Raw genomic sequence first — 45,548 nt, 5'->3', positions numbered from 1 at the left:
GTCCCGACATCCTGCTCGTGGCTCAACGCTGTCGAGGGCTTCTTCGCCACGCTGACCCGACGACGCCTGAAGCACGGCGTCTTCCACTCCGTCGTCGACCTCCAGGCTGCCATCAACCGCTTCATCAAAGAGCATAATCAAGAACCACGACCGTTCGTCTGGAAGGCCGATCCCGATCACATTATCGCAGCTGTCAGGCGCGGGCACCAAACGTTGGAATCAATCCACTAGGGACCGTTCGGGGCGCTTGATCCCACGCGACTGACTCGTCAGGATCGATCCCGGCGCCGAACCGTCGGGCCGAGACTCGGGAAACGCAGATGCTGTTCAATAGCTTGGGTCAATTCATGGTGCTTGCGCTGCTGCTCATCGGTGGCGTGATCCTCGGCCTCGGCCTGCACCCCGGCGGCAGGAAATGGCGCCGGCGCCTTTATGAAGAGAGCGAGGCGTACAGCAATTACCGGCACAAGGCCGAGGTCCAGATTGGCGAAGGCAAAGCCCGTATTGCCGATCTGGAGCAGGAAAATGCCGCGCTGAAGGAACAGGCGGACAAGGCCGGGCCGCCGATCGCCGCGCCGGCGACCATCACGGATCCGGTATCGATTGCGCCCGAACCCGATGCCGCGCCGATCGCCGTACGGGCCGCGCCCCTCGCCACCAGCGCCGCCGTAGCCGCTTTCCCGTTACGCGACTCCGGCGGCAGCGGCGGCGATGACCTTTCGCGCATCCGCGGCATCGATGACGCGATGAGGGCGAAGCTGGCCGCACTCGATATGACCAGCTTCGCCGATATCGCCAAGCTATCGGACGAGGACGAGATGGCGCTGGAACAGCGACTCGACATCCCTGCCGGCTTCATCCTGCGCGAGCGTTGGCGCGACCAGGCGACGCTGCTCAGCGCCGGCAAGACCGAGGAACATCGCGCGCTCTTCTGGAGCTGACCGCTCAGCCGCGTACGACCGGGCAGCGTGCGGATTGCCGCGGCACCATGATCGCAGGTGACGCGCAATGGCTTGCGCGCGCCGCCGGGCCTAGCCCGCCTTGCCCAGCGCCGCCTGTGCCGCCGCGAGCCGCGCGATCGGTACGCGGTAGGGCGAGGCGCTGACATAATCGAGACCGATGCGCTCGCAAAACGCGATGCTCGCCGGATCGCCGCCATGTTCGCCGCAAATGCCGAGCTTGATCTCCGGCCGCGTCGCTCTGCCGCGCTCCGCCGCGAGTTCGATCAGCTGGCCGACGCCTTCGATATCGAGGCTGACGAACGGGTCCTTGGCGTAGATTCCGCGCTCGACATAGGTGGTCAGGAAACGCGCCGCGTCGTCGCGGCTGACACCAAGCGTGGTCTGCGTCAGATCGTTGGTGCCAAAGCTGAAGAACGCGCCGACCTCGGCGATCTCGCCCGCCATCAGGCAAGCGCGCGGCAGTTCGATCATCGTGCCGATCAAATACTCGATCGTGCGGCCCTTGTCGGCGAACACGGCTTGCGCAGCCTTTTCGACCACCATCTTCATCAGCTCCAGCTCGCGCCGCGTGGCGACCAGCGGGATCATCACTTCGGGGATCGGCGCCGCGCCCGACTTGACCGCGACCTCGATCGCCGCTTCGAAAATGGCGCGCGCCTGCATCTCGTAAATCTCGGGATAGGTCACGCCAAGCCGGCAGCCGCGATGGCCGAGCATCGGGTTGAACTCGTGCAGTTCGGCGGCGCGGCGCTTGAGGATATCGACATCAACCCCGGCGGCGGTCGCGACCTCGGCGAACTCGCTTTCCTCATGCGGCAGGAATTCATGCAGCGGCGGATCGAGCAAGCGGATCGTCACCGGCAGGCCAGCCATCACCTCGAACAGCTGGACGAAATCGGCGCGCTGTTCGGGGAGCAGCTTGTCGAGCGCGACGCGGCGGCCCTTCTCGTCCTCGGCCAGGATCATCTGGCGCACCGCGGTGATCCGCGCCGCGTCGAAGAACATGTGTTCCGTCCGGCACAGTCCGATGCCTTCGGCACCGAATTCACGCGCCACCCTGGCGTCGAGCGGCGTTTCCGCATTGGCGCGTACCTTCAGGCGCCGAACGCCATCGGCCCATTCCATCAACGTGCCGAAATCACCCGACAATTCGGGCTGCACGGTCGGCACCGCGCCGGCCATCACTTCGCCGGTGGTGCCGTCGATAGTGATCGTGTCGCCCTCGCGGATTTCTCGGCCCGCAACGCGCATAACGCCCGCCTTGGCATCGATCGCAATGGTGCCAGCGCCCGAGACGCAAGGACGCCCCATGCCGCGCGCGACCACTGCCGCGTGGCTGGTCATGCCGCCGCGCGCGGTCAGGATGCCCCGTGCCGCGTGCATGCCGTGAATGTCTTCCGGCGAGGTTTCGACGCGGATCAGAATCACGCTGTCGCCGGCTGCCGCGCGCTTTTCGGCGGTGTCGCTGTCGAACACCGCCGCTCCACTGGCCGCCCCCGGCGATGCGGGAAGCCCCTTGGTCAGCACGTCGCGTACCGCATTGGGATCCAGTGTCGGGTGGAGCAGCTGATCGAGCGCCTGCGGGTCGACGCGCGCGACCGCTTCCTCGCGCGTGATCAGCCCTTCCTCGGCCATATCGACCGCGATCTTCAACGCGGCCTTGGCGGTGCGCTTGCCCGAACGGGTTTGCAGCATCCACAATTTGCCCTGCTGCACGGTGAACTCGATGTCCTGCATGTCGCGGTAATGCGTTTCGAGCAGGTCGAACACCTTGGCCAGTTCGCCGAACACGACCGGCATCGCCTCTTCCATCGAGGCGGGCTTGGCATTGGCGGCCTCGCGCGCCGCCTTGGTCAGATATTGCGGGGTGCGGATGCCGGCGACGACGTCCTCGCCCTGCGCGTTGATCAGGAACTCGCCATAATATGCGCGGTCGCCCTTGGCCGGATCGCGCGTGAACGCCACACCCGTCGCCGAGGTATCGCCCATATTGCCGAACACCATCGCCTGCACATTGACCGCTGTGCCCCAGGCGGCGGGAATGTCGTTCAACCGGCGATAGACTTTCGCCCGCTCCGACTGCCACGATCCGAACACCGCGCCGACCGCGCCCCACAGCTGATCATGCACGTCCTGCGGGAAGGGCTTGTTCCACTGCGCCTCGACCAGCGCCTTATACTCGGCGACCAGCGCCTGCAGATCCTCGGCGGTCAGGTCGGTGTCGAGATAATAGCCCTTGTCTTCCTTGGCGATCTCAAGCGCTTCCTCGAAGCTGCCATGGTCGAGTTCGAGCACGACATCGGAATACATCTGGATGAAGCGGCGATAGCTGTCCCAGGCGAAGCGGGCGTCGCCCGAGGTCTCGGCCAGACCCTTCACCGTCTCGTCGTTGAGGCCGAGGTTGAGCACCGTGTCCATCATGCCCGGCATCGACGCGCGCGCGCCGGAGCGGACCGAGACGAGCAGCGGATCGGACGCATCGCCGAATATCTTGGCCGTGACGCCCTCGATATGGGCGAGACCCGTCGCGACTTCATCGCGAAGGCCCTGCGGAAAGGCGCGCCCCTCGTCATAATAGACTTCGCAGAATTCGGTCGAGATGGTGAACCCCGGCGGCACCGGCAGACCGATCGAGGCCATCTCGGCAAGGTTCGCGCCCTTGCCGCCGAGCAGATTCTTGTCGCCCTTGCCCCCATCGGAAACCCCGCCGCCGAAGCGGTAGACGTACTGCGTCATTCACTCGTCCCCATCTAGCTCGTATCGTTTGAAGCTGATCAACCCTCGATCTTCGAAAAATCCGCCACCGCGTGGACCGCATTGCGCACCCGCGCGAGCAGCGTGAGCCGCGCTGTTCTTTTATCCGGATCGGGATCGTTGACCGTCACCGCTTCGAAGAAGCGGTCGATCGGCTCGCGCAGGCTGGCGAGTGCCGCCATGGCACCGGCGAAATCCTCGCTCGCCACGGCCTGGCGTGCTCGCGGTTCGGCAGCATCGAGCGCGGCAATGAGCGCGGCCTCTTCTCCCTCTCCCCCTGTGGGAGAGGGAGGGAGGAGCGAAGCGACGGAAGGGTGAGGGGGAGTGATGGGCGACACACTAGCGTCCCCCTCACCCTTCCCATCGCGTAGCGATGGGCCCCTTCCCTCTCCCACAGGGGGAGAGGGAGTAAGGAAGCCTTCCTTCTTGAGGATATTCGCGGCGCGTTTGTACCCGGCGAGCAGGTTCCTGCCGTCCTCCGTGATGACGAAGGACTGCAGCGCATGGACGCGGGCCAGCAAGCGGACCGGCTGATCGTCGCCAAGTGCGAACACGGCATCGATGAGGTCATGACGCACGCCGGCGCCACGCTGCTGTACCTTCAACCGGTCGAAGACGAAATCAGTGACGGCGCCGTAGAAGCCGGTCGTAAACAGTTTGCCCAAGCCCTCTTGCCAATCGCCTTGAAATTCCGGCCGATTTTGAAGCTGCCTCTGGTATCCGCTTCCCGCACGGTGAAAGAAATACATGGTTTCCATCGCCAAGCTATTTTTCAGCACCAATTCGATAATGCCGATTGCGGCGCGACGCAGCGCAAAGGGGTCCTTGGAACCAGTTGGCCGCTCGTCGATCAGGAAGAATCCGGTAATCGTATCCAGCTTATCAGCCAGCGACACCGCTACCGTCACCGGCGCGGTGGGCACATCATCGCCCTGCCCGACTGGCTTGTAATGATCGCGGATCGCGTCGGCGACCGCTTCGTTCTCGCCCTGCGCGCGGGCGTAATAGCCGCCCATCAGGCCCTGCAGTTCGGGGAATTCGCCGACCATGCCGGTGACCAGATCCGCCTTGGCCAGACGCGCGGCGCGTTCGGCCTGATCGGCGAGCGCTGCGGCAGCATTCCGTCTCCCATCGGGAGAGGGAGGGAGACGCGAAGCGTCGGAAGGGTGAGGGTGAGCGGAGAACGCATCCTTGTCACCCTCACCCTTCCCATCGCTGCGCGATGGGCCCCTTCCCTCTCCCGATGGGAGAGGGAGATTTGGACCGACAATCCCCTTTTCGACCAGCCAGCGGGCCAGTTTGGCGACGCGGTCGACCTTGTCGGCGACCGTGCCGAGCTTTTCGTGGAACACAACGCGGTCGAGCTTCTTCGCCTGCTCCTCGAGCGGCACCTTCAGGTCCGTCTCGTAGAAGAATTTCGCGTCCGACAGGCGCGCTGCCAGCACCTTGCGGTTGCCGTCGATGATCTTTGCGCCGCCATCGACCGCGTCGATATTGGCGGTGCATACAAACGCGTTGGCGAGCTTTCCCTCACTATCGCGGCACACGAAATATTTCTGGTTCACGCGTGCGGTGAGCTGGATCACTTCGGGCGGCACGGCCAGGAACGCCGCGTCGAAACGGCCGAGCAGCGGCACCGGCCATTCGGTCAGCCCGGCGTTCTCGGTCAGCAGGCCTTCGTCCTGCACCAGTTCCAGCCCGGCCTTGCGCGCCGCCATGGTCGCGCCGAGCGCGATGATCTGGCGGCGTTCGGCCTGATCGACGATCACATGCGCATCGCGCAACTGCTCCGCATAAGTCGCGGCGCTGGTAATGGTGATCGCGTCCGGTGCGTGGAAGCGGTGGCCGACGGTGGTCGCGCCCGAGACGATTCCGGCGATCTCGCACGGCACGACCTGGTCGCCGAACAGCGCGACGATACCCTGCAGGGGGCGCACCCATTTCAGGCTTTCGGTCGACGCCGAGGCATCGCCCCAGCGCATCGATTTCGGCCAGGGAAAGGCGCGGATGATCGCCGGGATCGCCTCGGCCAGTACATCGGCGGTGGCGCGACCGGGCTTTTCGACGATCGCGAAAAAGATACCGTCGCGCTCGACCAGTTGGTCCTGAGTGAGGCCGGTCTTGCGCAGGAATCCTTCCAGCGCCTGGGGCGGCGCGGAGGTCTTCGGCCCCTTGGTTTCCTCCGACACCGCTTCGGTCTGCACTGGCAAGTCGCGGGCGATCAGCGTCAGGCGGCGCGGCGTGGCGAGCGTTTCGAGCGCAGTGGCCTTGAGGCCCGCCTTGTCGAGTTCGGCCGCGAACAGGCGTGCAAGATCGTCGCGCGCCTTGTCCTGCATGCGCGCGGGGATTTCTTCCGAGCGGATTTCCAAAAGGAAGTCGGTCATCGCTCAATCCTGCCCGGCACGGGAAGGGAGGCCGCGACGCAAAGCGGCGTGGTGGAGGGGGTGGGCCGGCAGCGTAACGCTTGGGGAGAGCCCCCTCCACCATTCGCTGAAGAAGCGAATGGTCCCCCTCCCCGTACCGGGGAGAATCTGAAGAGGACCATCATGCCGTCCACCCGTTCTTGTCCATCCAGGCCTGGCAACTGCCCTTCGCGAGGTCGCGCACCCGGCCCATATAGGCCTGGCGCTCGGCGACCGAGATCACGCCGCGGGCTTGCAACAGGTTGAAGACATGACTCGCCTTGATCGCCTGTTCATAGGCGGGGATCGGCAGCTTCGCCTCGAGGCAATTCTCGCACTCTGCAGTGGCCTTGCGGAACAGGTCGAACAGCGTGTCGGTATTCGCCACTTCGAAATTCCAGGTCGATTGCTCGATCTCGTTTTCGAGGAACACGTCGCCATAGGTCACGCCCGCATCGTTATAAGCGAGGTCGTAGATCGAATCCTTGTTCTGCAAATACATTGCGAGGCGTTCGAGACCATAGGTCAACTCGCCCGCGACCGGCTTGCAATCGAAGCCGCCCATCTGCTGGAAGTAAGTGAACTGCGTCACTTCCATCCCGTCGCACCATACTTCCCAGCCCAGGCCCCAGGCGCCGAGCGTGGGTGATTCCCAATCATCCTCGACGAAGCGGATATCGTGATGGGTGAAATCGATGCCGATCGCGGCCAGCGAACCGAGATACAGTTCCTGCAGGTTCGGCGGGCTTGGCTTCAGGATCACCTGATACTGGTAATAATGCTGCAGTCGGTTGGGGTTTTCACCATAGCGTCCGTCGGTCGGGCGGCGGCACGGCTGGACGAAGGCGGCGTTCCAATGATCGGGTCCGAGCGCACGCAGCGTGGTCGCGGTGTGAAAAGTGCCTGCGCCCATTTCCATGTCATAAGGCTGCAGAATCAGGCAGCCACGATCGCTCCAATAGTCATGGAGCTTGAGGATCATGCGCTGAAAGCTCAGCGGCTTGGTGTCGGGACCAGCGGTCACGCGGCGGAAACCCTTCGCAAGTGCGGGATAAAAAGCGCCGCCGCTTTGGCGCATGGCCTCTTTAGGGTCAACTGGCACGGATCGACCGGCGCGATTGAATCGGCGGGATCGCCCCTGTCCGAAACCCTTTGGGACATTGCCGCCATCATCCTGAATTCCCGCAGCTGCGGGAAGCTCCACGGGAAAATGCTTTTTCGAGCGTTCTGCGGGAAGCTGCGGGAAATTCTGCGGGAAATTTGTTGCAACGGCATGGGATTTTTGCGCGCGGCGCGGGAATACGGGAAGTGTCGGGAAGGGCGTCATGGTCTGGTCGATTCCGGTTGTGGCGATTCAAATTTTCGGTCGAATTTGCTTTTATCCGTGACGCGCGAATTGCGCGTCGGAGAGCAGGCATGGCGACGCCGCAAGGCGGTGTGAATCGAGCCCGCACGCGGCACAATGCCGTCGGGCTAAAAGTAGAAAACGGATTCGCTGGTGATCGCTGGGCAAGGCAACCTGACCATCCCCCACGGCAATGTCGTATTCCTGCTCACAATATCGGTCGCGGTGGTAACCTTTTCGTGGCGGTGCTTCCGTTAGGGCAGATCCATCCCCATTTGCGTGCCCGTGTAGAAGGAACAATAGATGAAGCGTTTCGTCGCCGCGCTGATCGCGGCAACCCTGTCCGCCACCCCCGCCCTGGCGCAGACCGCCCCGGCTCCAGCGCCCGTTCCAGCGCCAGGCCCGACCGCAGCCGCCGCGATCGTCGATGCCGATCCCGCCTTATGGGTGGTGAAGGACACGGGCACGACGATCTATCTGTTCGGTACCTTCCATGCGCTGAAACCCAATCTCGGCTGGTTCGACGAGGCCGTGAAGACCGCGTTCGACGCCAGTGACCAAGTCGTGCTCGAACTCAACATGCCCGACCCGGTCGAGATCCAGAAGATCATGATGCCGCTCGCCACCGACAGCAGCGGCAAGAAACTGTCCGACAAGATCCCCGAGGCGAAGCGTGCCGCCTACACCGCCGGCATGACCAAGCTCGGCCTGCCCCCCGCCGCAGTCGAGCAATATGAACCATGGTTCGTCAGCATCATGTTGTCGCAGATCGCGATGCAGAAGGCCGGCTATAGCCCCGATGACGGGACCGAGGCGCAGCTTTCCAAAGCCGCCAAGGCAAGTGGCAAACGCCTGTCCGGTTTCGAGACCTTCGCGCAGCAGATCGGCTATTTCGACACGCTTCCCGAGGACGCACAGGTCACCTTCCTGATGAGCAGCATCGATGAGGCCGAGGAGTTCGCGCCGAAGATCAATGAGATGCTCGGTTACTGGACCAAGGGTGAGGACGTGAAACTCGGCAACATGATGAACGAGGAGCTCAAGGAATCGCGCTCGCTCTATGACGTGCTGCTCAAGAACCGCAACATACGCTGGGCGAAGGTCATCGCCGATCGCATGAAGCAGCCGGGCACAATATTCGTCGCGGTCGGCGCCGGGCACCTGGCCGGGCCGGACAGCGTGCAGCATCAGCTCCTGAAATACGGGCTGAAGGCGACGCGGGTCGACTATTGAGGGCCTTGGAGTCTGTTTGGAAATTCGCTCTTTCGCGAATTTCAAAGGCGGTTCCGGCCCGCTCCCCCTCCCGGCCACCCACAGCATATCCTGAATGGGTGGCCGGGAGGGGGAGCGGGCCGATACCGCCAAATGCGCCTGCCGGCACATTTCCAAACAGACCCATCGCGGTTCTGGTAGCGGGGGCGTGTGCGCTCCTCGCCGCAGCCTGTAGCCGGCCTGCGCCGATTGAGGCGCGGCCGGCGCTGTGGCGCGTGCAGGATGCCGACACGGTGATCTGGCTGCTCGGCACGATCCATGTCCTGCCGCCCGAAGTGCATTGGGAAACGCCGGCAATAATGGCAGCGATCGACGGTGCCGATATGCTGGTGACCGAAATTCCGGCACAGCCGCCCGCACAGGCATCGGCGATCTTCGCGGCGGCCGCACGGGGGCAAGGCCTGCCACCGATCATCGATCGTTTGCCGGCCGACCGACGCGCCGTGCTGAAAGAGGCGGCGGCCCGATCGGGCCTGTCGATCGCGGCGCTCGACGGCATGAAGAGCTGGGCGGCTGCGGCGGCGCTGGGCGCTGGGTCGAGCCGGGCGACGCACGCCACGATTGATCATGGCATGGAGGCGGTGCTCACGCAGCGCTTCGCCGACACGGGCAAGCCGCGCCGCGCGCTTGAGACCCAGGTCGGGCAATTGGCACTGTTCGACACCCTGCCCGAGTTGGCCCAGCGCGTGTTGCTGGTTCGTTCCATCGAGCAGCGCGAGGCCTATGCCGGGACGCTGGCAGCATGGAGCGCGGGTGACACCGCAAGGATCGCGGCCAGTTTCGAACCCGGCTTTCGCGGCGCGCCGGAACTGGAAAAGACACTCGTGACCGACCGCAACGCCAGATGGTCGGGCTGGATCGCGCGACGCATGAACACGCCCGGCAAGCTGCTGGTGGCGGTCGGTGCGGGCCATCTCGCGGGTGGTCGATCGGTCGTCGCGATGCTCCGCGCGCGCGGCCTGAAGGTCGAGCGAGTCCAATAGTTGCTTCTTGCCCCCTCCTCCCCTATAGCGCCGCGCTTCCGGTCAGGGTCATCCCTGGAGGCCTGACGGGAAGCACCATAACGTATTTCGGAGCAAGAACATGAGCGAACAGCTGACGCTCGCAGCCGAGACGCGTGAACAGGTTGGCAAGGGAGCCTCCCGTTCGCTGCGTCGCGAAGGCCGCGTACCCGCCGTAATCTACGGCAACAAGCAAGAACCATTGTCGATCCACGTCGAGGAAAAGGCGCTGATGCGCCTCCTGATGACGGGTCACTTCATGAATTCGGTCGTGATGGTCGATGCCGGTGGCAAGACCATCCGCACTCTGCCCAAGGATGTCGCGTTCGACGCCGTGTCCGATCGTCCGGTGCATGTCGATTTCCTGCGCATCGGTGCGCACACCACGGTTCACGTCAACGTTCCCGTCGTGTTCACCGACGAGGAAGACGCACCTGGCATCAAGAAGGGCAATGGCGTGCTCAACGTGGTCAAGCATGAGCTTGAACTCGTGTGCGACGCGGCCGACATCCCCGACCAGATCACCATCTCGCTCGCCGGCAAGGAAATCGGCGATGCGATCCACATCTCCGACATCGACCTGCCCAAGGGCGTGACCTCGGCGATCACCGACCGCGACTTCACCATCGCGACGATCGTGCCGCCGACCGTCCCGACCGTCGAGGACGAAGAAGCCGACGCCGCCGTTGCCGAAGCGCAGGCAGCCGAAGCTGCTGAAGCCGTCGAAGACGAAGCCGAGACGACCGAAGGTGGCGACGACGCCGCCGAAGGCGACAAGGCCGAGTAACCGGATATTGCCCCTTTCCCTTCACGGGAGAGGGTTGGAAGAGGGGCAGTGGATGCTGGTCGCAAAGGCCGCTTCCCCTGCCCTTTTTCTTTGCCTCCCCTTTCTCTTTGCCTCCTCCTCCACTTTGCCTCAGTGAGATCGCATGCAACTCTGGGTCGGCCTTGGTAATCCCGGCGCGCAATATGCGCTCAACCGGCACAATGTCGGCTTCATGGTCGCCGACACGATCGCCGACCTGTATGATTTCGGCCCGGTGAAAAAGGCGTTCCAGGGCTGGACCCAGGAAGGACGCGTCGGCGGCGAGAAGATCCTGCTGCTAAAGCCAGCGACCTTCATGAACGAAAGCGGGCGGAGCGTCGGCGAAGCGTTGCGCTTCTACAAGCTCGATATGGACGCGCTGACCGTGTTTCACGACGAACTCGATCTCGACCCGTTTCGCGTCAAGGTGAAGATCGGCGGCGGCACCGCGGGGCATAATGGCCTGAAGTCGATCGACCAGCATCTCGGCCCCGATTTCCGCCGCGTGCGCATCGGCATCGGCCATCCCGGTCACAAGGACCGCGTGCACGGCCATGTGCTGGGCAATTACGCAAAGGCGGAGATGGACTCTCTCGCCGACCTGCTCGGCGCGATCGTGGCCGAGACACCGTGGCTCGCCAAGCAGGACGATGCACGTTTCATGAGCGATGTCGCGCTCAGATTGGCAGATTCATGACCAGCCGCAGCCTGTTTGCCACCCGCCTCTACGAAGGCAGCCTGAACGACCCCGAATTCGTCGAGGAGCTCGACCATGCCTGCCGCATGCTCGCCGAGGACGACCGCGCCGGCCGCGCCTGGTCGAAGGAGCATGGCTATCGCGGCTATACCTCCTACGCCTCGCTGAACGATTTGCCGTTGCGTGATCCGACGATCGGCGAACTGGTCAAGCGGCTCAACAAGCATGTCGCGACATTCGCCGCCGATTGCGCGTTCGATCTGGGCGGACGCAAGCTCAAGCTCGAGAGCCTGTGGGTCAACATCCTGAAGCCCGGCGGCACGCATTCCGGCCATATCCACCCGCATTCGGTCGTCTCCGGCACGGTCTATATCGCCGTCCCGTCCGGCGCCGGGCCGCTCAAGCTGGAGGATCCGCGCCTGCCGCTGATGATGGCCGCGCCGACCCGCAACGACGACGCGCCGGAGGATTTGCGCAGCTTTGTTTATGTCGACCCGTCCGATGGCACGGTACTGCTGTGGGAGAGCTGGCTGCGCCACGAAGTGCCGCCGGGCGCCGCGAAGAGCAAGCGGATCAGTATCAGCTTCAATTATCGCTGAGCCGCGACTCAGGTAGCCTGATTAACCTGGGTCGGGCCGATTCGGCTTAAATGATTTTAATGCCCGATGCGACGCGAGGGCGGGCTTGCGCCGCGGGACAATTTCGACTTGCCGATGCCGCCGATCTCCGGCGAGGCCAGATTGAGCGGAGATGTTCCGGCTAGAGGGATATTAAGGCGGCTCGCCGCATTTTCTGCTATGACCCGCGAACGGTACCAAACGACTCGGACAGGGGTTCGGATGATGCGGTTTGACGATCGGGAATATCACGAGCAACGCGCGCAGGCCGAAACCCGGCGCGCGCATGGCGCCACCGATCCATCGGTCGCGCGGGTCCATCTGACCCTAGCGCGGATGCACCAGGAACGCGCCACCGGGGTTCATACCATCGGGACTGAAAGTCCGCTCCGCCTGGTCAGTTGAAGCGCATGATCATCGCCCGGTAACGCGGCACTGGCGCTCGGCGCCCGAACCCCCTATCGCGCGTCACCAACCGCCGGGTGGCCCGGCTTCATGACGATCAAGGCGATGAGATGGGTTTTCGGTGCGGTATCGTGGGCTTGCCCAATGTCGGCAAGTCGACGCTGTTCAACGCGCTGACGGAGACGGCAGCGGCGCAGGCGGCGAATTATCCGTTCTGCACGATCGAGCCGAATGTCGGCAATGTCGCGGTGCCCGATCCGCGGCTCGACAAGCTTGCGGCGATCGCCGGTTCGGCCAAGATCATCGAAACCCAGCTCGGCTTTGTCGATATCGCCGGCCTGGTGCGTGGCGCATCCAAGGGCGAAGGCCTGGGCAACCAGTTCCTCGGTAACATCCGTGAGGTCGATGCCGTGGTGCACGTGCTGCGCTGCTTCGAGGACGGCGATGTCACCCATGTCGAGGGCAAGGTCGATCCGATCGCCGATGCCGAGACGGTCGAGACCGAATTGATGCTGTCCGACCTGGAAAGCCTTGAAAAGCGCGTGCCCAATTTTGCCAAAAAAGCCGCGCAGGGCGACAAGGAAGCCAAGATCGCCGCCTCGGTGCTCGGCCAGGCGCTCGACCTGTTGCGCGAGGGCAAGCCCGCACGGCTGACAATGCCCAAGGACGAAGAAGAGACGCGTGTCTTCGCCCAGGCGCAGCTGCTAACCTCCAAGCCAGTCCTATATGTCTGCAACGTCGATGAGGGTGATGCCGCCAACGGCAACGCCTTGTCGGCGCGCGTGTTCGAAAAGGCCAAGGCGGAGGGTGCCGAGGCGGTGATCGTCTCGGCCGCGATCGAGGCGGAGATCGCCACCATGGCGCCGGGAGAGCGCGGCGAGTTCCTCGCCGAGCTGGGGCTGGAGGAAACCGGTCTCACCCGCGTGATCCGCGCCGGATACTCGCTGCTCCACCTGATCACCTTCTTCACCGTCGGGCCGAAGGAAGCGCGCGCCTGGACCGTCCATGTCGGCGCCAAGGCACCGCAGGCGGCGGGCGAGATCCACACCGATTTCGAACGAGGCTTCATCCGCGCCGAAACGATCGCCTATGACGATTATATCGCGCTCGGCGGCGAAAGCGGCGCGCGCGACGCGGGCAAGCTGCGCTCCGAGGGCAAGGAATATGTCGTCCACGACGGCGATGTGCTGTTGTTCCGCTTCAATGTCTGAGCGTAGGGCGATTACCGGATGACGGCGTCATACGAGTGACGCGGAACTGACGCAGGAGGCGGTGATGCACTGGATCAGCCGTATCATCGCTGCCATGCTTTGCGTGGCACTTCAGGCCTGCGTCACCGCGCCGGCCAATACGCCGGTCCTGCCGGTCGCGGCGGGGGTCCGCACTCCGGTGACGATCCTGGTGTCGATCGACGGTTTCCGCCCCGATTATCTGACACGCGGCGTGACGCCGGTCCTGTCCGCGCTGGCGGCCGGCGGCGTAACGGCGCCGATGCGCCCGTCCTTTCCGTCCAAGACCTTCCCCAACCATTATACGTTGGTCACCGGACTGCGCCCCGATCACAACGGCATCGTCGCCAACACGATGGAGGATGCCAACCGGCCCGGCGAGACCTTCACCATGGCGACCGACGACCCCTTTTGGTGGAGCGGGGCCGAACCGCTCTGGGTGACCGCCGACAAGGCGGGGATCCGCACCGCGACGATGTTCTGGCCGGGATCGAACGTGCCGGTCGGCGGCACGCGCGCGCCAAAATGGCCCAACACGATCACTGGCGGTGCGCGGCCCGACGACTGGCAGCAATTCAACCAGGCGGTGAGCGGCACGCAACGCGTCAACGCGGTGATCGACTGGATGCGTCGCCCGGCGGCGACCCGCCCCCGCTTCGTGACGCTGTATTTCGATACGGTCGATACGGCCGGCCATATCTTCGGCCCCGACGATACGCGCACCACCATAGCGGTCGGTGATATCGACAAGACCATCGGCGAACTCGTCGATGGACTGACATCGCTCGGCCAGCCCGCCAATCTGGTCGTCGTTGCCGATCACGGCATGGCCGCGACCAGCAGCGAGCGTGTCGTCGCGCTCGACAAGGTCGCCGACCCGGCGGACTATCGCATCGTCGAGACCGGCCCCTATGCCGCACTCGCCGCGATTCCGGGACATGAAGCGGCGCTGGAGAAAGCCCTGCTCAAACCCCACGACCATATGCAATGCTGGCGCAAGGCAGACATTCCGGCGCGCTTCGCCTATGGTAAAAACCCGCGCGTGCCGCCTTATCTGTGCCTCGCCGAAACCGGCTGGTCGATCAACAAGAGCGCGCCGGCCGACCAATTCAGCGGCGGCAATCACGGTTACGACAATGCCGACCCGGCAATGGCGGCTTTGTTCATCGCCAATGGCCCGGCCTTTGCCAATGGGCGCGTCCTGCCCGCGTTCGACAATGTCGATATCCAGCCGCTGCTCGCCGCGACGCTCGGCATCGCGCCCGCTGCGACCGATGGCAGCCTGGCAACTTGGAACGCGGCGAGACGCTAAATTCGTCACGTGCGCTTGCTCACACTTGCATTAGGCGAGTTTCATTGCGAAACTCAAATCATGCAATATTTCGAGGATATCGCCGTCGGCGCCAAGGCCAGCTTTGGCAGCTATCAGGTCACCCGCGAAGAAGTGATCGCCTATGCCGAGAAGTTCGATCCGCAGCCCTTTCACCTCTCCGACGAGGCGGCGGCGAAGACTCATTTCGGGCGGCTTTCAGCGAGCGGCTGGCACACGTGTGGCATGGTCATGTCGATGATCGTCGCCAATCTGAAGGCCAGCAAGCAGGCCGGGCTGGGCTCACCCGGGCTCGACGAACTGCGCTGGCTCAAGCCGGTCTATCCGGGCGACACGCTGCGCTGCGAGACCGAAGTCATCGAGAAGCGCCCGTCACAAAGCCGCCCGGAAATGGGCAGCTTCCGTTCCAAGATGACGGTGATCAACCAGGACAACGCGCCGGTGATGACGTTTACCTCGATCGGCCTGGTCCAGACGCGCCCCAAGGTCTGATATCCTCCGGCCGAGGCCGAAGGACAGTCGCAGATCAGTTGCGTCGGCCGGGCCGGTTTCCCTGCCGCGACGCGCCACGGTCGCCGCGATTCCCCGGGTTATAGGTTCGGTCACTATCGCGTCGCTCTTCCCGGACCTGGCCCGACGTCGCTTGTCCGTTGCGATAGCCCTGGCGTCCACCCCAGCGATTCTGGCGATCGTCGCGATTGTCGACGCCGCGGTCGCGGTTGAAACCCTGCCAATTGTCGCGCCTATTGCGGCCATCCCAGTGATGGTCGCGACGCCCTTCCCAATAACGACGCTGGCCGTCGTTCCAGCGATGCGCACGGCGATTGCGATCATAGATGTAATAGCCGGTGCCGGGATAATAATAGTCGCCGTACCAGCCATAACCGCCACCATAACCGCCACCATAACCATAGCCGCCGTCATAATATGACGCGTCATAATAGTCGCCCGAGCCGTAGCCGAGCGAGACGCCGTTATAACCATAGCCGTCGGTGCAGCCGCCAAGGCCGATGGTCGCGGCAAGCGCGAGGGCCGCAAGGCCTATCCGGGGTGAAAACCCAATCCTGGGCAAAAACATCGCCACTCTCCAGAGCATCAGGTGCGGCGGACTACGCCGCTTATGATGATAGAACGATGCCGGGGTGAGCGTTGTTCCACTCAACCTCCCTATCCGACGGCACTCAATGCCCCGCGAAGGCAACCAGCGACGCGACCTCGACACCATCGGCGCGCAGCGCGTCCGCTCCGCCGAGATCGGGCAGATCGACCAGGAACTGCGCCTGCGTCACCAGAGCGCCCGCCTTGCGCAACAGACGCACTGCCGCCCGCGCGGTGCCGCCGGTCGCGATCAGGTCGTCGATCAGCAGGACATTGGCACCGGGTGTGCAGGCATCGGCATGCATCGCGATCCGGTCGGTACCATATTCCAATGCATAATCTTCGGCGATCGTCGCGCCGGGCAGCTTGCCGCCCTTGCGGATCAGCAGCACGCCGGCACTGAGCGGCACCGCCAGCGCGGCGGCGAACAGAAAGCCGCGCGCCTCGATCCCGGCGACCAGATCGACCTTGCCGATGGTCGCCGCCGCCATCCGCTCGACGCTTTGCGCCAGGCCGTGCGCGTCGAGCAGCAAGGTGGTGATGTCGCGGAACATTATTCCCGGCTTCGGAAAGTCGGGGATCGTGCGGATCAGCGCCTTGATGTCGTCATTCGAGCCCCGCAAGGCGCCTTCGGTCATCTCAATGCTTAACGTCGCGCCAGACATTCTGATACGCGCCCCAGGCGAGCCCGCAGAAGATCAGCAGGAAGATGATCACCGCGAAGCCGGTCTGACGCCGTGCCTGAAGCTTGGGCTCGGCGGTCCAGGTCAGGAACGCCGAAACATCCTTGGCCATCTGATCGACGGTCGGCCGCGTGCCGTCGAGATACGCGACCTGCCCCTCGGACGTGAGCGGCGGCGCCATCGCGAGATTGAGATTCGCGAAATACGGATTGTAATGCAGTCCCGCTGGCGTCTTCGAATCGGGGAAATGCTTGAGCAGTTCCGCAGGCTGGTTCTGGAACCCGGTCAGCAGCGAATAGACATAGGCCGAGCCGTCGTGGCGCGCCTTGGTCATCAGCGACAGATCCGGCGGGATCGCATTGTTGTTCGCGGCGCGCGCGGCGACGTCGTTGGCGAACGGCGACGGGAAGCGATCCGACGGGATCCCCTTGCGCGTCGAAGGCTCGCCCGTGTCGGGGTTGATCGTCGGGATCGTGTCGAATTCCGACGCGAACTTCTTCACCTGAGCTTCGTTGTAACCGAGGCCCTGCAGGTCACGGAACGATACCAGGCGCAGCGAATGGCAGGCCGAGCAGACTTCCTTGTAGACCTGAAGCCCGCGCTGCAGCTGCCGCTCGTCGAACTTGCCGAACACGCCGTCCGAGGCGAGTGCCAGTTCCTTGGGATGCTTGTGGAATTCATGCTCGGCGGTGGCCGCCGGCGGATCGGTGGCCAGGCCGTACACAGTGTTCCCCAGCGCGAGCAGGAGTACACCGGCAAAGGCGACCCCGACGAGCAATGCGATAAAGCGAACCATCTTCGATATCCCTCTTGTTCGCTTACGCCAGCGCCGACACGGCAGGACTCTGGGCCGGGCTGGTGCCGCCATGCTTCGACAACACCGCTTCGGTGATCGAATTGGGCAGTGGCCGTGGCCGTTCGGATCGCGCGATCATCGGCATGATGATCAGGAAATGGGCGAAATAATAAGCGGCGCAGATCTGGCTGAGGATCACATAGACCGGATCGGCCGGCGACCCACCGCAATAACCGAGCACCAGGATGTCGAGCATCAGGATCCAGAAGAAAATGCGATAGGTCGGCCGGTAATTGGCCGAGCGCACCGGCGAGCTGTCCAGCCAGGGCAAGAAGAACAGCAGCAGGATCGAGCCGAACATCGCCAGCACGCCCCACAGCTTCGCCGGGAGGATGAAGTCCACGGTGAAGGCGCGCAGGATCGCGTAGAACGGCCAGAAATACCATTCGGGCACGATGTGCGCGGGCGTCGAGAGCGGGTTGGCCGGGACGTAATTGTCAGGATGGCCGAGATAATTCGGCGCGTAGAACAGCAGCACGGCGAAGATCAGCAGGAAGATGCCGAGCCCGAAGCCGTCCTTCGCCGTGTAGTAAGGATGGAACGGCACCGTGTCCTGTTCACCCTTCACTTCGACGCCGGTCGGGTTGTTCGACCCCGGAATATGCAGCGCCCAGATGTGCAGGATGATGACGCCCGCGATCACGAACGGCAGCAGGTAATGGAGTGAGAAGAAGCGGTTGAGCGCGGCGTCGTCCGGCGCGAAGCCGCCGAGCAGCCAGATACGGATGGAGTCGCCGACCACGGGTATCGCCGAGAAGAAGCCGGTGATCACCTGCGCGCCCCAGAAGCTCATCTGGCCCCACGGAAGCACGTAACCCATGAACGCGGTTGCCATCATCAGCAGGAAGATGACCACGCCGAGCAGCCACACCATCTCGCGTGGTGCCTTGTACGAGCCGTAATATAGCCCGCGGAACATGTGGATATAAACGACGATGAAGAACATCGACGCGCCGTTGGCGTGCGCATAACGCAACATCCAGCCGCCATTGACGTCGCGCATGATGTGTTCGACCGAATCGAACGCCACCGCGCCATTCGCCGCGAAATGCATGGCGAGGACGATGCCGGTGATGATCTGGATGCCGAGCGCGGCACCGGCGAGAACGCCGAAGTTCCAGAAATAATTGAGATTGCGCGGCACCGGATACCCGGCGCCGACGGCATTATAGACGAGACGGGGGAGCGGCAGCCGTTCATCGACCCACTTCATCAGCGGGTTGGTCGGCGCATAATGCTTGGCCCAGGGAAAGCTCATATCTGGATCCTCAACCGACGACGACCGTCGTATCCGACGAGAAAGTATAGTCCGGCACGTGAAGATTGCTCGGTGCCGGACCCTTGCGGATGCGTGCGGCGGTATCGTACGCCGAACCGTGGCACGGGCAGAAATAGCCGCCAAACGGGCCCTTGATTTCGCCCTCGCCGGCGCCCAGCGGCACGCAGCCGAGATGGGTGCACACACCGAGGGTGATCAACCAGTTCTTGTGACCTTCCTTGGTGCGCTCAGCCAGAGTCTGCGGATCGCGCAGCTCGCTGATCGGCACTGCGTCGGCCTCGGCGATTTCCTTCGGCGTCAGGTTGCGCACGAACAAGGGCTGTTTGCGGAAACTGGTCTTGATCGCCTGTCCGGGGACGATCTTCGACAGATCGATTTCGGTGGTCGATTGCGCGAGCACATCGGCCGATGGGTTCATCTGGTTGAGCAGCGGCAGCACGGTGACCGCGCCACCGACACCGATCCAGGCGACCGCCGCGATATTGATGAAGTCGCGACGGCGCGGGTCATCCACATGTTCGTGGAAAGGAGCCGGATCTTCCCCGGGCGGCACCGCGGTATCAACAATTGCCATTCACTTGCCCTTGCACTTCTTAACCCGTTTCGACGGTGGCGAGGCTTCGCGCAGAGATTTGCCCGCTCGGCCAGCCGGTTCCGTCCCCACGGAGGCTGGCGGCCTGATAGACGCGAGCGGACGGCTTTGCCAACAGCATTTTAGGCCTGTTGCGGTATGGGCGGCGCAGGATATGCGCGAAACATGCGGATCGCCCTCTATCAGCCCGATATCGCCGGCAATGTCGGCACCATTTTGCGCACGGCGGCGTGCTTCGGCATCGGCATCGACCTGATCGAGCCGATGGGATTCGCTTTTTCCGATCGTGCGCTCGGCCGGGCAGGCATGGATTATGTTCCGGCCGCCCTGGTGAAGCGCCATATCGACTGGGCCGCGTTCGAGGCGCAGGTCGCCGGGCGGATCGTCCTGCTGACCACACGTGGCGGGATCCGCCTCGATGCGGCGCGCTTCAAGGCGGACGACGTGCTGCTGATGGGGTCGGAGAGCAGCGGCGTGCCGTCCGAGGTGCATGACCGCGCCGAACTGGCGGTGCGCATCCCGCTTGCGGCGGGCATGCGGTCCTTGAATGTCGCGGTCGCGACGGGCATCGCGCTCGGCGAGGCGTTGCGGCAGACCGGAGGATATCCCGCGTGATCGAAATGGGCATAGAGCTGGACGGCGAGCAGGCACAGGCTCGCGGCTGGTTCGAACAGCTGCGCGACCTGATCTGCGCCGAGTTCGAAAGTATCGAGCGCGAAGCCGGGTCCGACGCGGCGTTCGACTATATCGCCTGGGACCGCACCGATCCGTCGGGCGCGCCCGGCCCCAGTGAAAATTTGGGCGGTGGCGTGCGCGGCGTGATGAAGGGCAAAATATTCGAGAAGGTCGGGGTCAATGTCTCGACCGTCTGCGGGACGTTCGAAGGCGATTTCGCCAAATCGATCCACGGTGCGGGCGAGGATCCGACGTTCTTCGCCACTGGCATCAGCCTGGTCGCGCACATGGCCAACCCGCATGTTCCGGCCGTGCATATGAACACCCGCTTCCTGGTCACCACCAAGCGCTGGTTCGGCGGCGGCGCCGATCTCAATCCACCCTTGCCGCGCGAAGGGGACACCGAAGATTTCCACGCGACGCTGAAAGCCGCGTGTGACGCGCATGACGCGGGCCATTATCCGCGCTTCAAGCAATGGGCCGACGATTATTTCTACATCCCGCACCGTGGCGTGCATCGCGGCGTCGGCGGCATCTTCTATGATCATCTCGAGGGTGATTTCGCCGCCAATTTCGCCTTCACCAAGGATATCGGGCGGACGTTCCTCGACACCTATCCGCGAATCGTGCGGCGACGCATGAACGATGCGTTCGGCGATGCCGACATCGCGACGATGCGCAACTGGCGCGGCCGTTATGCCGAGTTCAACCTGGTCTATGACCGCGGCACGCTGTTCGGATTGAAGACCGGTGGCAATATCGACGCGATCCTGATGAGCCTGCCGCCGGTCGCCACCTGGGAATAATGGTGTGGGGAATAATGGTGTGGGGAATAATGGTGTGGGGAATGATCGGGTCGGGAATGATGGGGTGAGAGTGAACCAATGGGGCTGACCCCGGTCGCCGATGCCGAGGTGGCGACGATCGTCACTACGCTGGAGATGCGCAAACGTCCGCCCGCGCGTCCCCTGCCCGATTCGCGCCTGCGACTGGTCGCCTGGGATCGCCCGACACCCGACAAATATCGCGCGCTGTTCCGCCGCATCGGGGCGCCCTGGCTATGGTTCTCGCGGCTGGTCATGGACGATCGCGCCCTGATCCGGATCATTCACGACCCCGATGTGGCGATCTTTGCCGTGGTCGATCCGGCAGGCGTCGAAGTCGGCATGCTGGAACTGGATTTTCGCGAACCACACACCTGCGAGCTGTCCTATTTCGGACTGATCCCGGAACTTGCCGGGCAGGGTCATGGCCGCTGGCTGATGGCTCAGGCGTTGAACCGTGCCTGGATCAAAGGGATCGACCGTGTCTGGATTCATACCTGCACGCTCGATCATCCAGCGGCACTCGGCTTCTATCGCAAGTCCGGCTTCGCGGCGATCAAGCGCACGATCGAAACCTTCCTCGATCCGCGCCTGACCGGCGACCTGCCGCGCGACGCCGCGCCTCAGATACCCTTGTTCGACGCCGGGCTCGACAGCAACCGCCGGTAGAAGGCGATCTGAATTAGCGCTACCGCCAGCATTGTCGCTGCGGTTACCCCGGCGGCGGCGGCATCGACCATCGCGATCACGACCGGGTTGGCCATGTTAGCGGCGGTCAGGCGATGGTCGATCAGCACGAATGGCAGCGCCGCGAGCGCGCCGCCCAGGACGGTCGCCCCGGCCAGCGCCGCCGCCGTCAGGCCATTGCCGCGCGTCAACGCCCAGCTGCGGGCGATCGAGCGCCGGATACTCGGCTCCGGTTCCGCGACGAGGATCGGTCCGACCACCATCAGCCGCCCGAACAGATACAGGCCGGGTAGCAGGAACAGCACGAAGAACTGCCCGAAGCCGAGCGGCAGGCCAGTGATGATCATCGCTGGCAGGAAACGCGGGAACAACCGGAAGGCGCGGGCCAGCGCCGCGCCCAGATCGGGCCGGTCGGCGTGAAGATAAAGCACCAGAACGACCAGCGCGCCATACTGCACGATCGCTGAGGCCAGCAGGTACCAGCCGCCATAGGTCAGCATCCAGTTGGATACCGTTTCTGCCAGCGCGCGGCGCGCGGCGTCGGCCATCCCAGGATCGGCCGACAAAGACGGCATCGCCGGCACCAGCAGCATGATCGCAAACAGCGGCAGGAAAAGGATCAGCCCGGCCAACGGCAGCAACAAGCCATGGTCGGCTTTCCACATCGCCCACGCATCGGCGAGCGTACCCGCCATACCATTCCTCATCGTGTGCCGCGATTCATGCCCGATTCGACGATCGATTCTCGCCGGTCGCGCACCGCGAGATAGAGTTTGGCGGTAAAAGCGGCCAGCAACGCCGTAAAAGCGGTCTCGACCGCGCCGACCAGAATCGAGGCGAGCACAGTCGCCACGGAAATATCCCCTTCGCCGCCCGCAACAAGGTTCAACAGTGATCCGAAGACGAACTTCGCAGCAAGGATCGCCACGGTTGCAACGATGCCGAACAGCACCATCACGCCGATGATCTTCCAGGTGATGCCGCGCGTCAGTATGAAAGACCGGCGGAACACACCCAGGCCGCGACGCTCCCATACGACGATCGGATAAACCAGCGCGAGCCGCGCGGCGAGCCAGATCAACAGCATCACGGCGACCAGACCATAAATCCCCACGAAACCGGCTATGGCCGGGGCCATCTCCTGTCCGCTCCCGGCCATCGCCGCCGTGAAATCATAGCCGGACAGCCCCATCGCCACACCGATCGGCGCGACCAGCAGCATCGCAGCGACAAGCATCAAGGCGATCACACCGATCAACGGCAACAGCCGCTTGTTCGCAACCCCGATCGCCGCGGCGCGGCCGGCAGCGGGATCGATCGCCAGCGCGGTGATCGCAACCTGCCCCCAGCGAGCGATGATCCCCACGATCAACCACAGAATTGATGTCGCTAAGGGCGAAGATGTCATCAGCGGCGCGAGATTTGCGTGCAGTGACATCGGCAGGAAGATCGCAAATAGCGCAAGCGGCACGACGGCCGACAGATTGTCGCTGAGAAACTCGGTCGCGCGATCCCAGACATTCCCCATAATGACCATAACCGATGCGACTCCCCCGCGCCTTATGTGCGCTTGGCTCGCTGTTAGCGCAGCGATGCCGCGCTTGCCAATGCTTGCACCGACGGGTCGGGAGGGCCAAGTGGCCGATTGTGAGCAGCTTTCTCAACAATGATATCGAATGGCGCGTGACGCCGCAGCCGATCGACTATGCCGTGGCGCTCGCCGAGATGGAGGCTCGCGCGCAAGATGTGGCGCTCGGCACCGCGCGCGAACTGATCTGGCTGCTCGAACATCCGCCGGTCTATACCTCGGGCACCAGCGCCGACCCAGCCGAGCTGATCGATCCACGCTTTCCCGTGGTCCATGCCGGGCGCGGTGGGCGCTACACCTATCACGGGCCGGGACAGCGCATCGGCTATGTCGTGCTCGACCTCAACAAGCGCGGCCGCGATGTACGGCGCTTCGTCCACGCGCTCGAAGGATGGGTGATCGCGGCGCTCGACCGGATCGATATCTCGTCGTTTCGCGCGCCCGGTAGGATCGGCATCTGGACATTGGATCAGGGTCAGGAGGCGAAGATCGGCGCGATCGGGGTGCGCGTGAAGAAATGGATCACGATGCACGGTTTCTCCGTGAACCTGTCGCCCGACCTGTCTCATTTCGGCGGCATCGTGCCGTGTGGTCTGGCCGAATTCCCCGTGACGAGCGCGCAAAAGCTCGGAAAAGCAACAGATCTTGCAACCTTTGACGCCGCTTTGGCGTTAGGCGCGGACTCGTTCCTTGAAACGGTTTCTTCATCCGTCGTAAACTCGGCCTGAAAACTGGGCTTGAGGCACGACCCTAATAAGACTAATGTCCACCACGGTTTGGGTATTAAAGGTCTCGAGGCCATCCAGATCCATTATCTAGGGAGCTTTCCAAAATGCGTGCATTCATCACCAAGGCCATGATCGTTGGCGCCGCGCTGGCGGTTTCGGCCTGTGGTCCGACCACCACCACGACCACCGACAACACGATGGTTACCGATCTGAACGCAACCGAAGGCATGGACACCATGACCTCGGACAACATGACCACCGTCGACGGCGCAACCGACAATGGCGGCATGATGGCGAACGACACGATGATGTCGAACGACACCATGATGTCGAACGACACCATGATGACCAACAAAACGGTCACCACGAACGCAATGTAATCGACCTTTGGGTTGTTATATTCAGGGCCGCCCGGGAAACCGGGCGGCCCTTTCGATTCCAGCCAGCATGATCGGACGGATGCGATACTGCGTTGGGCTGGACAGTCGTAGCATATGGAATCATGGTGAAAATGCTTGGGGCACCGGACAAAAAGCCGTAACCGGTGCAGCGTCGAGTGTGAGAGGTTAGTGATGACTGTATTGCGTATCCTGGTTTCCGCCTTCCTTACCGTCGGCCCGCTCGCCGCGACGCCGGCATCGGCACAATTCTTCATGGCATCGCGCGATTTCAGCGGTGCGCCGGTGCGCGGCGACGAGCCCGGCATCGGCGTCGAAATGCCCGGCGCGACCGATGCGGAAATCCGCGCCGCCCTGCTGTGGAACATGCGCGCCGCGCTCAACGTCGCCGCGCTCAGCTGCGAATTCGAACCGACGCTGTTGACGGTGTCCAATTACAACGGCCTGATGGTTGACCATAAGGACGAGCTGGCAAAATCGTACGAGGCGCTCACCAAATATTTCAAGCGCATCAACAAGACGCCCAAGGCCGGCCAGACCGCGCTCGATCAGTTCGGCACCCGCGTTTATGGCAGCTTCACGACCGCCACCGCGCAATATGGCTTTTGCCAGACCGCCTCGTCGGTCGGGCGCGACGCGATCTTCCAGCCGCGCGGAACGCTGTACCAGGTGGCGATGAACCGCATGCGTTCGCTCCGCAACAGCCTCGTCCCCTATGGCGAACAGCGCTTCCCGCGCGGCATCCGCCTCGACCGCGCGATCACCGTGCCCCGCGTCGATGCGATATGCTGGAGCAAGAAGGGCGAGTGGAACGAGAAGAAATGCGGCACCACCGTCCAGTGGGTGACGCGCTATTAAATTAGCGCAGTCCCAGCAGCTTGTGGGTCTGGATCGTCAATCGCCAGCGCGGACGGTCCATCACCAGCGCGATTGCCGCGGCGTGATTGGCCTCGGCCGCCGCGCTGTCGAGCGGCTGGAGCAGGAAATGGGTGAAGTCCCAGCCTTCGATCGTATCGATATCCGTGCCGGGCTGCGGCCAGACCAGCTTGAGCTCGTCGCCTGAACGCTGCACGACCTCGCTGCCCGCCTTTGGGCTGATGCAGACCCAGTCGATGCCGGGATGCACGGCCAGGGTACCGTTGCTTTCAATCGCAATCTCAAAGCCGCGCGCATGCAGCGCCTCGATCAGCGCATCATCGACCTGGAGCATCGGCTCGCCACCGGTCAGCACGACGAAGCGCCCTTCCACCCCCTCGCCCCAGAACCCCAGCGCCGTATCGGCGAGTGCCTCGGCGCTGGCGAATTTCGCGCCGCCCAGTCCATCCGTACCGACGAAATCGGTATCGCAGAAGCGGCACACCGCGGTCGCCCGGTCCTGCTCGCGGCCCGACCAGAGATTGCACCCGGCAAAGCGTATGAACACCGCACGCCGACCGGCGTTCACACCCTCACCCTGCAGGGTAAGGAACATCTCCTTGACGGCATAACTCATCGCCACAGCCTCAGGCGGGCAGGACGGCATAGGCGGTTGGATCGGGCAGCCCGGCCTCCGCAAACCCCTTGGCGCGCAGCCGGCAGCTATCACACTGCCCGCAATGCACGCCACCCGGCGCCGGATCGTAACAGGACCAGCTGATCCCCGCATCGAGCCCAAGTCGCGCCGCTTCGCGCACGATATCCGCCTTGGTCATATGCTGCAGCGGCGCATGGATCCTGAATGGCGCACCTTCGACCCCGGCCTTGGTCGCCAGTTCGGCCAGCGCTTCGAACGCGGCGATGAATTCGGGGCGACAATCGGGATAACCCGAATAATCCAGCGCGTTGACGCCGATATACAGGTCGCGCGCGCCCGCCGCCTCGGCCCAGCCGAGCGCGAGACTCAGGAAAATTGTGTTGCGCGCCGGCACATAGGTGACCGGAATCCCCTCCCCCACCCCGGTCTTCGGCACATCGATATCGGCGGTCAGCGCGGAACCGCCGAATGCCGACAGGTCGAGCGGCATGACGATATGGCGTTCGACGCCAAGCATATGCGCGATGCGCCGCGCCGCGGCGAGCTCGACATGATGGCGCTGATTATAGTCCATCGAGAGCGCGAGCAGCCGGTGTCCATCCTCTTTGGCCCGCGCCGCCGCAACCATCGAATCCAGCCCGCCCGAGATCAGGACGACCGCGTAGGTGTTTGCAGATGTCATTATGTGTCCTGCGCTACGGACAACGGCGCATCACCGCAACCCCGGATAAAATCGGCCCAGGCAAAAAACGGGCCGCCCGTAGGCGACCCAGGGGTGACTCCTCCAGGAGCCGCTAGGGAAGAAAGCGTGCCCGAAAAATGACACGTGCATTGCTTTGCCACTCCACGGTAAACAAGCGCTTAATGCGTGCCTGCGCCGACCCCGCAAGCCCCGACGCGGCGCGCTTCGTAACTGAAGTCGAACGGTGCGCCATCGGCGATCCCTTGCGTCTGCAATTTGAACAGCCGCCCGGTTTCGACGGTGATCGTGGTGCGGCCATGGCCGGCGCCCGGGCAGGTATAATGGACGATCGCCGAATTGGCGGTGTCGGCAACGACGAAGCGCGAACATTGCGCCTTGCCGTGCTGGAGTTGAAGCAGGATGCGCGGATCGGCCACGCACAGGCTGCGCGCGCCCGGCCCGCCGACCTCGCGCAGCTGCCATTGCCCCTGTTCGATCGCATCGAGCGCGATGAGGTGCGGCGCACGCGCCGGACCCTCGCCGGCAGCGACACACCCCAGGAAGAGCAGCCCGAACAAGGCCGGGCGGATTGTCGTCAGAACCCGCATCATCACATCCAGCTTATCTCCGGCCGCGCCAGATGCGCAGACCAGATACCCCATCATCATCTGGGGAGTGATCGGAAGACTTACAATAACGGTTACGAAACGACATTGATTGTCATAAAACGACATCAGTTACTGGCACGGGAAATTTTTGTGCGCAAAAGGCGCAATCGACCGTGATCATGCCATCCTCGCCGGCCATGGCGCGCTGCTCTTCGACCGGGAATTTGCCCAGCACCTGTGCGATATAGTCGGGCGAGCAGCGGCACCCCCTGGACAGCGCGGCCTCGGACAGCAGGCGCACCTCGTCCTCCTCGTTGAACAGCCGCCAGACCAGGGTCTCCAGCGTCAGCGCCGGATCGGCGAGTTCGTCGGCGCCCATTGTCCCGCCAAGGATCGCGACATGTTCCCATTCGGGATGGTCGAGCCGCGTGTGGATACGCTCGCGCCCCTCCTCGCCCTCGGGCAGGTGCTGAAGGAACAGACCGCCGGCGAAGTGCCCGCCACCGGCGCGCCGAGCGATGCCAAGCTTGACTAGCGTCGGGATCTGCTCGGACTGAACGAAATAATTCTGCGCCGCCTCAGCCAGCGTGTCGCCATCGAGCGGCACGATGCCCTGATAACGCTCCTTCGTCGCCGCCTGATCGAAGGTTATCGCAAGATACCCCGCGCCGAACAGCGCAAACAGGCTCGGCTGTTCCGGCCCCGCCGCAAGTCGCTCAGCGTCGAAATCGACATATCCACGCAGTTCGCCGCCCTTGTAATCGCACACCAGCAGCTTGACGACGCCACCATCGGCCTGCGCCTGCAGGGTCAATTGCCCACCGGCGTCCTTGAGCGTCGATCCGATCAATGCGGCAAGCGTCAGCGCCTCCGCGAGCAATGCTTCGATCGCGAGCGGATAGGCATGCGCGGCCAGGATCGTGTCGAGCACCGGCCCCAGCCGCACGATCCGCCCGCGCGCGTGCCGCGCCGGAATGGTGAAACCGAGCGCGCGATCGGTGTCGTAAATGTTACCGTCTTCCATTGTCATCCCCGCGAAAGCGGGGATCCCGCTTCTTCTGCTGGCGCTGCACAAAGGCAGCGGGATCCCCGCTTTCGGGCCCTATCGAACTATTACTTCGATGGGGCCCGAAAGCGGGGATGACGGAAGATAGGCGTTAGAACCCGCGAAACAACTCGGCGAATATTCAACCGATCTGTCCAAAGCACCAGCGCAGGATCGATTTCTGCGCATGCATGCGGTTCTCAGCCTCTTTCCAGATCAGCGACTGCGGTCCGTCGATCACCGCATCGGTCACTTCCTCGCCGCGATGCGCGGGCAGGCAGTGCATGAACACGGCATCGGTCTTGGCCTTGGCCATCAGCGTCTCGTCGACCTGATAGGGCCACATCGCCTTCAATTTGGTCTCGGCATGGTCCTGACCCATCGAGATCCAGGTGTCGGTGACCACCACATCCGCGCCCTCGACAGCCTCTGCCGCAGTGCCGACGACGCGCGCGCGCCCTTGCCCTCGGGCAACATCGCTGCCTGATGGCATAAAGCCCTGCGGGCACGCCGCGACGACGTCGAAGTGCATCAGCGCCGCCGCCTCCATGATCGACGCCAGCACATTATTGCCGTCGCCGAGCCACGCCCATTTCAGGCCGGGCAGCGGCTTGCCCGCCTCGATCACGGTGAGCAGGTCGGCCATGATCTGGCTCGGATGCGATGCATCGGTCAGACCGTTGATCACCGGCACGCTGGCGTATTCGGCCATCTGTTCGATCTTGGCATGATCGTCGGTGCGGATCATGATCGCGTCGCAATAACCCGACAGGACGCGCGCCGTATCGGCGATCGTCTCACCGCGTCCGATCTGCGTGGTGCCCGCATCGAGTATGATCGAACTACCGCCCAATTGCCGCATCGCCATGTCATAGGATACGCGAGTTCGCGTCGAGTTCTTCTCGAACACCATGCCCAGCACATGGCCGGCAAGCGGCACATCGCTATCCGCGCGGCCCTTGGGCCAGCCCTTGCGCAACGCCTTGCGATCGAGCGCGTCCGCGATCATCGCCGCAATCCCGTCGCCCCCGGCATCGGACAGGTCCAAAAAGTGGCGGTACATCAGATCCTCCCCGGAACGGGGAGGGGGACCATTCGCTTATTCAGTGAATGGTGGAGTGAGACCTCCCCACGCACAACATTGCTTGGCACGCCCCCTCCACCAGCTTCGCTGGTCCCCCTCCCCAGTCCGGGGAGGATTTGAGAACCCATCACTCGTCCGCAGCGGGCACATAGACCCGCGCCGCCTCGCTCAGCCGCTCGATACATTCCGCGATATGGTTTTCGTCGATCACCAGAGGCGGCAGGATGCGCACGACATTGTCGCCCGCCGCCACCGTCAACAAGCCGTGATTGTCGCGGCAATGCGCGACGAAACGGCGGCTGTCGGACTTGAGCTTGATGCCGAGCATCAGGCCGTGCCCGCGCACACTGTCGAACAGATGATCGTGATTGGGCAACATCTGCTCGAGCGCCTGGCGCAGCCGCGCGCCCATCCGCTCGACATTTTCAAGGAAACCGGGCTCGAGGATCACGTCGAGCACCGCTTCGCCCGCCGCCATCGCCAGCGGATTGCCGCCATAGGTCGATCCGTGCGTGCCGATCACCATACCCTTGGCCGCTTCTTCGGTCGCAAGACACGCGCCAAGCGGGAAGCCGCCGCCGATACCCTTGGCGGCCGCAATAATGTCCGGCACCACGCCGTACAGTTCATGAGCGAACAGCTTGCCGGTACGACCATAGCCCGCCTGCACCTCGTCGAGCACGAGCAGCAGGCCGTGTTCGTCGCACGCCTTGCGCAGCCCTTTGAGGAACTCCTTGGTCGCCGGGCGGATACCGCCCTCGCCCTGGATCGGTTCGACCAGGAAGCCGGCGGTGTTGTCGTCGATCAGCGCCAAAGCACCTTCGAGATCGTTGAAATTGGCATATTTGAAACCCGGCAGCAGCGGTTCGAATCCGTCGCGCATCTTCGCCTGGTTGGTCGCGCTGATCGTGCCGAGCGTCCGACCGTGGAACGCCGTATCAAAGGTGATCAGGTCGTGGCGTTCGGGATTGCCGTTGACGAAATGATAGCGGCGCGCGGTCTTGATCGCGCATTCGACCGCTTCGGCGCCCGAATTGGTGAAGAACACCGTGTCGGCGAAGCTCGCATCGACCAGCCGCTGCGCGAATTTCTCGCCCTGTGGCGATCCATACAGGTTCGACACGTGCATCAGCGTCGCCGCCTGGTCGGCGATCGCCTTGACCAGCTTTGGATGACCGTGCCCCAGCGAATTGACCGCGATGCCGCTGGCGAAGTCGAGATATTTCTCGCCTCGTTCACCATAGAGATACACACCCTCGCCTCGCACCGGCCGCACCCCGCAGCGGGGATAGACGGGCATAAGTGGGGTGATCGGCATGACGGTGCTCCTGAAAAGCAAATGGGCGACCAGAACGGTCGCCCGAAGCGGACTTTTAGGGTTTGCCCGGAGGAGCGTCAATCATCGCAGTCGAAGCCGACTGCATAGCGCCGTTTAGACCTCCCTCGCGTTTCCACGCGATCGAGGCCGATTGGGCGACCCTAGTTCTTCAGCCGCCAGCCACCCTTGAGCAGCGCATAGCAAAGCAGCCCGAGCGCCACGTCGATCGCCAGGATGACGATGCTGCCGATCCAGATCGGCGAATCGGCCGTGCCGAGAAAGCCGTAGCGAAACCCCGAGATGATGTAGAAAAACGGGTTGGCGTGGCTGATCGCCTGGAAGGTCGGGGCCAGCCGGTCGACCGAATAGAAGGTGCCCGACAAAAGGGTCAGCGGCCCGACCACGAAATTGGTCACCGCGGCGGCATGATCGAACTTCTCCGCCCAGATGGAGGTCAGCACGCCGAGCAACGCAAGGAAGGTCGCACCAAGCAGCCCGAACCACAGGATCGCGATCGGGTTGCGCGGGACGACATGCACACCGGGCCAGACCAGCATCGCCAACCACACCGCGAAACCGACGCAGAAAGCGCGCGTCACCGCACCCCCGACCAGCGCGGCGAGCAGTTCCGCGGTCGACAGCGGCGGCATCAGATAATCGACGATCGTGCCCTGGATCTTACCGACCAGCAGCGAGAAGCTGGCATTGGCGAAGGCGTTGGTCAGCATGCCCATCACGATCAAGCCCGGAGCGAGAAAATCAGCGAATGCTACCTCGGTTCCTCCGACATGCACCGCGCTCCGGGCGCCCATCGCGACTGTGAAAACGATCAGATATAACAGCGTCTGCATCGCCGGCGCCCAGATCGTCTGGAGCTGCACCTTGAAGAATCGACGCACCTCCTTGATATAGAGGGTTCGAAGACCGCCCCAATTGACATTCCGGATGACGGGAACGCCTGGGGCGTTTAACACCGCCGATTGAACTCCATAGGTTTCTGGGCCGATTGGGGGCTGGCTGCTCATGGCGAACGCGCTAATGACTGCCGCCGCCACCTGCAAGTCGCCATGGTAAAACGACGGCCATGATTTGAGGATTTGAGATGAGCTGGACCGACGAGCGTATCGATACGCTGAGAAGGATGTGGGAAGGCGGCAGCACCGCGAGCCAGATCGCCGAGGAACTCGGCGGGGTCAGCCGCAATGCGGTGATCGGCAAGGCGCATCGCCTTGGCCTGCAGTCACGCCCTTCGCCGGTCAAGGCCAACGAGCCCGACGCCGCCAAGCCTGTCGCTGCCGCAACGCCCGCGCCCAAGCCCGCATCCCCTCCTCCGCCGCCCAAGCCGGTGGTGGTCGCCGCGCCGCCTCCGCCCGCCCCGGTCCAGGAGATCGAGGAAGAGGACGAAGACGAGGATGACGGCGAGGAAGTGGTCGTCGCGAAGCCCGCCGCGCCGCCTCCGCCGATCATGCGTTCGGTCGGCCCCGGCGGCTTCCTGCGTCAGGCCCCCGGCGAGCAGCAGGCACCGATAACCCCGGCGCCGCCGCGCCGCCTGGTGCCGGCCAAGCCCTCGGCCGACATGGCGGACAAGACGACCTTGCTCGATCTCAACGACAAGATCTGCAAATGGCCGCTTGGCCATCCTGGAGAACCCGATTTCCACTTCTGCGGCGACAAGGTGAATCCCGGTTTCCCTTATTGCGTCGCTCATTGCGGCCATGCCTATCAAGCGCAGCTGCCGCGCCGCGATCGCCGCCCGCCGCCGCCGTTGCCGTTCGGTGGCGTCCGCGCCCGCTGATCTCAGCGCACAAGACCAAAAAAAAGGGCCGCCCGCTTTCGCAGGCGGCCCTTTTTTTGTCTGGCGACACGCTCTCTCCGTCATTCCCGAGGAAGTGGGCGAGCACCCGGACTGGATGACCCGGGTGAGAGATTACCCCGGGCCGGTGATATCACCCTAGAAGCGGAACTGCGCGGTTGCGCGGACGCTGTGCCAGCGGAACTGATCGTCGCTGCGTGCGAAGTCGGTGCCGGTGGTGTTGGGCGGCAGGATGAACGGGTTGGTCGCCGGCGCCGTGCCGGCACCCGCGCGGACGGTGTAATCATCGTCCTTGTACTGATTGTAGAGATACTCGAGACCGATCGAGAAGTTGCGGCCAAGCTTCTGTTCGATACCACCGCCCGCGACGAAGCCCCAGGCATCATCGTCACCGCTGCCGGTGAAGCTGTTCAGCCCGTTGCTGGTCGTGAAGCTGTGATCGAGCTTGGCATAGGCCGGACCGCCGGTCGCATAGAACAACGTCGTGTTCGCGGCATAACCGAGGCGCAGACGAAGGTTCGCGTCGTAATCGACCTCGCGTGTCATCGTGTAGCGTGCCGGCGTCGTACTGAACGCCGAGACGCTATCGCGAATCTGGGTCTTGCCGAATTCACCAACCACACCGGCGACAATATTACCGAACTGCTTGTCGAAGCCGATCCGCGCCGAATAGCTGATATTGTCCTTGTCGTTACGGCACGCGACATTCGCGGTCGAGGTTGCCGCACCGCCACAGAAACCCGGCGAAAAAGCATTGGCACCAGACCCGGTAGTAACCGTGTCGCCGAAATTGCCGTCGAGATTGCGATCGAACAGGATCTTCTCATTGCCATCGTTGGGCTGAGCGTCGAAGCCAATCGTCCCGCCAACATAGACGCCGTCGAACGGTGCCTTTTCGGTATCCTGGGCAAAGGCGGGGCCGGCGAGCGCGAGAGCGGCGGCGCTTGCGACGAGGGTAATGATATACTGGCTGCGCATCGTGTTACTCCCAATGGTGCGTTAGCGAAGGCAGGAACGTTCGCAGTTGCAACACGGGCGCATGCCCAGCGTCATTTACACAACATGTTACAAATCGGCCACAGCGGCGGCACGCTTGCCCGAGAGAGTCTTGCTCTCCTATAGCGAGGCATGGCCGATGATCTGTTCGCTTCCTCCACTACCACCGGGTCCGATTACAACGCGTCATCGATCGAGGTCCTTGAAGGCCTCGAACCGGTTCGCCGCCGCCCCGGCATGTATATCGGTGGTACCGACGAGCGCGCTCTGCACCACCTTGCCGCGGAGGTCCTCGACAATGCGATGGATGAAGCGGTTGCCGGCCATGCGACGCGGATCGAGGTCACGCTCGAACCCGGCAACCGGCTGACCATCGTCGACAATGGCCGCGGCATTCCGGTCGATCCGCATCCTAAATTCCCCGACAAATCGGCACTGGAGGTGATCCTTTCGACGCTCCATTCGGGCGGCAAGTTCGACGGCAAGGCCTATGCGACCTCGGGCGGGTTGCACGGCGTCGGCGTCAGCGTGGTCAATGCGCTGTCATCCGACACGACGGTCGAGGTGGCGCGCAACAAGACGCTATACCGACAGCGTTTTTCGCGCGGCGTGACGCTCGGTCCGCTCGAGGCGCTTGGCCCGACACCGAACCGGCGCGGAACTTCGGTCAGCTTCGTGCCCGACGAGGAGATTTTCGGGCCGGAGATGCACTTCAAGCCGGCACGGCTGTACAAGCTCGCCCGCTCCAAGGCCTATCTCTTCGCCGGGGTCGAGATCCGCTGGAAATGCTCGCCCGAACTGATCACGCCCGAATCCTCTGGCGACACCCATGCGGAAGCCGTGTTCCAGTTCCCCGGTGGCCTTGCCGATCATCTGCGCGAACAAGTCGGCACGCGCGAATGCGCCACCGCAGACTTTTTCGCCGGCACGCAGGACTTCCCCAACGAACAGGGCCGGGTCGAATGGGCGGTCGCCTGGCCGTTATGGAGCGACGGGTCATACAGCTGGTATTGCAACACCATCCCGACCCCCGATGGCGGCACGCATGAGGCCGGCCTGCGCGCAGCTTTGGTGCGCGGCATCCGCGGCTTCGGCGACCTGGTCGGCCAGAAAAAGGCCAAAGACATCACCGCCGACGATGTGATGGTCGGCTGCGAATTGATGCTCTCCGTGTTCATCCGTGAACCGCAATTCCAGAGCCAGACCAAAGACCGTCTGACTTCGCCTGAGGCAGCGCTACTGGTCGAAAAGGCGGTGCGCGACCATTTCGACCATTATCTCAGCCGCAACATGGAACGCGGCAAGGCATTGCTCGGCTATGTGCTCGAACGGATGGACGACCGCCTGCGCCGCAAGGCGGAGCGCGAGGTCAAGCGCAAGACCGCAACTTCCGCGCGCAAGCTGCGCCTGCCCGGCAAGCTGACCGATTGCTCCTCCGACGATCCCAAGGGCACCGAGTTGTTCATCGTCGAAGGAGATTCGGCCGGCGGTTCGGCCAAGCAGGCGCGCGACCGCAAGACTCAGGCGATCCTGCCGATCCGCGGCAAGATCCTCAACGTCGCATCCGCCACCTCGGCCAAGATCGGCGCCAATCAGGAGATCGCCGACCTGATCCAGGCGCTTGGCTGCGGCACGCGCAAGGACTGCTTGCCCGAGAATCTGCGCTACGAACGCATTGTCATCATGACCGACGCCGATGTCGACGGCGCGCATATCGCGACTTTGCTGATGACCTTCTTCTTCCAGGAAATGCCTGAACTGGTGCGCCAGGGTCACCTCTTTCTCGCCCAGCCGCCGCTCTATCGCCTGACCGCCGGCACCAAGTCGCTTTACGCGATGGACGATGCGCACCGCGCCGCGATCGAAGCGAAGGAATTCAAGAACAAGAAGGTCGATGTCGCGCGCTTCAAGGGCCTTGGCGAAATGAACCCGATGCAGCTGCGCGAAACCACGATGGACCCGAAGACGCGATCGATGCTGCGCATCACCCTGCCGCAGGAATATGAGGAACGCGCGGTGGTCAAGGATCTGGTCGATCGCCTGATGGGCAACAACCCCGCGCACCGTTTCGCCTTCATCCAGGAGAACGCCGCGCGGATCGAGGAAGACGCGATCGACGCCTGATCTCTCCGGATTTCGAGGGACCGTTCATGCGCTTACTGATGACTATGTTCGCCGCGCTGCTCCTGCCCGTTGCGGCAATTGCGCAGACACCGCCGGTCGCAAGCCCGGCGCCGGTCAAGGCCGCGCCCGAACTGGCAGCGCGGATCGCCGAACTGCCCGCACTGCTCAAGGGCAGTGGCGATTACGACGCCAGCTTCTCGCCCGCCTTCCGCGCCGCCGTGCCCAAAGCGACGTTCGCGACGATCAGCGCACAATTGTCCACATCAAGCGGTGCGGTAACCGGGATCGAGCGCGTCACGCTCGTCAGCCCCTGGAGCGCGACCGTCCTTGTCGGCTTTGAACGCGGCATTGCGACGATGCAGATCGCGGTCGATCCGGCGGCGCCGCACCAGATTGCCGGCCTTCGCGTCACCGGCATGTCGGGGCGCGAGGCGACGCTGGGCGCGGTGATCGACACGCTGGCCAAACTGCCCGGCACTACCGGCTTCGCCTTTGCCCGGCTCGACGCTGCCGGCCCTGCACTTCTGCAATCGCGCGCGCCGGACCGTACCTTCGCGATCGGATCCGAATTCAAGCTTGTCATTCTCGCCGAACTGGTGCGCTCGATCTCAGCGGGCGAACGGCGCTGGGAAGACGAGGTCACGCTCGACGGCACGCCATTGCCCGGCGGGGCCTATACGATGACCCCGGCCGGCACCAAAGTGTCGATCTACGCGCTGGCCGAACAGATGATCTCGATCAGCGACAACAGTGCGACCGATATATTGATCAAACTGGCCGGGCGCGCGAAGGTCGAGGCGATGCTCGGCACGGTCGGGATCGCAGATCCAGCGGGTATGCGGCCGTTCCTGTCGACTTTGGAAGTGTTCAAGCTCAAGGGCGGCTCAAATGGCGTGCTTGGCGAGCGCTGGGCGGCGCTCGACGAGGCAAGTCGCCGCGCCCTGCTCGATGGCGAGGTCGCGAAGCTGCCGATCTCGGCGATCGACCCAGCCATGTTCGCCGCCGGCAAGCCGCTGCGCATCGACAGCCTCGAATGGTTCGCGACGCCTGCCGACATGGTGCGGGTGATGGACTGGTTGCGCCGTCACAGCGAAAGCGGCCCCGCCGCCCGTGTACGCGACATCCTGTCGAAGAATTCAGGGATAGGCCCCGGCCCGGCCGGGCAATGGCGCTATCTCGGCTTCAAGGGCGGGTCCGAACCCGGCGTCATCGCCATGACCTTCCTGCTACAGGGCAAGGACGACACATGGTACGCGATGTCGGCAAGCTGGAACGATACCGCAGCACCAGTCGACGATTCCCGCTTTGCCGGATTGATGGCGCGCGCGGCGGAACTGGCGGCGGGCGGCTAAGCGTTCGGGGCTTGACGGCCTGCTTCTTTCCGTTCGTTTCGAGCGAAGTCGAGAAACAAGCCATAGCGCCGCGTAAAATTTCTCGACTTCGCTCGAAACGAACGGATGAAGGGCGATTACGATCAGCCGACAATCACCCCCAGGCTATTCGCTCAGCATCCGCCGCTGGTGATATCGCATCCGCACGACAATGCCCGCGAGCAGGTGCAACGCACCGAGAATGACGAAGACCAAGGGCAGGATCCCCGGCAGGCTCGGCATCCACAAATGGCGATACAGCGCAAGCGCAGCGCCGATGATCGCCAGGATGACGCCCATCAGGCGGATCGGCCGCGCGATGCCGCGCAGCTCCTTGCGATAGGCCGCACGCGCGGCCGACGTGCTTAGCTCGGGCGGCGTCATGCCTGCCGCCATTCTTCGCGCAACAATCCCCAGATGAAGCTGTCGCGCACGCCGATATGCGTTTCCCATTCGGCGCGCAGCAGCCCCTCCTGCTTGAAACCAAGCCGTTGGAGCAGGGCATTGGACGCGTGATTGTCGGGATCGGTATCGGCGAACACGCGCCGGTTGCCCTCGCCGAGGAACAGCAGATCGAGCAGCCGCGTCACCGCTTCGCGCGCAAGCCCGGTTCCCCAATGCTGCCGGACAAGTGAATAGCCGATCTCGACCACCCTGCCCTGCCGCTTCTCGTGCGCGGCGACCGTGCCGATCGCCCGAACCCCGCTCTCCCGATCATCACCCTTCAGCGTGATGGCCCAGGTACGCCAACCCTCTGTGGCAATATTGCGTGCCAGCCTCTCGCGCGTCTGCTCGAGCGTGTCGTGCGGCGGATGCGACCACCAGGTCATCAGCTCCGCATCGCCATAGATCGCGTGCATCGCCTCGGCATCGTCAATCGACATTGGGCGCAGGCGCAGCCGCTCGCTTTCGATCACCGAAGGCGCGCTCACGCGGTCAGCGCCTCCACCAGCGCCTTGACCTTCTTCTGCCGCCATTGCGGCAGCGGCGCGACCAGCCAGTAACCGAGCCGGTAAGGCTTTGGCTCGCCAAGCGCGACGACCCGGCCCGATGCGATATCGGCGGCGGCGAGCAGTTCTGGCACGGTCGCGCGGCCCAGGCCCTGCGCTGCCGCGTCGAGCGCCAGACCGGCATCGCCGACCCTCACCAACGAGATATCGGGATCATTGACACAGCCCGGCCAGGAGATGCGCGTATCGATCCCGCCGCCCGGGCGCTCGACCGTGATCATGCCTTCGGACTCGATCGCTTCGCCCTCATGTTCGCCGGGTCCGTCGCCCCAGCGGATCGCGAGATCAAGATTGGCCTGGGTGAAATCGACATCCTCGTCTGCCGATACGAGTACGAAGCGAAGTTCGCCGTCGCCCCGCGCGATCTCGGCAAGGCGCGGCATCAACCATTTCTCGGTCAGGTCGCGCGGCGCGGCGATGGTCAACGACTTGGATGTCTGGCCCGCCTGCATCGCGCGAACCGCCTCTTCGAACTGCAGGAACCCGTGGCGTAGCGCGGCCAGGCCCGCCTCGCCTTCCGGCGTCAGTTCCAGGCCTTTGGTGGTACGGCGGAACAGCACCACGCCGAGCGTATCCTCCAGCGCGCGGATCTGCTGGCCGACCGCAGCGGGCGTGACGGCGAGTTCGTCGGCGGCGCGGGTGAAGGACAGATGGCGCGCCGCGGCGTCGAGCACGCGCAGGCCGTTGAGTGGCAGATGGGTGCGCTTCACGCCCCCACCGCCGGCGCCAGCAGCGTGAATTTCGGGATATCGACATCGAACGCCGACCCATCCTCCGCCATCATATGATAACTGCCCTGCATCGATCCCGTCGGCGTAGCGAGCGGGCAGCCCGAAACGTAATCGAAGCTCGCGCCCGGTGCGATCAGCGGCTGTTCGCCGACCACGCCTTCGCCCTCGACCGAATGGCGCGCACCGCGGCCATCGGTGATGATCCAGTGCCGCGTGAGCAGTTGCACCGCTTGCTCGCCGACATTTTCCAGCCGGATATGATAGGCCCAAAACCAACGGCCGCGCTGCGGCTCGGACTGTTCGGGAAGATAACTCACCGATACGCGCACGATGACCCCGCGCGTCTCCGCGACATTGGGGAACAGCGCTTCCATGCCCCCGCTCATGATCCGATCCGGGTCATAACCCGACCGCCGTCAGCGCCTGGTCGAGATCGTCGATCACGTCCTGCGGATCTTCCAGGCCGACATTCAGCCGCAACAGATTCTCGGTCACGCCCATCTCGATTCTCTTTTCCTCGCTCACGCCATAATGCGTCGTCGAGGAGGGATGAGTCATCAGCGAACGCGAATCGCCGATATTGTTCGAGATATCGATCAGGGCGAGCGCGTCGAGCAGCCCGTGCGCCTGAGCCCGGCCGCCTTCCACTTCGAACGCGAAGATCGGGCCGCAGGCATCCATCTGGCTCATCGCCAGATTATGCTGCGGATGGCTCGGCAGGCCGGGGTGGAGAATGCGCGGCACACGTTTTTCGAGGAACCTGCCGACCTTCAGCGCATTCTCGCTCTGGCGGCGGATGCGCAGGTCGAGCGTCTCAAGCCCCTTGAGCACCACCCAGGCATTGAACGCGCTGAGCGTCGGTCCGGTGTTGCGGGTGAAAGGCAACAGCGTGTTGTTGATGAAATCGTCGGTCCCGCATACCGCACCGGCAAGCACCCGGCCCTGCCCGTCCATCATCTTGGTTGCGCTATAGGCGGTCACATCCGCACCGAACTCCATCGGGCGCTGCAGCGCGGGCGTCGCGAAGGCGTTATCGACGACGCTGACGATGCCATGCTTGCGCGCGATGTCGCACACCGCCTTCAGGTCGACCACGTCCATCGTCGGGTTGGCGGGCGTTTCGAAGAAGAACAGCTTGGTATTGGGCTTTACCGCATCGGCGAATTGCTGCGGATCGCGGGCGTCGACGATCGTCACTTCAACGCCGAATTTGGGCAGCAACGTATCGGTCAGCCAGCGGCACGATCCGAACGCGGCGCGGCCGGCGACGATATGATCGCCCATCTGCAACTGACAAAGCATGACCGCGGTCATCGCCGCCATGCCCGTTGCCATCGACCGGCAGGCCTCGGCACCATCGAGCAGCGCAATGCGCTGTTCGAGCATCTCGACCGTCGGGTTCTGCAATCGCGAATAGGTCATGCCGGCCTGTTCGCCGGAAAACCGCGCCGCGGCGTCGGCGGCGCAATCATAGGCATAGCCCGAGGTCAGGAAGAGCGCCTCCGACGTCTCGCCGAATTCGGATCGCGCGGTGCCGCCGCGGATCGCTTGAGTCGCGGGGCGCCAGGTGCGGGTGATGTCGCGGTTCTGTCCGGTACGGCGTTTCATGGCGCCGCTTTGCCGGGAGGGATCACCCTACGTCAATGCCCACCGCGCCATCCCTCGCTTGAAAGCGGGTCGAGAAGAAGGGATAGCGACGTGGATGCAGGATAGTGCCACCCCACCCCGCCCGACCCTGATCGCGAGCGGCATCGGTGCGGCGGCGCAATTTCTCTTCACGCTCAACCTGACGCGCCCGAGCAGTCTGGTGTTCGACGAGGTCCATTACGTCCCCGCCGCGCGCGTGCTGATCACGCTGAGCCATTCGGCCAACACCGAACATCCGCTGCTCGGCAAGATGCTGATCGCTTTGGGCATGACGCTGTGCGGCGACAATGCGCTGGGCTGGCGGATCATGTCGACGATCGCCGCGACGACGGTAGTGATCGGCGTGTTTGCGATCCTGTGGATGCTGTTCCACCGCACGCGCACGGCGGTGTTCGGCGCGCTGTTCGTGTGTCTCAACTTCACCGTCTTCATCCAGGCGCGAATCGCGATGCTCGACGGGTTCATGGCGGCGTTCGTCGTGCTGGCGATCGTCGCGCTGCTCCGCGCGATGCGCAGCCCGCCGCGCAAGGTGATGCGCCGTTGGGCGCTGGGCAGCGTGTTGCTGGGCCTTGCGGTCGCGACCAAATGGACCGCCGCACCGTTCGTCGCCTATGCCGCGATCGGATTCCTGCTGGTGCGTCGGCGCGATGCCATGGCCTGGCCCGGATTGCGCGCGATCCCCGCGCTGCTGATCCTCGGCACGATCAGTATCGCTACCTATTTCCTGACCTTTGCACCAGCCTTCTTCTATGCCGATCAGCCACTCACGCTCGACCGGCTGATCCCGTTCCAGCTCTATATGTACGGGCAGCAGACTCAGGTCCTGCCGCCGCATCCCTATCAGTCGAGCTGGTGGACCTGGCCGCTGATGATTCGGCCGATCTGGTATCTCTACGAAATGACCGACGGCGCGGTACGCGGCATCTTGCTGCTCGGCAATCCGGCGATCCTGTGGGGCGGCCTGATCGCGGTCGCGGCGTGCCTGCGCATCGCCATGCGCGAACGCTCGATCAAGTTCCTGGCCATCGCCGCGCTCTGGATCGGTTCATATGCGATCTGGGCGATCATCCCCAAGTCGCTTGGGTTCTTCTATTATTACTACCTGCCGAGCATTTTCCTGTGCGTCGCGCTGGCCGCCTGGATCGATCATCGGCGCGGCAAGTGGCGACATTGGGGGCTTCAGTGGGATTGGGCATATCTCGCGTCGGTCGCCGGCCTGTTCGTGGTCTTCTACCCGATCATTTCCGCCGTCGCGCTGCCCAACGACCAGGCGTTCCGGCACTGGATGTGGTTTTCGACCTGGCCATGAGGCTCAGTAGCGGCCCCAGGTGAAGCGCGATGACAATGCGTAATTCCACACCGCGCTGACCATGATCCCGGCCAGCGCCGAAAAGGCCCAGGTGTCCGCCCGCGCATCATACAGGAATGCGGCGACGCCGACATTGGCGACCGCGCCGACCGAGCAGACCACGCAGAAGCTCACCCAGCCGTCGAACAATTCTTTCGCGCCCTTGAGCCGGCTGTCGCGATAGGTCAGCGCGTTGTTGAGGAAGAAATTGAACGTCATCGCGGCGACCGTCGCGATGATCGTCGCGCCGATAAAGCTCATGCCCAATTCCTTGAACAGCAGCCCCAGGAACAGGAAATGCACGCCCGCGCCGAGCGCCCCGATCCCCGAGAACATGGCGAAACGGACCGGAATGACGCGCCCGAACATGCGATCATAGATCGCGATAAGATATTCCATCGCCACGACGTGATCGAGCTTGCTTTCGCCTTCGGTGCGGACCCGGAAGGTATAGGGTAGTTCAAGGAATTTAAGCGCCTTGGGACTGCCGGTCATCAGGTCGAGCAGGATCTTGAAGCCGATCGCGTTGAGATGCGGCGCCAGTTCTCGGACGATCTGCGTGCGGATCATGAAGAAACCGCTCATCGGATCGCTCAGATCGGCCTTCAAGACCCGGCGTGAAAGCTTTGTCGCGAAAGCCGATTTCGCCACCCGATCGCGGTCCCAATCGCCGGTGCCGCCGCCGTCGACGAACCGCGAGCCGATCACCAGGTCGAGCGACTCATCGCCCTGAAGCGCGTCGAGCATCTTGGGCAGGATCGTCTCATCATGCTGCAGATCGCCATCGATCACCGCGACGACCGGCGCGGCGGTCGCGCAGATACCCTCGATACAGGCCGATGACAGGCCACGCCGGTCGAGTCGCTGGATCACCCGCACGCGCCGGTCGAGCCGCGCGATCTCACGCGCGGCCGAGGCCGTGCCATCGGGGCTGTTGTCGTCGACGAAGATCGCTTCCCAATTCCGACCTTGCAGCGCGGCATCGAGCTTCGCGATAAGCATCGGCACATTGCCGACCTCATTGAAGGTCGGAATGACGATGGCGAGTTCGAGCAATTCTTTCATAGTTCGGCCAGCACCGCATCGCCCATCGCGCGGGTCGAGAGCGTGCCGCCGAGGTCATGGGTGCGCGCGCCGCCGATCAGCGCCGCCGAAACCGCCGCCTCGATTCTCTGCGCCGCCGCCTCGTGGTTCAGCGAATGCCGCAGCAACATCGCAGCGGAAAGGATTGTCGCGCATGGATTGGCCTTGCCCTGCCCGGCAATGTCCGGTGCGGAGCCATGGATCGGCTCGTACAATCCGGTATCGCCGCTCCATGCCCGCAATGAGGCGGATGGCAACATACCGATAGATCCCGCGCACATGCTCGCCTGGTCCGACAGAATGTCGCCGAACAGGTTACCAGTCACGATCACGTCGAACTGGCCGGGATTGCGCACCAGCTGCATCGCCGCGTTATCGACATACATATGGGTCAGCGTCACTTCGGGATAACCAACCGCGAGCTCGTTGACGACATCGCGCCACAATTGCGAGGTTTCCAGCACATTGGCCTTGTCGACCGAGCATAGAATGCGCTTGCGCCGTTTCGCCATCTCGAAACCGACGATCGCGATCCGCCGAACCTCGTCCTCGGCATAGGACATCCGGTCAAAACCCTCGCGTCGGCCGTCGCTGGTGAGATGCCGGCCCTTTTCGCCGAAATAGACGTCGCCCGTCAGCTCGCGCACGATCACCATGTCGATCGCGGCCGCAACCTCCCGGCGAAGCGCGGATGCGTCCTCAAGCCCGGGGAACAGCTTGGCAGGGCGCAGGTTGGCGAACAGTCCCAATTGCTTGCGCAGACCGAGGATCGCCTGTTCCGGGCGCAGCGACCGCTCCAGCGCATCACACGATGGGTCACCCACCGCGCCGAACAGGATCGCGTCGGCGCGCTTTGCCAGAGCGAGCGTTGCGGGTGGCAGCGGATGGCCGGTCGCGTGATAGGCCACGCCGCCGATCGGCGCTTCCTCGAAGCTCAGGTCGAGCGCCAGCGCGTCGAGCACGCGGCGCGCTTCGGTGATGACTTCGGGACCGATCCCGTCGCCGGGCAGCAGGGCAATGAGCATTGGTTCTTCCTGGTTAGCGTCGCGGCAATGCCCGCCCCACAACGCTCACGCAACCGCCCTTTTCAGCCGCTCGACCAGTCGTGCGCGCGCTGCGAGCGTCTCGGCGCGGCGATCGGTGAGTATATCCGCCTCCAATGCCCTGCCGGTGATATGCAGCGCGGCCAGGATACCGACCCAGTTCGCCTCGCCGCCGGTACGCAGCACGTCGGGCAAATCATCCAGTTCCAGCCCGTAACCGAGCTCGGCCAGCAACAGCAGTTCGTAGCGCGCCAACGCCAAAGCCCAACCGCGTGCCGCGGGTGCCGCCTCGATCGCGCCGATCACGCCATCGAGCGCGGCATGCAGGCGTGGATAGGGCTGCGCTTCGGGCAGCGCGGTCGCGGTCAGCGCGGTGACCCATTCGAGCGCGGCGGCGGGGAGTGGTTCGGCATAGAGTGGCGCGCGGCTGTGGATCAGTTCGACCGTCAGCCCGGCAAGCTGATCGTCGGTGCGCGCACGCCATTCACCCAGCACGAGATTGGCCGGCTGCAGGATCGGGCGAATTCGCCGCGACTTGCCGCCGCGCACATAACCGGGCTGCAAACCATGATCGGCGGTCAGCGCGCGCACGATCGCGCCATGTTCGCCGTGATGGCGAACAGCAAGGATCAGGGCTTCGGCGCGCAGGTGCATGGGAGGGGTGTAGCGATGCGAGCGGCGCTATTCACCCCATTGTCGACGATCTGTTCGACCGGCCATAATGCTCGGACCACTTAATCGCGGCGATGGACCGCAAGGAGATATGTCACACCCTAATGTGTCATAACTTCGATCCACACAAATTGGTATTTATCTTTTAGATTCAATATCTTAGCTCATCTTCTGCGAGCTAGTTACGCCCGCCGGATTTTCTTGGCCAACTCGCCCAGGCCCAGTTTTCGCGTTGCCCTCTTGCCCAATGCCGTCGCCCGATCGAACGTCCCGAGCGCCATCGTCGTCAGCCGGTTCGCCAGCGACGCGCGCAACAACAGCAAGTCGAGACACGCCACGCCGCCAGTGGCGAACTGGCGCTTGTGCTGCCCCTCGCCCTCGGTGAAGTCGAAATGCTTCAACCCATTTTCGGCATAGAGATCGCGCATCGCCTCCATGTGCAGCACGCTGCCGGGCGACAGGTCGTTGAACACCGGATCGTGCCCGACATATTCATAACGCACCGTGCCCGAGGCGATCGGACAATAGAGATAAGCGGCCGGCTCGCCCGCGACATAGAGCAACCAGCCACGCACCGAATCCGCCGCCGCCAGCGAATACATCCGGGCCAGGAATGCGGCATCGTCGGGCAGGCCCGAGCCAAGCAATTTTTCCTGATAGGTGCGGATCGAGACCCGCCGCGCAATTTCATGGAACGCGGTCATTCCATCGGGAGTGCGGAAACGCCGCACGTCGAGCGTCCCATCGGACAGCGTCGCGATCTTCTTCGCCTTGCGTTTCATGCCGCTACGCGCATTCGACGACATCGTGCCCAGCCAGCCGTCATAGCCGATCGTCAGGTCGGCATAATAGCGCGTGTAGCGTTGCCGCACGAACGCGATCATGCCGCTGCCGGCCTGGATCATCGCACTCTGACGCTCTTCGGGCAGCGACGTGATCTGATAGCCGTCCGCATCGCCATCGAGCGGCGGCAGAGCGGGCAAATGCCCATCGAGCACATCGTCGAGACTCATCGGCACGCGGACGAGTTTACGCTGGATCGAAACCAGCGTGCGCGCGCCGATCTGGAAACGCAACGGCAGCGGCACGGCGGTCATGCCGCGCGTTCCTCGACCATGTTGGACCAGAGCTGCTCCGCACGCCGCCAGCTGGTGCGCAGCGAATTGGGGCCGAGCGGCGCATCGACCCGATCGAGCGCGAAATCGGGCCGGTCGCCGAAATGCATCGTCGGCAA

49 protein-coding genes and 1 pseudogene (1 of these 50 cut by a window edge) are annotated in these 45,548 nt (G+C 63.7%); 22 read left to right on the top strand and 28 right to left on the bottom strand.

Annotated elements, in window-relative coordinates; genetic code table 11:
- Positions 1 to 231: pseudogene (locus ACVWZA_RS14920) on the top strand (IS630 family transposase); the annotation flags it as partial.
- 89 nt (positions 232 to 320) lie between these two features.
- Positions 321 to 941 carry a hypothetical protein gene (locus ACVWZA_RS14915; RefSeq protein WP_457312039.1) on the top strand — a complete coding sequence of 207 codons (621 nt, stop codon included), beginning with the start codon at positions 321 to 323 and terminating at the stop codon, positions 939 to 941.
- A gap of 90 nt (positions 942 to 1,031) precedes the next feature.
- Here the strand turns inward: ACVWZA_RS14915 and ppdK are convergent, their stop codons facing one another.
- The 3 genes from ppdK to ACVWZA_RS14900 all read right to left on the bottom strand — a co-directional run bounded on the left by ppdK (position 1,032) and on the right by ACVWZA_RS14900 (position 7,100).
- Entirely contained in the window at positions 1,032 to 3,698 is a 2,667-nt protein-coding gene (ppdK, locus tag ACVWZA_RS14910) for a pyruvate, phosphate dikinase (RefSeq protein ID WP_457312038.1), read from the bottom strand.
- Between the two features lie 38 nt (positions 3,699 to 3,736).
- Positions 3,737 to 6,100: a glycine--tRNA ligase subunit beta gene (gene glyS, locus ACVWZA_RS14905; protein ID WP_457312037.1), complete on the bottom strand. Its 2,364-nt coding sequence runs from the start codon at positions 6,098 to 6,100 to the stop codon at positions 3,737 to 3,739.
- 160 nt (positions 6,101 to 6,260) lie between these two features.
- Positions 6,261 to 7,100, bottom strand: coding sequence for a glycine--tRNA ligase subunit alpha (locus tag ACVWZA_RS14900; protein WP_457312049.1), 840 nt, complete (start codon positions 7,098 to 7,100; stop codon positions 6,261 to 6,263).
- 87 nt (positions 7,101 to 7,187) lie between these two features.
- Between ACVWZA_RS14900 and ACVWZA_RS14895 the strand changes: the two genes are divergently transcribed.
- The 10 genes from ACVWZA_RS14895 (at position 7,188) to ACVWZA_RS14850 (ending at position 15,311) form a co-directional block, all read left to right on the top strand.
- Positions 7,188 to 7,559 (top strand): hypothetical protein, encoded by a 372-nt coding sequence (locus ACVWZA_RS14895; protein WP_457312036.1) that lies wholly within the window; start codon positions 7,188 to 7,190, stop codon positions 7,557 to 7,559.
- A gap of 207 nt (positions 7,560 to 7,766) precedes the next feature.
- On the top strand, positions 7,767 to 8,696 hold the full coding sequence (locus ACVWZA_RS14890) for a TraB/GumN family protein (RefSeq protein WP_457312035.1): 930 nt from the start codon (positions 7,767 to 7,769) through the stop codon (positions 8,694 to 8,696).
- Between the two features lie 254 nt (positions 8,697 to 8,950).
- A complete protein-coding gene (locus ACVWZA_RS14885) occupies positions 8,951 to 9,718 on the top strand; it encodes a TraB/GumN family protein (protein ID WP_457312034.1) in 768 nt (255 codons plus the stop codon).
- Between the two features lie 100 nt (positions 9,719 to 9,818).
- Positions 9,819 to 10,523: a 50S ribosomal protein L25/general stress protein Ctc gene (locus ACVWZA_RS14880; RefSeq protein WP_457312033.1), complete on the top strand. Its 705-nt coding sequence runs from the start codon at positions 9,819 to 9,821 to the stop codon at positions 10,521 to 10,523.
- Positions 10,524 to 10,665: 142 nt separating this feature from the next.
- Positions 10,666 to 11,238, top strand: a complete 573-nt coding sequence (gene pth, locus ACVWZA_RS14875) for an aminoacyl-tRNA hydrolase (protein WP_457312032.1) — start codon at positions 10,666 to 10,668, stop codon at positions 11,236 to 11,238.
- Positions 11,235 to 11,837 (top strand): TIGR02466 family protein, encoded by a 603-nt coding sequence (locus ACVWZA_RS14870; protein WP_457312031.1) that lies wholly within the window; start codon positions 11,235 to 11,237, stop codon positions 11,835 to 11,837. The genes pth and ACVWZA_RS14870 overlap by 4 nt, the downstream gene beginning before the upstream one ends.
- A gap of 240 nt (positions 11,838 to 12,077) precedes the next feature.
- Positions 12,078 to 12,260, top strand: a complete 183-nt coding sequence (locus ACVWZA_RS14865; RefSeq protein ID WP_457312030.1) for a hypothetical protein — start codon at positions 12,078 to 12,080, stop codon at positions 12,258 to 12,260.
- 110 nt (positions 12,261 to 12,370) lie between these two features.
- On the top strand, positions 12,371 to 13,471 hold the full coding sequence (ychF, locus tag ACVWZA_RS14860; protein ID WP_457312029.1) for a redox-regulated ATPase YchF: 1,101 nt from the start codon (positions 12,371 to 12,373) through the stop codon (positions 13,469 to 13,471).
- A 64-nt stretch (positions 13,472 to 13,535) separates the two neighbouring features.
- On the top strand, positions 13,536 to 14,801 hold the full coding sequence (locus ACVWZA_RS14855) for an alkaline phosphatase family protein (RefSeq protein ID WP_457312028.1): 1,266 nt from the start codon (positions 13,536 to 13,538) through the stop codon (positions 14,799 to 14,801).
- A gap of 60 nt (positions 14,802 to 14,861) precedes the next feature.
- A complete protein-coding gene (locus ACVWZA_RS14850) occupies positions 14,862 to 15,311 on the top strand; it encodes a MaoC family dehydratase (protein WP_457312027.1) in 450 nt (149 codons plus the stop codon).
- Between the two features lie 34 nt (positions 15,312 to 15,345).
- Here the strand turns inward: ACVWZA_RS14850 and ACVWZA_RS14845 are convergent, their stop codons facing one another.
- The 5 genes from ACVWZA_RS14845 to petA form a co-directional block, all read right to left on the bottom strand.
- Positions 15,346 to 15,897: a hypothetical protein gene (locus ACVWZA_RS14845; protein WP_457312026.1), complete on the bottom strand. Its 552-nt coding sequence runs from the start codon at positions 15,895 to 15,897 to the stop codon at positions 15,346 to 15,348.
- A 103-nt stretch (positions 15,898 to 16,000) separates the two neighbouring features.
- Positions 16,001 to 16,555, bottom strand: coding sequence for an adenine phosphoribosyltransferase (locus ACVWZA_RS14840; RefSeq protein ID WP_457312025.1), 555 nt, complete (start codon positions 16,553 to 16,555; stop codon positions 16,001 to 16,003).
- Position 16,556: 1 nt separating this feature from the next.
- A complete protein-coding gene (locus tag ACVWZA_RS14835) occupies positions 16,557 to 17,396 on the bottom strand; it encodes a cytochrome c1 (protein WP_457312024.1) in 840 nt (279 codons plus the stop codon).
- A 22-nt stretch (positions 17,397 to 17,418) separates the two neighbouring features.
- Positions 17,419 to 18,714: a cytochrome b gene (locus ACVWZA_RS14830; protein WP_457312023.1), complete on the bottom strand. Its 1,296-nt coding sequence runs from the start codon at positions 18,712 to 18,714 to the stop codon at positions 17,419 to 17,421.
- A 10-nt stretch (positions 18,715 to 18,724) separates the two neighbouring features.
- Positions 18,725 to 19,309 carry a ubiquinol-cytochrome c reductase iron-sulfur subunit gene (gene petA / locus ACVWZA_RS14825; protein WP_457312022.1) on the bottom strand — a complete coding sequence of 195 codons (585 nt, stop codon included), beginning with the start codon at positions 19,307 to 19,309 and terminating at the stop codon, positions 18,725 to 18,727.
- 183 nt (positions 19,310 to 19,492) lie between these two features.
- Between petA and ACVWZA_RS14820 the strand changes: the two genes are divergently transcribed.
- The 3 genes from ACVWZA_RS14820 to ACVWZA_RS14810 all read left to right on the top strand — a co-directional run bounded on the left by ACVWZA_RS14820 (position 19,493) and on the right by ACVWZA_RS14810 (position 21,495).
- Positions 19,493 to 19,942 carry a tRNA (cytidine(34)-2'-O)-methyltransferase gene (locus ACVWZA_RS14820; protein ID WP_457312021.1) on the top strand — a complete coding sequence of 150 codons (450 nt, stop codon included), beginning with the start codon at positions 19,493 to 19,495 and terminating at the stop codon, positions 19,940 to 19,942.
- Positions 19,943 to 19,947: 5 nt separating this feature from the next.
- Positions 19,948 to 20,808 carry an oxygen-dependent coproporphyrinogen oxidase gene (gene hemF / locus ACVWZA_RS14815; protein ID WP_457312048.1) on the top strand — a complete coding sequence of 287 codons (861 nt, stop codon included), beginning with the start codon at positions 19,948 to 19,950 and terminating at the stop codon, positions 20,806 to 20,808.
- 78 nt (positions 20,809 to 20,886) lie between these two features.
- Entirely contained in the window at positions 20,887 to 21,495 is a 609-nt protein-coding gene (locus tag ACVWZA_RS14810) for a GNAT family N-acetyltransferase (protein ID WP_457312020.1), read from the top strand.
- On the opposite strand, the gene ACVWZA_RS14805 is transcribed toward ACVWZA_RS14810, so the two are convergent.
- Both ACVWZA_RS14805 and ACVWZA_RS14800 read right to left on the bottom strand, forming a co-directional pair.
- On the bottom strand, positions 21,450 to 22,220 hold the full coding sequence (locus tag ACVWZA_RS14805; RefSeq protein ID WP_457312019.1) for a hypothetical protein: 771 nt from the start codon (positions 22,218 to 22,220) through the stop codon (positions 21,450 to 21,452). The two genes, ACVWZA_RS14810 and ACVWZA_RS14805, sit on opposite strands and share 46 nt — an antisense overlap.
- Entirely contained in the window at positions 22,217 to 23,050 is an 834-nt protein-coding gene (locus ACVWZA_RS14800) for a hypothetical protein (protein ID WP_457312018.1), read from the bottom strand. Before ACVWZA_RS14800 ends, ACVWZA_RS14805 begins: the two co-directional genes overlap by 4 nt.
- 110 nt (positions 23,051 to 23,160) lie before the next feature.
- Between ACVWZA_RS14800 and lipB the strand changes: the two genes are divergently transcribed.
- The 3 genes from lipB to ACVWZA_RS14785 all read left to right on the top strand — a co-directional run bounded on the left by lipB (position 23,161) and on the right by ACVWZA_RS14785 (position 25,085).
- The gene (lipB, locus tag ACVWZA_RS14795; RefSeq protein ID WP_457312017.1) at positions 23,161 to 23,829 is read left to right on the top strand and encodes a lipoyl(octanoyl) transferase LipB; all 669 of its coding nucleotides are present in this window, start codon (positions 23,161 to 23,163) and stop codon (positions 23,827 to 23,829) included.
- 104 nt (positions 23,830 to 23,933) lie between these two features.
- Positions 23,934 to 24,209 carry a hypothetical protein gene (locus ACVWZA_RS14790; protein ID WP_457312016.1) on the top strand — a complete coding sequence of 92 codons (276 nt, stop codon included), beginning with the start codon at positions 23,934 to 23,936 and terminating at the stop codon, positions 24,207 to 24,209.
- Positions 24,210 to 24,401: 192 nt separating this feature from the next.
- Positions 24,402 to 25,085, top strand: a complete 684-nt coding sequence (locus tag ACVWZA_RS14785; RefSeq protein ID WP_457312015.1) for a hypothetical protein — start codon at positions 24,402 to 24,404, stop codon at positions 25,083 to 25,085.
- 1 nt (position 25,086) lies between these two features.
- Here ACVWZA_RS14785 and queE read toward each other — a convergent pair whose 3' ends face one another.
- From queE to ACVWZA_RS14750, 7 genes are all read right to left on the bottom strand, one after another.
- A complete protein-coding gene (gene queE / locus ACVWZA_RS14780) occupies positions 25,087 to 25,719 on the bottom strand; it encodes a 7-carboxy-7-deazaguanine synthase (protein ID WP_457312014.1) in 633 nt (210 codons plus the stop codon).
- A 10-nt stretch (positions 25,720 to 25,729) separates the two neighbouring features.
- Complete coding sequence (gene queC / locus ACVWZA_RS14775) at positions 25,730 to 26,422, bottom strand: 7-cyano-7-deazaguanine synthase QueC (RefSeq protein ID WP_457312013.1); 693 nt, start codon at positions 26,420 to 26,422, stop codon at positions 25,730 to 25,732.
- Positions 26,423 to 26,601: 179 nt separating this feature from the next.
- Positions 26,602 to 27,030, bottom strand: coding sequence for a DUF3617 domain-containing protein (locus tag ACVWZA_RS14770; protein ID WP_457312012.1), 429 nt, complete (start codon positions 27,028 to 27,030; stop codon positions 26,602 to 26,604).
- A 112-nt stretch (positions 27,031 to 27,142) separates the two neighbouring features.
- Complete coding sequence (gene hslO, locus ACVWZA_RS14765) at positions 27,143 to 28,054, bottom strand: Hsp33 family molecular chaperone HslO (protein ID WP_457312011.1); 912 nt, start codon at positions 28,052 to 28,054, stop codon at positions 27,143 to 27,145.
- Positions 28,055 to 28,217: 163 nt separating this feature from the next.
- Entirely contained in the window at positions 28,218 to 29,138 is a 921-nt protein-coding gene (gene argF, locus ACVWZA_RS14760; RefSeq protein WP_457312010.1) for an ornithine carbamoyltransferase, read from the bottom strand.
- Between the two features lie 148 nt (positions 29,139 to 29,286).
- On the bottom strand, positions 29,287 to 30,477 hold the full coding sequence (locus tag ACVWZA_RS14755; RefSeq protein ID WP_457312009.1) for an acetylornithine transaminase: 1,191 nt from the start codon (positions 30,475 to 30,477) through the stop codon (positions 29,287 to 29,289).
- Positions 30,478 to 30,638: 161 nt separating this feature from the next.
- On the bottom strand, positions 30,639 to 31,502 hold the full coding sequence (locus ACVWZA_RS14750) for an ABC transporter permease (protein ID WP_457312008.1): 864 nt from the start codon (positions 31,500 to 31,502) through the stop codon (positions 30,639 to 30,641).
- Positions 31,503 to 31,579: 77 nt separating this feature from the next.
- On the opposite strand from ACVWZA_RS14750, the gene ACVWZA_RS14745 reads away from it, so the two are divergent.
- Positions 31,580 to 32,272, top strand: a complete 693-nt coding sequence (locus tag ACVWZA_RS14745) for a GcrA family cell cycle regulator (RefSeq protein ID WP_457312007.1) — start codon at positions 31,580 to 31,582, stop codon at positions 32,270 to 32,272.
- Between the two features lie 156 nt (positions 32,273 to 32,428).
- On the opposite strand, the gene ACVWZA_RS14740 is transcribed toward ACVWZA_RS14745, so the two are convergent.
- Positions 32,429 to 33,268, bottom strand: a complete 840-nt coding sequence (locus ACVWZA_RS14740; RefSeq protein WP_457312006.1) for an outer membrane protein — start codon at positions 33,266 to 33,268, stop codon at positions 32,429 to 32,431.
- Positions 33,269 to 33,418: 150 nt separating this feature from the next.
- Between ACVWZA_RS14740 and parE the strand changes: the two genes are divergently transcribed.
- A complete protein-coding gene (gene parE, locus ACVWZA_RS14735) occupies positions 33,419 to 35,410 on the top strand; it encodes a DNA topoisomerase IV subunit B (protein WP_457312005.1) in 1,992 nt (663 codons plus the stop codon).
- A gap of 26 nt (positions 35,411 to 35,436) precedes the next feature.
- Positions 35,437 to 36,762 carry a serine hydrolase gene (locus ACVWZA_RS14730; RefSeq protein ID WP_457312004.1) on the top strand — a complete coding sequence of 442 codons (1,326 nt, stop codon included), beginning with the start codon at positions 35,437 to 35,439 and terminating at the stop codon, positions 36,760 to 36,762.
- A 144-nt stretch (positions 36,763 to 36,906) separates the two neighbouring features.
- Here the strand turns inward: ACVWZA_RS14730 and ACVWZA_RS14725 are convergent, their stop codons facing one another.
- The 5 genes from ACVWZA_RS14725 to ACVWZA_RS14705 are packed head-to-tail and all read right to left on the bottom strand — an operon-like array spanning position 36,907 to position 40,129.
- Positions 36,907 to 37,164, bottom strand: coding sequence for a hypothetical protein (locus ACVWZA_RS14725; protein ID WP_457312003.1), 258 nt, complete (start codon positions 37,162 to 37,164; stop codon positions 36,907 to 36,909).
- Positions 37,161 to 37,712 carry a GNAT family N-acetyltransferase gene (locus tag ACVWZA_RS14720; protein WP_457312002.1) on the bottom strand — a complete coding sequence of 184 codons (552 nt, stop codon included), beginning with the start codon at positions 37,710 to 37,712 and terminating at the stop codon, positions 37,161 to 37,163. The genes ACVWZA_RS14725 and ACVWZA_RS14720 overlap by 4 nt, the downstream gene beginning before the upstream one ends.
- A complete protein-coding gene (locus tag ACVWZA_RS14715) occupies positions 37,709 to 38,500 on the bottom strand; it encodes a LysR family transcriptional regulator (RefSeq protein WP_457312001.1) in 792 nt (263 codons plus the stop codon). The genes ACVWZA_RS14720 and ACVWZA_RS14715 overlap by 4 nt, the downstream gene beginning before the upstream one ends.
- Positions 38,497 to 38,895, bottom strand: a complete 399-nt coding sequence (apaG, locus tag ACVWZA_RS14710; RefSeq protein WP_457312047.1) for a Co2+/Mg2+ efflux protein ApaG — start codon at positions 38,893 to 38,895, stop codon at positions 38,497 to 38,499. Before apaG ends, ACVWZA_RS14715 begins: the two co-directional genes overlap by 4 nt.
- 25 nt (positions 38,896 to 38,920) lie before the next feature.
- Entirely contained in the window at positions 38,921 to 40,129 is a 1,209-nt protein-coding gene (locus ACVWZA_RS14705; RefSeq protein WP_457311999.1) for a trans-sulfuration enzyme family protein, read from the bottom strand.
- Between the two features lie 94 nt (positions 40,130 to 40,223).
- Between ACVWZA_RS14705 and ACVWZA_RS14700 the strand changes: the two genes are divergently transcribed.
- Complete coding sequence (locus ACVWZA_RS14700) at positions 40,224 to 41,477, top strand: glycosyltransferase family 39 protein (RefSeq protein ID WP_457311998.1); 1,254 nt, start codon at positions 40,224 to 40,226, stop codon at positions 41,475 to 41,477.
- 3 nt (positions 41,478 to 41,480) lie between these two features.
- On the opposite strand, the gene ACVWZA_RS14695 is transcribed toward ACVWZA_RS14700, so the two are convergent.
- The 5 genes from ACVWZA_RS14695 to ACVWZA_RS14675 form a co-directional block, all read right to left on the bottom strand.
- The gene (locus ACVWZA_RS14695; protein WP_457311997.1) at positions 41,481 to 42,581 is read right to left on the bottom strand and encodes a glycosyltransferase family 2 protein; all 1,101 of its coding nucleotides are present in this window, start codon (positions 42,579 to 42,581) and stop codon (positions 41,481 to 41,483) included.
- Positions 42,578 to 43,624 carry a 3-isopropylmalate dehydrogenase gene (leuB, locus tag ACVWZA_RS14690; RefSeq protein WP_457311996.1) on the bottom strand — a complete coding sequence of 349 codons (1,047 nt, stop codon included), beginning with the start codon at positions 43,622 to 43,624 and terminating at the stop codon, positions 42,578 to 42,580. The genes ACVWZA_RS14695 and leuB overlap by 4 nt, the downstream gene beginning before the upstream one ends.
- Positions 43,625 to 43,669: 45 nt before the next feature.
- Complete coding sequence (gene recO, locus ACVWZA_RS14685) at positions 43,670 to 44,296, bottom strand: DNA repair protein RecO (protein ID WP_457311995.1); 627 nt, start codon at positions 44,294 to 44,296, stop codon at positions 43,670 to 43,672.
- 200 nt (positions 44,297 to 44,496) lie between these two features.
- The gene (locus tag ACVWZA_RS14680) at positions 44,497 to 45,411 is read right to left on the bottom strand and encodes a GNAT family N-acetyltransferase (RefSeq protein WP_457311994.1); all 915 of its coding nucleotides are present in this window, start codon (positions 45,409 to 45,411) and stop codon (positions 44,497 to 44,499) included.
- Positions 45,408 to 45,548, bottom strand: partial view of a polysaccharide deacetylase gene (locus ACVWZA_RS14675; RefSeq protein ID WP_457311993.1) — the end only. It continues 816 nt past the right edge of the window; 141 of the gene's 957 nt are visible here — the last part of the coding sequence; its start codon lies off the right edge, out of view — the gene reads right to left on this strand; it ends in the stop codon at positions 45,408 to 45,410. The genes ACVWZA_RS14680 and ACVWZA_RS14675 overlap by 4 nt, the downstream gene beginning before the upstream one ends.

Source organism: Sphingomonas sp. UYAg733, from assembly GCF_054057355.1.
Note: the sequence above shows the minus strand (reverse complement) of the source record. Positions and strands in the feature narration are given on the sequence as shown.

What these genes read in the sequence shown, in the direction of transcription:
- ACVWZA_RS14915 (WP_457312039.1), top strand. Translation starts at nt 321, where the DNA reads ATGCTGTTCAATAGCTTGGGTCAATTCATGGTGCTTGCGCTGCTGCTC.
- ppdK (WP_457312038.1), bottom strand. Translation starts at nt 3,698, where the DNA reads ATGACGCAGTACGTCTACCGCTTCGGCGGCGGGGTTTCCGATGGGGGC.
- glyS (WP_457312037.1), bottom strand. Translation starts at nt 6,100, where the DNA reads ATGACCGACTTCCTTTTGGAAATCCGCTCGGAAGAAATCCCCGCGCGC.
- ACVWZA_RS14900 (WP_457312049.1), bottom strand. Translation starts at nt 7,100, where the DNA reads ATGATCCTCAAGCTCCATGACTATTGGAGCGATCGTGGCTGCCTGATT.
- ACVWZA_RS14890 (WP_457312035.1), top strand. Translation starts at nt 7,767, where the DNA reads ATGAAGCGTTTCGTCGCCGCGCTGATCGCGGCAACCCTGTCCGCCACC.
- ACVWZA_RS14880 (WP_457312033.1), top strand. Translation starts at nt 9,819, where the DNA reads ATGAGCGAACAGCTGACGCTCGCAGCCGAGACGCGTGAACAGGTTGGC.
- pth (WP_457312032.1), top strand. Translation starts at nt 10,666, where the DNA reads ATGCAACTCTGGGTCGGCCTTGGTAATCCCGGCGCGCAATATGCGCTC.
- ACVWZA_RS14870 (WP_457312031.1), top strand. Translation starts at nt 11,235, where the DNA reads ATGACCAGCCGCAGCCTGTTTGCCACCCGCCTCTACGAAGGCAGCCTG.
- ACVWZA_RS14865 (WP_457312030.1), top strand. Translation starts at nt 12,078, where the DNA reads ATGATGCGGTTTGACGATCGGGAATATCACGAGCAACGCGCGCAGGCC.
- ychF (WP_457312029.1), top strand. Translation starts at nt 12,371, where the DNA reads ATGGGTTTTCGGTGCGGTATCGTGGGCTTGCCCAATGTCGGCAAGTCG.
- ACVWZA_RS14855 (WP_457312028.1), top strand. Translation starts at nt 13,536, where the DNA reads ATGCACTGGATCAGCCGTATCATCGCTGCCATGCTTTGCGTGGCACTT.
- ACVWZA_RS14850 (WP_457312027.1), top strand. Translation starts at nt 14,862, where the DNA reads ATGCAATATTTCGAGGATATCGCCGTCGGCGCCAAGGCCAGCTTTGGC.
- ACVWZA_RS14845 (WP_457312026.1), bottom strand. Translation starts at nt 15,897, where the DNA reads ATGTTTTTGCCCAGGATTGGGTTTTCACCCCGGATAGGCCTTGCGGCC.
- ACVWZA_RS14840 (WP_457312025.1), bottom strand. Translation starts at nt 16,555, where the DNA reads ATGACCGAAGGCGCCTTGCGGGGCTCGAATGACGACATCAAGGCGCTG.
- ACVWZA_RS14835 (WP_457312024.1), bottom strand. Translation starts at nt 17,396, where the DNA reads ATGGTTCGCTTTATCGCATTGCTCGTCGGGGTCGCCTTTGCCGGTGTA.
- ACVWZA_RS14830 (WP_457312023.1), bottom strand. Translation starts at nt 18,714, where the DNA reads ATGAGCTTTCCCTGGGCCAAGCATTATGCGCCGACCAACCCGCTGATG.
- petA (WP_457312022.1), bottom strand. Translation starts at nt 19,309, where the DNA reads ATGGCAATTGTTGATACCGCGGTGCCGCCCGGGGAAGATCCGGCTCCT.
- ACVWZA_RS14820 (WP_457312021.1), top strand. Translation starts at nt 19,493, where the DNA reads ATGCGGATCGCCCTCTATCAGCCCGATATCGCCGGCAATGTCGGCACC.
- hemF (WP_457312048.1), top strand. Translation starts at nt 19,948, where the DNA reads ATGGGCATAGAGCTGGACGGCGAGCAGGCACAGGCTCGCGGCTGGTTC.
- ACVWZA_RS14810 (WP_457312020.1), top strand. Translation starts at nt 20,887, where the DNA reads ATGGGGCTGACCCCGGTCGCCGATGCCGAGGTGGCGACGATCGTCACT.
- ACVWZA_RS14805 (WP_457312019.1), bottom strand. Translation starts at nt 22,220, where the DNA reads ATGAGGAATGGTATGGCGGGTACGCTCGCCGATGCGTGGGCGATGTGG.
- ACVWZA_RS14800 (WP_457312018.1), bottom strand. Translation starts at nt 23,050, where the DNA reads ATGGTCATTATGGGGAATGTCTGGGATCGCGCGACCGAGTTTCTCAGC.
- ACVWZA_RS14790 (WP_457312016.1), top strand. Translation starts at nt 23,934, where the DNA reads ATGCGTGCATTCATCACCAAGGCCATGATCGTTGGCGCCGCGCTGGCG.
- ACVWZA_RS14785 (WP_457312015.1), top strand. Translation starts at nt 24,402, where the DNA reads ATGACTGTATTGCGTATCCTGGTTTCCGCCTTCCTTACCGTCGGCCCG.
- queE (WP_457312014.1), bottom strand. Translation starts at nt 25,719, where the DNA reads ATGAGTTATGCCGTCAAGGAGATGTTCCTTACCCTGCAGGGTGAGGGT.
- queC (WP_457312013.1), bottom strand. Translation starts at nt 26,422, where the DNA reads ATGACATCTGCAAACACCTACGCGGTCGTCCTGATCTCGGGCGGGCTG.
- ACVWZA_RS14770 (WP_457312012.1), bottom strand. Translation starts at nt 27,030, where the DNA reads ATGCGGGTTCTGACGACAATCCGCCCGGCCTTGTTCGGGCTGCTCTTC.
- hslO (WP_457312011.1), bottom strand. Translation starts at nt 28,054, where the DNA reads ATGGAAGACGGTAACATTTACGACACCGATCGCGCGCTCGGTTTCACC.
- argF (WP_457312010.1), bottom strand. Translation starts at nt 29,138, where the DNA reads ATGTACCGCCACTTTTTGGACCTGTCCGATGCCGGGGGCGACGGGATT.
- ACVWZA_RS14755 (WP_457312009.1), bottom strand. Translation starts at nt 30,477, where the DNA reads ATGCCGATCACCCCACTTATGCCCGTCTATCCCCGCTGCGGGGTGCGG.
- ACVWZA_RS14750 (WP_457312008.1), bottom strand. Translation starts at nt 31,502, where the DNA reads ATGAGCAGCCAGCCCCCAATCGGCCCAGAAACCTATGGAGTTCAATCG.
- ACVWZA_RS14745 (WP_457312007.1), top strand. Translation starts at nt 31,580, where the DNA reads ATGAGCTGGACCGACGAGCGTATCGATACGCTGAGAAGGATGTGGGAA.
- ACVWZA_RS14740 (WP_457312006.1), bottom strand. Translation starts at nt 33,268, where the DNA reads ATGCGCAGCCAGTATATCATTACCCTCGTCGCAAGCGCCGCCGCTCTC.
- parE (WP_457312005.1), top strand. Translation starts at nt 33,419, where the DNA reads ATGGCCGATGATCTGTTCGCTTCCTCCACTACCACCGGGTCCGATTAC.
- ACVWZA_RS14730 (WP_457312004.1), top strand. Translation starts at nt 35,437, where the DNA reads ATGCGCTTACTGATGACTATGTTCGCCGCGCTGCTCCTGCCCGTTGCG.
- ACVWZA_RS14725 (WP_457312003.1), bottom strand. Translation starts at nt 37,164, where the DNA reads ATGACGCCGCCCGAGCTAAGCACGTCGGCCGCGCGTGCGGCCTATCGC.
- apaG (WP_457312047.1), bottom strand. Translation starts at nt 38,895, where the DNA reads ATGGAAGCGCTGTTCCCCAATGTCGCGGAGACGCGCGGGGTCATCGTG.
- ACVWZA_RS14705 (WP_457311999.1), bottom strand. Translation starts at nt 40,129, where the DNA reads ATGAAACGCCGTACCGGACAGAACCGCGACATCACCCGCACCTGGCGC.
- ACVWZA_RS14700 (WP_457311998.1), top strand. Translation starts at nt 40,224, where the DNA reads ATGCAGGATAGTGCCACCCCACCCCGCCCGACCCTGATCGCGAGCGGC.
- ACVWZA_RS14695 (WP_457311997.1), bottom strand. Translation starts at nt 42,581, where the DNA reads ATGAAAGAATTGCTCGAACTCGCCATCGTCATTCCGACCTTCAATGAG.
- leuB (WP_457311996.1), bottom strand. Translation starts at nt 43,624, where the DNA reads ATGCTCATTGCCCTGCTGCCCGGCGACGGGATCGGTCCCGAAGTCATC.
- recO (WP_457311995.1), bottom strand. Translation starts at nt 44,296, where the DNA reads ATGCACCTGCGCGCCGAAGCCCTGATCCTTGCTGTTCGCCATCACGGC.
- ACVWZA_RS14680 (WP_457311994.1), bottom strand. Translation starts at nt 45,411, where the DNA reads ATGACCGCCGTGCCGCTGCCGTTGCGTTTCCAGATCGGCGCGCGCACG.